Consider the following 57,671-nt stretch of genomic DNA (forward strand, 5'->3'; position numbering starts at 1 on the left):
GCCGTCCCAAATGGCGCGACATGGCGGAAAGCGGTTGACGAGGCGCAGTCTTGTCAGACAAGATGCTGCCATGGGGGAGGATGTGCCAATGAGCACTCATGCCATGTCGCTCGGATCATCCTGTCTGCGCCGCCCCCGCGCGTCTCACTCATGGCGCCGCGTGAGCGGACGCCCGACGGAGTATCGACCGATGCGAATGCTGTCCACCGCGATCGCGCTTGTCCTTGCCGCCCCCGCGCTCGCGCAGGAAGCCCCCGTGGCCGACACCGCCCCCGGCGCCACGGACGTGGTGACGGTGCACGGCGACCGCCCCGCACCCAAGTTCGACAAGCGGCTGTTCGGCCAGTTCGCCGAACATCTCGGCAGCGGCATCTACGGCGGCATCTGGGTCGGCAAGGGCAGCAAGGTGCCCAACATCGACGGCTACCGCCGCGACGTGATCGATGCGCTGAAGGCGATCCGCGTGCCCGTCATCCGCTGGCCGGGCGGCTGTTTCGCCGACGAATATCACTGGCGCGAAGGCATCGGGCCGCAGGCCAAGCGCAAGGTCAAGATCAACACCAACTGGGGCGGCGTCACCGAGGACAATCGCTTCGGCACGCACGAGTTCATGAACTATTCGGAACTGGTCGGCGCCGAACCCTATGTGTCCGGCAATATCGGCAGCGCACCGCCGTACGAGATGGCGGAATGGGTCGAGTATATGACCTCGCCGACCGGTTCGAGCCTGGCGCAGGAGCGTGCCGCCAATGGCCGCAAGGCACCGTGGAAGCTCACCATGTTCGGTCTTGGTAATGAATTGTGGGGCTGCGGCGGCAACATGAAGCCGGAATATGCCGCCGACGTCACCCGTCGCTATTCCACCTTCATCAAGATGCCGGAGGGCCAGCGGGTGATGAAGATCGCCAGCGGCGCCAATTCCGAGGATTACAACTGGACCGATGTGATGATGCGCGACGCCGGCGGTCATTTCGACGGCATCGGCGTCCATTATTACACCATCCCCTACAGCTGGGGGAAGAAAGGCGCAGCGCTCGGCTTCGACGAGGACGGCTGGGCGCGCACCCTCGCCAAGACGACCAAGATGGAAGAGCTGGTCACGCGCCATGCCGCGGTGATGGACAAGTACGATCCCAAGAAGCGCGTCGCTCTGCTCGTCGACGAATGGGGCACCTGGTACGATGTCGAGCCGGGCACCAATCCGGGCTTCCTCTACCAGCAGAACTCGCTCCGCGATGCGCTGGTCGCCAGCCTCAACTTCGACATCTTCGCCCGCCACACCGATCGCCTGCGCGGCGCCAACATCGCGCAGATGGTCAACGTGCTGCAATCGATGCTGCTCACCGACGGCAACCGCATGGTGAAGACGCCGACCTATTGGGTGTTCGACCTATACAAGGACTATCAGGACGGCATCGTCCTGCCGGTCGACGTGCAGTCGCACTGGTACAACAAGAACGAATGGACGCTGAAGGCGGTCAGCGCCAGCGCGGTCCGCGGTACCGACGGCGCGGTGCACATGGGCCTGACCAACGTCGATCCCAACCGGCCCGCGACGGTCAGCGTCAAGCTGGACGGCGTCACCGGCGCGGCGGTCACCGGCCGCATCCTGACGGCGGCGGCGATGGACGCGCACAACACCTTCGACGCGCCCGACACGGTCAAGCCGGCGGCCTTCACCGGCGCACAGCTGTCGGGCGGCACGCTGACCGTGACGCTGCCGGCGAAGTCGGTGGTGATGCTGGATATCCGGTAAGCTGATGCAAGCCTGAGCCCCTCCCCTTCAGGGGAGGGGCTTATCTTACCGTCCCTGCCGCATGCAGTAGGACAGCCGCTACCCGAGCACCCGCACCACGTGCAGGAAGCGCGGCCCATGGGCGCCACGGACATAGGTGCCCTCGATATCGGTCGTCCCCGACACGCCGGTGATCCAATAGTCCGCGCGCGGCGCCGGCCCGGGCAGGACCGCCTCCTCCAGATAGGCGACCAGCCGCGGCACGACGACGATGTGGTGCAGCGCCAGGAAATTGGGCAGCATCGGCGCATGCGGCCCGGTGCGCATCACCAGCGACCCCGTCTCCGCCACGCCGCATTCGGCCATGGCCAGCGCGACCGGCTCGTCGGGCGCGGCCTGGGTGTGGCGCTCGAATGCCGACCAGTCGCCAGCCGTCAGCCGCGGGTCGGCCGGCATGCAGAGCGACAGGGCGAGCCCGTGTTCCGCGCAATAGGCCGCCACCGCGGCGGGCACCTGCGCCATCGTGGCAACCGTGGCCAGCGACGCCGCGACGCTCGGCAGCGTCAACCGCTCGGCAAACACCACCTCGATCGCGTCTGCCGCCACCGCCGGCCGCTCCGCCCCGACCAGCAGCGCCGCGGCGGCCGCATCCAGATCGGTGACCCCGGACGCACCCGGTGGCGCGGACGACGGGGCGGGAGCATCCGCCAGCGCACGCAGAATGTCGTCCCGCGCGCTCACCGTCGCCGGCCCTTCTTATATTGCGCCATGAAACTCTCCGCCGCCGGCCGCGGCATGTCTCGGTAGCGCGTCCAGCCGCCGGCGAAGGGCAGCGACGACAGCCAGCCGGTCCGCCCGACCAGCCGCATCGCACGGATCGCCGCCGCGGTCGCCGCGCGGTACAGCGCCGGCCGCCGCGCCACCCAGGCCCAGGCCGACAGGCCGCTGCGCAGCGACGCCGGTTCCAGCCCCTCGCGCCAGCTCTTCTCGCGCCAACCGCGCAACAGGGTCGGCAGCGGAATGCGGACCGGGCAGACCTCCTGGCACTTGCCGTTGAGCGTGCAGGCGTTGGGCAGGTCGCGGCTGGTCGCCAGCCCATCGAGCGCGGGGGTCAGCACCGCGCCCATCGGCCCCGGATAGGTGCCGCCATAGGCATGGCCGCCGATCTGCCGGAAGACGACGCAATGGTTCATGCAGGCGCCGCAGCGGATGCAGCGCAGCATTTCCGCCAGCCCGTCGCTGCGCATCCGGGTGCGGCCGTTGTCGACCAGCACGATGTGCATCTCGTCCGGCCCGTCGGCATCGCCGCGGCGCTTGGGGCCGGTGTAGAAGGTCGTGTACTGGGTCAGCGCCGCGCCGGTCGCCGAGCGGGCGAGCAGCCGCAGCAGCGGCACGGCATGCGCCATCGACGGCACGATCTTCTCGATGCCGGCGGTGACGATCTGCATCCGCGGCGGCACCAGCGACAGTTCGGCATTGCCTTCGTTGGTGACGGTGCACACCGCGCCGGTGTCGGCGATCAGGAAGTTCGCGCCGGAAATGCCGACGTCGGCGCCTAGCATCCCCTCGCGCAAGTGACGTCGAGCGCTCTCCGCCATCGCCGCGATCGTCTCGTCGGCATGCGGTACGCGGTGGCTCGCCTTGAACAGCGCCGACACCTGCTCGCGCGTCTTGTGCATCGCCGGCCAGATGATGTGCGACGGACGTTCATCGGCGAGCTGGATGATGTGTTCGGCAAGGTCGGTCTCGACCCGCGCGATCCCCGCCTCGGCCAGCGCATGGGGCAGGCCGATTTCCTCGCCCAGCATCGACTTGGACCGCGCGACGCTCTTCGCCCCCGCCTTGCGGCACAGGTCGACCACGATTGCGCACGCCTCCTCCGACGTGCGTGCCCAGTGGACGACGGCGCCGGCGGCGGTCGCGTTCGCCTCGAACCGCTCCAGATAGGCGCCGAGATTGGCGATCACATGGTCCTTGATCGCCGCGGCCCGATCCCGCGCCGCTTCAAAATCGGGGAAGGCCGCCACCGCGACTGCACGCTTCGCCTCGGCGGTGCCGGCGGTACATTCGACTGCGATCTTGAGGTTGCGGTCGGCCAGCGCGGCATCGACGCGACGGTCGAACGTGTCGGCGGCGGCGCTCACGCCTCTTCCCCGATCGCGGGGCCGTCGCCCATGCCGGCGAGCAGTTCGACGGTGTGGAAGGCGCGCACCCGCGAGCCGTCGCGGTGCAGCTTGCCCGCCATGTTCATCAGGCAGCCGAGGTCGCCCGACAGTAGCAGATCGGCGCCGCTGGCGTCGATCGCCGCCGCCTTTTCCCCGACGATCGCATTGGAGATGGCGGGGTATTTGACGCAGAAGGTGCCCCCGAAGCCGCAGCACGTCTCCTCGCCGGCGAGCGGCGTCAGCCTTAGGCCGGCGACCGCGCCGAGCAGCCGCCGCGGCTGGCGCTTGATGCCGAGCTCACGCAGGCCCGAGCAGCTGTCGTGATAGGCGGCGGTGGCGGGCAGGGTGACGCCGTCCGGCCGCCAGCCGCGCGCCTCGTCCAGATAGGCCAGGATCTCCCAGGTCTTGGCCGCCAGCGCCCGCGCCCGTCCGATCCACGCCGGATCGTTCTCCAAGATCTCGGGATAGTGGACGCGGATGGTCGCCGCGCACGATCCCGACGGCACGACGACGGCGTCATGGCCTTCGAGCAGCGCGATCGTCCGCCGGGCGAGGTCCGCGGCGGTGGCGCGGTCGCCCGAATTGAGCGCCGGCTGGCCGCAACAGGTCTGGCCCGCGGGCACGATCACCTCGCATCCCGCCGCCTCCAGCGCGGCGATCGCGGCGAAGCCGACGCGCGGCCGGATCAGGTCGACGAGGCAGGTGACGAACAGCGCGACGCGCGGCGCGTCGCGGGGGGCGGGGCAAGGCTGGTCCATGGCTGTCGCGTGTTCCACCAAAAAGCCCCTCGATCCTGCCGTGACGCCTATCGCCGGGGTACGCAACCGGTGATTTGTCCTATCACTGCCGCGGCCGCGTTGACGCCGCTATTACCATCCACTAACAAGCTATCTCATAAAATGAAACTTGCCAAGGATCGCACGGCTCTGTCCCGACCGTCCTATGCGCGAGGTTCGCGAAGTTTGTGAGAAGAGGAGCTGACGTGGCGATCGTGTCCTTGCCCAAGATCAAGCATGTGCGGGCCTTTACGGTGCGCGGCGGCGGCGCCGACTATCACGACCAGGGCGCGGGCCATTGGATCGACGACCATATCGCCACGCCGATGAGCCGCTATCCCGAATACCGCCAGTCGCGGCAGAGCTTCGGCATCAACGTGCTCGGCACCTTGGTGGTCGAGATCGAGGCGGAGGACGGCACGGTCGGCTTCGCGGTGACGACCGGCGGCGAGCCGGCCTGCTATATCGTCGAGAAGCATCTCGCCCGCTTCCTCGAAGGGCGTGCGCCCACCGATTACGAGAAGATCTGGGACCAGATGTACTTCTCGACGCAATATTACGGCCGCAAGGGGCTGGTCATCAACGCCATCTCCGGCGTCGACCTCGCGCTCTGGGACCTGCTCGGCAAGCTCCGGCAGGAGCCGGTCTACCATCTGCTCGGCGGCGCGGTGCGCGACGAGCTGCAATTCTACGCTACTGGCGCGCGGCCCGATGTCGCCCAGGAACTGGGCTTTATCGGCGGCAAGATGCCGCTCCACCACGGCCCGGCCGAGGGGCTCGAAGGTCTGCACAAGAACATTGCCGAGCTCGCCGACATGCGGGCCAAGGTCGGCCCCGACTTCTGGCTGATGTGGGACTGCTGGATGGCGCTCGACGTCGACTATGCGACCCGCCTCGCCATCGCCGCCCACGAACACGGCCTCAAATGGATCGAGGAGGCGATCAGCCCCGACGATTACTGGGGCTACCAGCAGCTCAAGAAGAACGTGCCCAAGGGCATGCTGGTGACCACCGGCGAGCATGAGGCGACGCGCTGGGGCTTCCGCATGCTGATCGAGATGGACACCTGCGACATCCTCCAGCCCGACGTCGGCTGGTGCGGCGGCGTCACCGAGCTGCTCAAGATCAGCGCGCTGGCGGACGCGCACGGCAAGATGGTCGTGCCGCACGGCTCCTCGGTCTACAGCTACCATTTCGTCGTGACGCGCCACAACTCGCCCTTCGCCGAGTTCCTGATGATGCATCCCGGACCGACCGAGGTGGTGCCGATGTTCGCGCCGCAGCTGCTCGGCGAGCCGGTGCCCGAGAACGGCCGTATCCGCGCCAGCGCGTTGGACAAGCCCGGCTTCGGCGTCGAGCTCAACCGCGACATCGCGATGCACCGCCCCTACACCCACTGATCCGAAAGACCTGCAACGATGAAACTCTGCCGCTATGGCCAGCCCGGCCAGGAAAAGCCCGGCGTCGTCGACGCCGATGGCACGATCCGCGACCTGTCGGGCGTCATCGCCGACCTGACGATCGACACGATGCCGCAGGCGCTCGCCGCCGACGTCGCGTCGCTGCCCGCCGTCGAGGGGAGCCCGCGCTACGGCGTGCCGCTGAAGGGGATCGGCAAGATCGTCGCGATCGGCCTCAACTATCGCGATCATGCGATCGAATCGAACCTGCCGATCCCGACCGAGCCGATGATGTTCATGAAGGCGCTGTCCAGCCTGTCGGGCCCGAACGACGATGTCGTCCTGCCCAAGGGCTCGACGCACGGCGACTGGGAGGTCGAGCTGGGCGTGATCATCGGCAAGACCTGCCGCTACGTGTCCGAGGACGAGGCGCTGGATAAGGTCGCCGGCTACGTCCTCGCCAACGACGTGTCGGAACGCTTCAACCAGAAGCAGCGCGGCACGCAATGGTCGAAGGGCAAGGGCCATGACACCTTCTGCCCGGTCGGCCCCTGGCTGGTTACGCCCGACGAGGTCGGCGACGCGCAGGCGCTCGACATGCACCTCGACGTCAACGGGACGCGGATGCAGACCGGCAACACCCGGACGATGATCTTCAACCTCAGGCAGCTGATCAGCTACGTCAGCGAGTACATCACCCTCTATCCCGGCGACTTGCTGATCACCGGCACCCCGCCCGGCGTCGGCGAGGGCAAGAAGCCGGAGGCGATCTACCTGAAGGCGGGCGACATAATGGAGCTCGGCATCGAGAAGCTCGGCACGCAGCGGCAGAATGTCGTCGCCTGGCGCCACCTCGGCGACGGAGCGATCGCATGACCGTCTATGCGGGCCGCTATGCCGGCCGCTGCGCGGTGATCACCGGTGGCGCCTCGGGCCTCGGCAAGGACGTCGCCAAACGGATCGTCGCCGAGGGCGGCCAGGTCGTGCTGTGGGACATGAACGCCGATGCGCTGGAGGCGGCAAAGGCGGAGGTCGGTGCTGCGGGCGTCACCGCGGTCGACGTCTCCGACGCGCAGGCGGTTGCCGCGGCGGCCGAGGCGGCGGTGGCGACGCTCGGCAAGATCGACGTGCTGGTCTGTTCGGCGGGCATCACCGGTGCGACCGCGCCGGTCCACGACTATCCGATCGACAGCTGGCTGCAGGTCGTCGGCGTCAATCTCAACGGCCTGTTCTTCTGCAACCGGGCGATCGTGCCGCACATGCTGGCCAACGGCTATGGCCGGATCGTCAACGTCGCCTCGGTCGCGGGCAAGGAGGGCAATCCCAACGCCTCGGCCTATTCGGCGACCAAGGCGGGCGTCATCGGCTTGACCAAGAGCTTGGGCAAGGAGCTGGCGGGCAAGGGCATCATCGCCAATGCGCTGACGCCTGCGACCTTCGAAAGCCCGATCCTCGCCCAGCTGCCGCAGAGCCAGGTCGATTACATGCGCTCCAAGATCCCGATGGGCCGGCTCGGGGAAGTGCATGAATCCGCCGCCATGGTCTGCTTCATGGCGAGCGAGGAATGCAGCTTCACCACCGCCTCCACCTTCGATACCTCCGGGGGGCGGACGACCTACTAGTCGATATGGCCGCGACCGCCCGACCAGAGGCGGCGCGGCCTTTTTGCATATTTGCCCAGCTGGGGAGGGCTGATGACCGATTTGCCGTTTGTCGACGCGCACATCCATTTGTGGGACCTTGCCCACCTGCGCTATCCGTGGCTCAGCCCCCCCTTCGACGACAGCGGTCCCAACGGCAGCGTCGAGCCGATCGCCCGAAACTTCGGTGTCACCGACTATCGCGCGCTGTTGGCGCGGTGGAACGTGGTCGGCGCGGTCCACATTGATGCCGGCGCGCACGCCGACGACGCGCTCGCCGAGACCGAGTGGCTGGAGGGGCAGGGGGACGTCCTGCCGAACGGTATCGTCGCCTTCGCCGCGCTCGATCATCCGGCGGTCGACACCGTGCTGGCGCAGCAGGCCGCCCATGCCCGCGTCCGCGGCATCCGCCACATCGTCAACTGGCATCCCGATGTGCGCCGCAGCTACACAGCCCGAGACCTGACGCAGGACCCGGAATGGCAGGCCGGCTTCGCCGTGCTCGGCCGGCACGGCCTGTCGTTCGACCTGCAATGCTATCCAGGCCAGATGCCGGGGCTGGTGCCGCTGCTCGCCCGCCATCCGGAGGTGCCGGTGATGATCAATCACCTCGGCATGCCCGTACTCAGCGATCCGGACGGCGTCGCCGACTGGCGCGCCGGCATGGCGGCGCTTGCCGGGCTGCCGCATGTCGCGGTCAAGATCTCGGGCTTCGGCTTCATCCGGCGCGACTGGTCGCTCGCCGATGTCGCGCCCTTCGTGCGTGAGGCGATCGACCTGTTCGGGCCGGACCGCTGCATGATGGCGAGCGACGTGCCGACCGACCTGCTGTTCGCCGACATCGATCGGTGCATGGAGGCGCTGCACGCCGTCGTCGCCGACCATGGCGAGGCCGACCGCCGTGCGATGTTCGCGGGCAACGCCAACCGCCTCTACCGCCTGGAGCTGCCGCTATGACCCCCAATCCGCTGATCGGTGTCCTCTACCACTGGCTCGGCGGCCTCGCCTCGGCGAGCTTCTACGTGCCGTTCAAGGGCGTGAAGCGCTGGTCCTGGGAGATCTACTGGCTGACCGGCGGCGTGTTCTCCTGGGTGGTCGCGCCGTGGCTGTTCGCCAGCCTGCAGACCAACGACCTGCTCGGCGTCCTGTCGCACGCGCCGACCGGCGCCTTCTGGTGGCCGATCTTCTTCGGCGTGCTATGGGGTTTCGGCGGCCTCGGTTACGGCCTCGTCATGCGCTACCTCGGCCTGTCGCTCGGCATGGCGGTGGTGCTGGGGCTGTGCACCGTCTTCGGCACGCTGATCCCGCCGCTGTTCACCGGCGAGTTCCACGCCAAGCTGCTCGCAACGACGTCGGGCAATATCGTGCTGCTCGGCATCGCGCTGACGCTAGCCGGGATCATCGTCGTCGCGGTCGCCGGCGCGCGCAAGGACGCATTGCTCAGCCCCGAGCAGAAGGCCGCGGTGGTCGCCGAATTCGATTTCCGCAAGGGCATCATCGTCGCGATCTTCGCCGGCATCATGTCCGCCTGCTTTGCCTTCGGCCTCGCCGCGGGCGAGCCGATCAAGGGCCTGTCCGCCGCGGCGGGCACGGGGCCGCTGTGGACCGGCCTGCCGGTGCTGTGCCTCGTCATGGGCGGCGGTCTGGTCACCAACGGCCTGTGGTGTGCCTGGCTGATCGCCAAGAACCGCAGTGCCGGGCAATGGGTCGGGCAGGCGCACGCCGAAGGCCGCCCGCCGCTTGCGGTCAACTACGCGCTCAGCGCGCTCGCCGGCGTCACCTGGTATTTCCAATTCTTCTTCTACACGATGGGCGAAAGCCAGATGGGGCGGCTTGGCTTCTCCAGCTGGACGCTGCACATGGCGTCGATCATCATCTTCGGCACCTTGTGGGGCTTCGCCTTCCGCGAGTGGAAGGGCACCGGCGCTCGCATCAAGGCGGTGGTGTGGAGCGGCATCGGCCTGCTGGTGATCGCGACGGTGGTGATCGGCTACGGCAACAGCCTGGCGTGACCGGCGGCGGCTATTTCGCCGCCACCGGATTGTTGCCCCACAGCCGGTCGTAGGACCAGCCTGAGAGATCCTCTACCACCGCCGCGTCCTCGGGGTCGCTGGGCGTCCGCTCACCGCTGCGGAAGCGTTCGATCTCGTCAAGCAGGATCGCATGCGTGCGCGGCGTCAGGTGGAAACGGGTCGAGACGAGCACCCCGAACACCAGCATCGCCAGCGTCCCCGCGCCGAGCACGCCGACGATCGCGGCGATCGCAGTGGGGCTCTGCACGGTCGCCTTGGAGACGAAGCCCGACGCCTGCATCACCTGGCCGACGAGGATCACGGCGAGCGCCTGGCTCATCTTGCGCACGAAGGTCATCACGCCGGCGAAGGCGCCCTCGCGGCGGCGGCCGGTGACGATCTCGTCGACGTCGGCCATGTAATTGTAGGTCGCCCAGGGAATGTAGTTGAGCGCACCGCGGCCGAGACCGGCGAACACCACCGGCAGCCAGAACAGCGCCGAGGTCGCAGTATAGCCGGCCGCGTACATCGCCAGGAAGATGATTACGCCGATGGCGAAGCTGAGCGCCGCGAAGCGGTAGGCGGCGGCTGGGGACAGGCGCAGCGCGAAATTGATCGCCAGCACCACCGCGATCAGCTGGACGATATAGGTCACGCCGACGAGATTGGCGACGATGCCGGTCGTGCCGGCGAGCGCGAAGATGACGAAATAGGTGAAGGCGGCGTTGTAGATGTCCTGGCTGATATAGCCGCCCAGATACATGCCGAGGTGCAGCCGGAACGCGCGGATGCGCAGCGTCGAGAATAGGTTGCGATAGAGCGCCGCGAACGCCGCGCCGAGCGTCGGCCGTTCCCGCGCGCCCTCGTCCTCGTCGAGTCCCGGCGGCCGCTGCCGCTCCCAGCTGAAGGTGTAGAGCAGCCCCGCCGCGCCCATGAACAGGACGGAGAAGATGATGCCCATATACAGGTAGGTGTCGGGCGAGTTCGGGCCAAGATAGCTGATCAGCCAGCCGGGCAGGAAGGCGGCGGCGATCGCCGACACCTGGCCGCAGAGGATGCGCGCGCCGGCGAACTTCGCCTTGGTGCGGTAATCGGTCGCCATCTCGCTGGCGAGCGTCTCATAGGGGATGATCTCCATCGCATAGACCATCTCGAACAGGACGTAGGTAACGAGATAATACCAGAAGCCCTGGCCCGCGACCCACATGATCGCGAAGCTGGGGAGAAGCGGGATCGCGGCGAGGATGAAGACGCGGCGGCGGCCGAATCGGCGCCCCAGCCAGCTGCGCCCGAGCGTGTCGGACAGATGGCCGATCGTCGGGCTAGTGAAGGCGTCGAGGACGCGCGCGACGCCGAAGATGATCGTCGCCTGCGCCGCGGACAGGCCGCAGAAGCTGGTGTAGAAGATCAGGATCCAGGTCGAGATGACTGCCATCGACCCCGCGCCGAGCACGTCGTTCGAGCCATAGGCGAGGAGGTTGTACCAGCGTACCGGGCGGGCCGGGTGCGTCGGTAATGCCGGACGCGCGGCAATCGGATCGGTGGCCATTTCTCTCTCCTCAAGCCCCTCTCCCTTAGGGGAGGGGTTGGGGGTGGGGCGTTTCCACCAGCGTAGCGTTTGCCGAACTGCCCCACCCCAACCCCTCCCCTGAAGGGGAGGGGCTATGCTTCGTCGTCAGATATACGTGCGCAGGAACTCGGCGAGCGCGCAGACCGCGAGGCTCTGGCCATAGGGCATCGAGGTCAGCGCGATGTCCTTGTAGAATTGCAGCGTGTCGCCCATCGCGGTGCCGAAGCTGACCTGCTGCAACTCGCCGGCGTCGTCGATGTTGGCGAGGACGCCCTTGACCGCCTTGATCCCGACCGCCTCGTAATGGCGCGGCAGATAGCCCTTTCGCACCGCCTTCAGGACGCCATAGGCGAAGCCCGCGGTGGCCGACGCCTCGAGATAGCTCGACGGATCGACGATCAGCGTGTGCCACAGGCCGGTCTCGGCATCCTGCGTTTCTGCCAGCGTCTTCACCTGCGCCGCCAGCGTGTCGATCAGGAACATGCGCAGCGCATCGCCCTGCGGCAGGTCGAGGATCTCGATGATCTCGGGGATCGCGATCGTCACCCAGCAATTGCCGCGTGCCCACAGCGCCTCGGCGAAATTGTGCCGGCCGTTGAAGTCCCAGCCGTGGAACCATAGGCCGGTCTTCTTGTCGAAGAGATACTTGATGTGGACGAGGAACTGGCGCTTCGCCTCCTCGACATAGTGCGGGCGGTTCAGCAGCAGGCCGATCTTGGCGAGCGGCAGCACGCTCATCATCAGCGTGTCGTCCCACATCTCGCCGGGATTCTCGTCGTTGTAGACGATGTGCTGGAAGCCGCCCTCCTCGGTCTTGGGCAGGCCGTCCGGCGCCATCAGCCATTCGGCCCAGGTGTCGAGATAGGGGATGTAGCGCGGATCGGGCTCGTGCTCGTAGAGATAGGCGAGGGTGATGAACGGCGCGACCGTATTGATGTTCTTGGTCGGCGTGCCCTCGGCGAAGCGATCCTCGAACCACTGCTTGATGATGGCGAGCGCCGCCTGGTCGCCGGTCTGCTCGTAATAGCGCCACATGCCGAACAGGCCGACGCCGTGGGTCCATTCCCAACCGGCCCAGCCCTTGGTGTCGATGATCCGGCCGTCCTCGAGGTGGAGCAGGAACTCGCCCGTCTCGTCCTTGATGTTGACCAGATTGTCCATCAGCTTGGCGATGGCCTGGGTGACCTCCTGCCGGGGGACGTCGTGGGTGAGGGCGGCCAAGTTACTTCTCCTGGATGAGCTGGTCGGGACGCGCGGGCGCCGCGACCGGGGATACGGGCACGCCACCGCGCACATTGCGCAGGGTGACGAGGTTGACGGCTTCCAGCGCGTCGCCGGGGGCACCGTCCGAGGTGACGGCGAGGGCGATCGTGTTGGCGCCGCGGTGGTTGAGGATGCCTTCGGGGATCGGGAAGACCCGCTGCGGCCCGACGTGCGCGACGAACTGGCCCATGTTCCAGCCGTTGACGAACAGCAGGGCACGGTATTTCGCGACCGAGCGAGGGACGGCCGTGTCGCCGAAGGCGACGGCGATGGTCGCGTCCTGCCCCTTCGGCACGGCGAGAGTGAAGCTGGTCCGGTACCATGTCGTGCCGGCCGTGGTGCCGGCGGCCGGCAGCGTCTCCGACTGCCAGCCGCGATCGTCGAAGCCGGGCAGGTGCCAGCCCATCCGCTCGCCATATTGGCCGCCGCTGTTGGCGGGTCCACGCGCCGGGTCGGGCAACGTCTCGCCGCCCAGCCGGCCTTGCAGCTTCCACGCGATCGGCACGCCGTAACTGCGGCCACCCGGCGCCTCGATCGAGGCGGAGATCAGGCCGCGCGCTTCCTTGTGCGCGTCGTCGACGTCGAGGTCCCAGTTATGGCCGTTGTTGCGCACCATGACGCTGACGACATGCTCGCCGGGCGCCTGTGCCGCGGCGGGCAGGTCGAAGCGGGCAAGGCCAGTGGTGATCGGCCGCGGCAGCCCACTCGGCAACTCGTTCTGGCCGACGAAGACGCCGTCGACCCACACCTGGACCATCCCCGCGCCGCCCGCACCGTAGAAGAGCGCGATCTGCTTGGCGTCAGGCGTGCCGGTGAAGCGGCCGCGATACCAGACGTCCCCATCATGGAAGCCATAGGCGTCGGCGAGCAGGTTCGGCTGGCCGTCAGGGCGCGCCGTGATGCTGGCGTAGGGCGCTCCGCCGGCAGTCTGCCACTGGCTGTCGTCGAAGGCGGGATCGGCTTCCGGCGAGCCGGCGGCGGTGCGCCACGCCGTCAGAGTGGGAAGGGCGATCGGTGCGGGGCCGGGCAGCGAGGCCGTGCGGCTGCCGATCGACGTCGCGTGTGTGGCGATCGTCGTGCCGTTCCAGCGCAGCGTCTTGAAGGCCGTGGGCGCCCATAGTTCCAGCGACGTCGCCTCGCGCGTGTCGCCAGTCAGCGCCAATATGCCGCGTGCGGCATCGGCGCGGCGGAGCAGCGCGGGGCCGCGCACCAGCACGTCGCCCTGCCGCCAATAACGTACCGCCTCTGCCTCGTCCGCGAGGATCAGCGTCAGCGGCGGGCGACCGCCGCCTTCGATCGCCACCACCGCCCGACCGGCGTGGAGGTAGGACAGGATCAGGTCGCCGCGCGCCGCATCGAACCGGCTCGTCGCCTGACCTTCGAGCACGCGGACGGTCGGCGCGGAGGTGTAGCGCAACGCCGTCTCGCCCGCCTCGCCGGCGCGACCGTACAACAGCATCAGGTCGCGGTCGCCCAGCGGCAGCGTCGCCTGCAATTCGGAGGTCGAATAGACCAGCCGCTGCCCGCCCAGCGTCACGCCCGCGACCAGCCATTTGGCGTCGAAGCCGTCGAGCCGCATCTGGCCCGCCTGCGGGAAAGTATAGCGGCCGTCGGGCAGGTCGGCGGTGATCGTGAAGGCATCGTCGCTCTGCCCGTTCGACGGCTTGTGCGTCACCATCAGGAAGCGCGCGTCGGTCTCCGGACTGCAGTTGTGATAGACCTGGACCTTGTCGGACGACACCGTGACGGGGGCGGCCGGCACCATGCCGGCGAGCGACGGCACGCTGGCGATCAGGCCGCCGAGCTGCTTCATCTCCTCCGCCTTTTCGCGGACCTCGCGGTCCTCGGCGATGGCCGAGCCATAATCGTAGCTGGTGAACACCACCGGCGCGGGCAGCCAGCCCCAGCTGGTGCCGCCATAACCCATATAGACCGAATGGATGTCGATGCCGTTGGCGAGGTTGGTGCCGTAGAAGACGCGCTGGAAGCGCTTGCCGCGCTGGATCGCGTTGCAGTCGTAGCCGCCGTTCGAGCCCCAATAGTCGAACCAGCCGCCACCGAACTCCGCCAGGAACGCCGGCGTGTCGGGCGAGGCGGAGGCGCCGCCCTTGGCACCGCCGGGTCCGTAGAATCCCCAATCGGGCGCCGCGACGCCGCGCGTCGGCTTGCCCTGGACCGAGCAGGTGCCGCCTGGATAGCCGTCGAAGGCGTAAAGGTCGTTGGGGCCCTTCACCACATTGGGAACGCTCGAGCTTTCCGGCACCCAATAGCCGTTGCGCCCCTGGTCGTTGTGGAAGATCGGCACGGTGATGCCGTCGGCTCGCGCCTTGGCGTACAGATGATCCATGTACCGGCGCTGCGCCGGGGTGGTCGCCGACAGTTCGTTCTCGATCTGGTGCAGGATCACCGTCCCGCCATTGTTGATCTGGTGGCGCGCGATGATCGCGTCGATGCGCGTCAGCCACTCGTCGGCCGCGGCCATATAGGCGGGATCGTCGGTGCGCGCCTTGCCCCGCTGGTTGACCAGCCAGCCGGGGAAGCCGCCGCGCGACAGCTCCGCGTTCACATAGGGCCCGGCACGGGTAATGACGTAGAGCCCTTCCTCCTGCGCCATGGTCAGCACCCGGTCCATGTCGCGGATGCCGGTGAAGTCGTACACGCCCTGCTTCGGGCTGTGGTAGCCCCAGTCGAAATAGAGCGCGACGGTGTTGAAGCCGCTCGCCTTCATCTTCTGCAGGATGTCGCGCCACAGATCAGGGCTGGGCAGGCGGAAGGGGTGGAATTCGCTCGACCAGATCAGTTGGCGCTTGCCGTCGATCATCAGCGAACGCGCGTCGTAGCTGACCCGGCCGAAGGTCTTGACCGGGGCGGACAGATTCTCCGTCGGCCGTGCGACCTGCGCCGCCGCCGGTGCGCCGAGCAGCGCCAGCGCCGCTCCGCCGGCCAGAAGAGCCAGGCGGCGATCAGTCATGATGGAAGATCAACGGCAGCGGCGTCTCGACCGGGCGGTTGTCCGCCTGCACCTCCATCAGCGGCGCCATATAATCCCACCAGCGCTTCATCACCGGATGGTCGGGCAGGGTATCGCGGCGGTTGTCATCGGCCAGCTTCAGCACCGCGAAGAGCATCAGCGTCTGCTCGTCGAGGAAGATCGAATAATCGTGGATGCCGCTGTCGGTCAGCAGCTGGGACAGTTCGGGCCAGATCGCGTCGTGACGGCGGCGATACTCGTCGATGACGCCGGGCTTCAGCTGCATCCGGAATGCATGGATCGACGGCATTGGCTTCCCTCCCTACGACCCATTATGTGGCATTGGTCTATAGAATTTGGTACACGCGTCGTAGGGATAGGTCAAATGCTAAGAGCGCCAGGCGGGCGTTCCGCGCACCGTCACGGCGGTGACATCGTCGGCGAGGATGGCCGGCCGCGCGTCGCCGGCGGTGGCCAGATGCAGGCGGTCGATCGTCACGCCGCGCGCGTGGCGCATCCACAGGCCCCAGGCTGGCGTCGGACCGAACATGCTGGGCTCCGGATAGGCCCCGGCCAGCTCGCCCGGCCGGCGCGCCGCATCATCCGCCGTGCCGCCACCGCGGTAGGACAAGGTGATGTCGCTCAGCGCGACATTCTCGACCGGGCGCGACGCCAGGCCGGCGATCGTCGCGGCAAAGCGGTGGTCGATCCCGTCGGCCGTGATCTGCGCGATCCGCACGTCGCGGATCGCGCCGATGCCGGTACTGGCCGGGCCGCGCCGCCGATCGCCGATGCGCAGGAACAGCGGCGCCGTGGTGACGTCGGTCATCGTCAGCCGTCGTGCGACGATCCGTTCCATCACCCCGCCGTCGACCGTCTCCAACGCCAGGCCGCGGCAATGAGCGAAGCGGCAATCCTCGATCGTGATGTCGCGGTAGCCGCCGTTGCTTTCCGTCCCCAGCTTGATCCGGCCGGTGACCCGGTCGCGATCGGGAGCGACCTGCTGCGTCGTCGATCGGCGACCGTCGAGCATCGTGCCGAGGTCATAGCCCGACACGGCGCAGTCGCGGATCGCGATCCGCTCCGCCGCGATGCGCTCGCCGAGCGCGAGGCTGCTCTTCACGACGATCGCGTCGTCATTCGGCGTGTTGACCCGGCAGCGCCGCACCACGACGTCTTGGACGCAGTCGAGGTCGATACCGTCGCGGTCGGTGTCGATCGCCAGATCCTCGATCGTCAGCTGGCGGGTGCCGGTCGCCAATATGGCGAAATGGCCGCAGCGCAGCATCGAGAAGCCCGACAGGCGGATGTCGCGTCCGCCGCGCAGTGCGATCGCCTTGTTGCCCAGCCCCTGCATGCGCGCGACATCGGGTTCCAGTTGCGCGATCTCGGCCGCGCTCATCTGCCGCATCGACAGCGGGCGTTCCCCGGTCTGGGCCTTCCACCGCGCGCCGGGGCCGTCGCGGGTCAGGCCGAGCCCGTGGATCAGGCCGGGGCCGACGATCGCCGCCTGCTCGATCCCGTCGCCCCAGAACAGGCTGTTGTGCCAGTGGCTGTGACCGAAATCCTGGTACAATTGCTCGCCGCGATCCTCCGGCAGGTCGTAGCGGCCGGCGTGCCGGGCGGGATCGGCCGCCTCGATCACCGCGCCCTGGGCGAAGGCGAGCGTGACCCAGCTCTGCAGGCGGATCGAGAAGCACAGGTAGCGGCCGGTCGGAATCACCACCGTGCCGCCACCGGCCCGCGCCGCGGCGGCGATCGCGGCATTGAAGGCGGCGGTGTCGAGCCGTTGCCCGTCACCGCGCGCGCCATGATCGCGCACGTCGAAGGTCGCGGCGGCATGGGCCGGGAAGGGGACGACGCTCGCCGCCATGCCCAGCCCGACCTGCCGCCGCGTCAAGGTCATCGCCTTACTGCAGGTTCACATAGGCGCCGCCGTCGACCAGCAGCGACGCGCCGGTGACATAGGACGACAGGTCCGAGGCGAGGAAGACGGTGGGGCCGACCAGATCGTCGGGCTGGCCGAGCCGGCCGAGCGGCACCCGGCCTTCCATATATTTGCGCTTGCCCTCGTCGGCGAGGTCTTCCTTGTTGATGTCGGTGAGGATCGTGCCTGGGAACAGCGAATTGCAGCGGATGCCGTGCTTGCCGAGCGCGATCGCCACCGACTGCATCAACGAATGCAGCCCCGCCTTGGTCGGCGTGTAATGCGTCTGATATTCGCCGCCGACGAGGGCGGAGATCGACGACATGGCGATGATCGACCCGCCGTCGCCCTGCGCCACCATCTGGTTGGCCGCCGCCTGCACCATGAAATAGGCGCCGTGCAGATTGACGCGCATCGTCCGTTCGAACGTCTCGACCGGCATGTCGAGGAAGGCGTGGAAGGGGCAGATGCCGGCATTGTTCACGAAGACGTCGACGCGGCCGAGCGCGTCCGTCGCGCGACCGACGAAGTCCTTCGCGGTCTGTGGATCGGCGACGTCGCCCTGGATCGCGACCCCCTTGCGGCCGAGCGCTTCGATCTCGCGGACCGCGCTGTCGGCGCCGGCGCTGTCGCGGGCGAAGTTCAGCGCAACGTCGGCGCCGTGGCGGGCGCAGCCGATCGCCACGGCACGGCCGATGCCGGCCGACGCCCCGGTGACCAGCACGGTCTTGCCTGCAAGTAACATCGTCTTCTCCTGCATCATGGTGCCGTTTCCTCAAGCGTCATCCCCGCAAAGGCGGGGGGTCAGGACCGCGCCTGGGGTCGTCATCGCAGCGTCGGCGTTTCCGGCTTTCCGCCGGCGCGGAAGTGACGACCGATGGCCGGCCGGGCTTTCGTCAATCCGCGCTCGGTTCGTAACCCAATTCGTGGCTGATCGCGTCCGCGGTCCCACGAACCTCGTCGCTCAGCGTCGTCATCCGGGCATCGCTCATATATTGCGCGGCGCTCGACACGCTGATCGCGCCGACGATCTTGCCCGCCGCATCGCGGATTGGCGCGGCGACGCAGCGGATCTGGTCCTCATTCTCTTCGAGGTCGAAGGCGCGGCCACAGGAGGCATAGCCCTGCATCCGCTCGTGCCAGACGGCATGATCCGCCTTGGGCGCACCGGTCGCCTGGTCGGCATCGAAGCGCTCGCGCCAATAGGCCGGGCTGTGGTCGATCATCAGCGCCTTGCCGAGCCCGGTCGAGGTCAGCGGCTGGCGGTCGCCAACGCGGCTGGAGATGGTGATGCGACGCCGGCCCGGCACCTTGTCGAGGTAGAGGGCGCGATCGCCGTCGAGGATGCCGAGATGGACGGTATCCTCGGTGGCGGCGGCGAGTTCCTCGAGATGCGGCCGCGCGACCTGGACGAGGTCGGCCTGCGCCTGCGCCAGCGTGCCGAGCAACAGCAGCTTGGGCCCGAGGCGATAGCCCGCGCGCGGCGTAAAGGCGAGATAGCCGCGATCGACCAGGGCGGAGAGCAACCGGTGCGTCGTGCTCTTGGTCAGGTCGAGCCGCGCGGCGAGCTCGCTGAGCGTCAGCATCTCGTGGCTGACCGCTTCGATCAGGTCGAGGCCGCGCATCAGCGTCTGGCTGCCGGCGCCGACCGGCCCACCGGCGGCGTCAGCCTTGTCCATCACTGTCGTCGCCGTCTGCATGTCCATGCTTTAAGGTGCCTCCCCGCACACTGGCAATCGCTATCCGTCCGCCCCGCAAGAAACGCCGGCCATCACAGCGGATCACCGGCGCGGGAGAAACGGACGACCGGCGTCAGAACTTGACCTGCACGCCCGCGAAGAAACGCTGGCCGGGATAATAGACTTCCAACGTGCCGATGTTCTTGATGAAGGTCTGCGAATATGCCTTGTTGATGTTCTGCATCTCCATGAACAGGCTGTAATGCCATTGCGGAAAGCGGAACGTGACCTTGGCGTCGAGATAGCCTTCCGCCTTGCGATAGATTGGCAGATTACCGTTGGTGCTGTCGGCTACCGTCTGCAGCCAGTCGGAGCGATAGTTGTAGGCGAGGCGGGCGTTGAGGAAGCCCTTGTCGTAGAAGACACTGGCGTTCCAGGTCCACTTCGAGAGGCCCGGATAGTCGTTGAGCGGCAAGCCGGTTGCCGTATTGGTCAGGTTGGTCCGGATGGCGCGCGCCCAGGTGATGTTTCCGCTCGCACCCAGCCCGCTCAGCACGCCCGGCAAGAACGTGAAGGCGGTCTGCGCGCTTGCTTCGATACCGTCGAGCAAGGCGCCGAAGCCGTTGACTGGCTGACGGACCGTATAGGGGATGCCATCCTGGAACAGATCGACGCCGGAGCGGACGACGTTCTGGATGACGAAGCTCTTCTCGAACTTCTTGTAGTAGCCGATGCTGACCAGCGAATCCTTGTTGGGATACCAGGCGAGGTTCGCTTCCCACTGGTCCGCGCGATAGGGCTGAAGCGCAGGATTGCCGGCGGTGCAGACGTCATCGGCCGCGGCGACGGTGGCATCGTCGAGGCAGTTGATATTGGGGACGAGGTCGGTGGGCTTCGGTCGGGCGAGGTTCTTCGCCCAATTGGCGCGCAGCACCAGGTTGGGCGTGAACTCCAGCGAAGCGTTGAAGGCAGGCAGGATGTCCGCATAGGTGTTGCGCAGCGACAGCTGCTGCGCTGCGAGCACCACCGTCTCTACGCCGCCCGTCGCGGTGAAGCGCGTCACACGGCTGATGTTGGTACCGGTGCCGGCGTCCTTGGTGAAGGTGTAACGGACGCCGGCATTGCCCGTCAGGCGCATGCCGAAGATGCGGGCTTCCAAATTGCCCTGGACGTAGCCGGATGCGATCGTCTCATCGATCAGGACGTTCGGGATCTGCGGCAGGCCATTGGCTTGGCGCACCAGACTCTGGTTGAAACCGGACAGGTCGTAGAAGATTCCGATCTTCGACGGGTCGAAATTGGCGAACGAAAGCCGGTTCGGGATCGACGATGGGGCACCCTGCAGTCCGCTGAAAAGCGGTGCGCCGCCAGTCTGCGTGCCGAGCGCGGCGATCAGATTGGCATATTCCGTCCGCGTCAGATTGTAGACCGTGCCATTGACCCGCTGCGGCACTGTCGCTGCATTGACGATGTTGGTAGTGTAGGAGACGTTGGCGCTGGTCTGGTACACCGCGGCTGTCGTTCCTGACGCCGGGGTCAGCAGGCGCGAACCGCCACCGTTATAGCCGTAGTAATTGGCCCAGCGGAACTGACCGCCGAAATCGACGCTCTTCAGCGGGCCGAGTTCCGATTCCCACGTACCGTCGAGCTTCAACTGGTTCTCGGTATTGCCCTGATCCGTCGGCCGATATTGCACGGTCGGGCCGGCCGGCGAGACGTTACCGGCGCGGGTGTAATCGGTGTAGATGCTGGGATCGGCCGGGTTGACCGAGCTCGGGTAGATGAAGATCGGGATGCCGAGATCGTTGCGACGATCGACCTGCATGCCGGCGATGCCGGTGCTGATCGAGATGAGGTTGGTGTCGCCGATGGTGCGCGATTCGCTGCGCGAGGCGAGGCCCTTCAGCTGGACCCGGTCGAAGTCCCAGTCGAAGCCGGTGATGTAATAGCGCGAGTCCTGATTGTACTGGAAGTCGCGGCGCTGCACGCCGAGGATGTTGCTCGACCCGCTGATCACCGAGCTGCTGACGTTCACCGAATTGAGTGCGGTGGTGTAGCTGGTGACGACGTGGTTGGCGTCGACGGTCGAGGTGCCGAGCTTGACCTGCTGCGTCGAGTTGGCGCCCAGCGACGGATCGAGCTGGTAGCGCTGCACGCGACCCATATCGAGTGCGTAGTTGACGTCCTGCAGGCGCTGGTCGCGGGTGTTGACCTGCGCCTCGACATAGGCGCGGAAGTTGTTGGCGAATTCGTACTGGACGGTGAAGTCGCCCGACAGCCGCTTGTCGCGACGGACGAGATTGCGATAGCGCGGGCCGTTCGGCGCCCAGTCGAAGAACTGGTTTTCGCAGGCCGCGCGCCGGGTCGCGAAGGTCGCGGTCGCCGTGGCGCCGACGTTGGCGCAGCTCGCATAGGTGTTGTAATTGGCGTAGTCGGCGTTTGCGACCGTCTTCTGGTCCGAATGGTCGAAGTCGGCGAGGCGGCTCCAGCCGGTGTTGCTGGCGTAATCCTGGCGCGTGGTGACGTCGTTGTAGGTCAGGTTGAGCAGCACGCCGAGCCGGTCGTTGAGCAGGCGCGGCGCGCCGAGCACCAGCGTGCCGCGCGGCTTCCAGTCCTGCGTCGTGTCGAGATGCTGTTCGGAAAAGACGAGCGTGCCGATCGGTTGCTTGAGTTCGAGCGGCTTGCGCGTCTCGATCAGCACCGTGCCGCCGAGGCCGCCTTCGGTCAGCTTGGCCTGATAGCCCTTGTAGACGTCGATCGACTTGACGAGCTCGGTGGCGAGCTCGCGGAAGTCGCCGGCGCGGCTGCCCAAAGCCGACGATTGGCCGACGCCGTTGATCTCGATCCGGTTAAGATCGGGCTCGACGCCGCGGATCGAGATCTGCGTGCCTTCGCCGAAGTCGCGGCTGAGCTGCACGCCGGTGACGCGCGACAGGCTGTCGCCGACGTTCTTATCCGGGAAACTGGCGATGTCGTCCGCGACGATCGAGTCGACGACGGTGCCGGCATTGCGCTTGCGGGCGATCGCCGACTGCAGCGAGGCGCGGGTGCCGACGACGATGATGTCGCTGGGGTTGGCGGCGGTGTCGTTAGTGCCGGCGACAGGCGCGGTGGTCTGTTCACCCGAGCTCTGGGCGGAATTGTCGCCGACGGTCTCTGAGGGGGTCTGCGGTTCGACAGCGGCGGACGACGGCGCGATATTGCGATCGCCAGGCACGCTGCCCGGCTGCGTGCTGGGCGGCGTCTGCGCCTGCGTCTGCGCCGCGGCGGGGGCGGCGAAGGCGGCGAGCGTCATCGCGAGGACGGATGTGGTCGCCAGCACCTTTGCGGCCGGCAGCGCCCGGCGTTGGGTGTTCACGACAACGGGCGAATTGGGCGCGTGCATCTAAGTCCCCTCCAATGCCGGCGCGACCCTTGTCGTCTTCCGGACGCTGACAGCTCCGATTCATCCACATGATGAACCCGTGTTCCGCTTTTTACGTTGCCAAATTCTGAAATGCAATCATGATTGTTGAGACGGGCGGTTCGCACGGCGATGCCCGTAGGAGGAGGAAACATGAAGGCGAATCAGCGGCTTGCCTGGGTAATGGCAAGCACCGGCCTGATCTGGGCGAGCGTCGGCACGGCGCAGACCGTGCCCGCAAGGGTAGCGGAACGGCTGGACCGCGGCGTCGTCGCGACGCCCGCCAAGGACGGCGGCTGGCTGATATCCTGGCGGTTGCTCGCCAGCGATGCCAAGGGCCTCGGCTTCGACGTCTATCGCGACGGCCGCAAGCTCAACCCGGTGCCGGTGACGACGGCGACCGCCTTCGTCGATCCGACCGGCAGTGCCGCTGCGCGCTACACCGTGCGCGCGGCGGGTAGGTCGGCAGCGGACAGCGCGCCGGCGCTGATGGCGCCCAACGGCTATCTGTCGATCCCGCTCGATCCCCCCGCGGGCGGCACGACGCCGGCCGGTGAGGCTTACAGTTATACCGCCAACGACGTCAGCGTCGGCGATCTCGACGGCGACGGCCGCTACGAATTGATCCTGAAGTGGGACCCGACCAACAGCCACGACAACAGCCAGGCCGGCTATACCGGCGACGTCTTCGTCGATGCCTATACGCTGGACGGCAAGCGGCTGTGGCGGATCGACCTAGGGCGCAACATCCGCGCCGGCGCGCATTACACGCAATTCCAGGTGTTCGACTATGACGGCGATGGCCGCGCCGAGATCGCGATGAAGACCGCCGACGGCACGGTGGACGGCACCGGCAAGGCGATCGGCGATGCCAATGCCGACTGGCGCGGCCATGAGGGCGAGGTGCCGCAGCCTGACCGTACCGGTGCGAAGGTGCTGGCGAACGGCACCAAGGTCGCGCCGCTGCAGGGTCGCATCCTGAAGGGGCCGGAATATCTGACGGTGTTCGACGGGCGTACCGGCCGCGCCCTGGCCACCGCACCCTATGACCCGCCGCGCTATCCGGGCGGCAACCCGACGTTCGAGCAACTGCGCGACACCTGGGGCGACGGCTATGCCAACCGGTCGGATCGGTTCCTTGCCGGCACCGCCTATCTCGACGGCCGCCATCCCAGCATGGTCTTCGGTCGCGGCTATTATGAACGCACCGTCGTTGCCGCCTGGGACTATCGTGGCGGCAAGCTGACCAAACGCTGGACATTCGACTCCGCCGCCCCCGGCGTGAAGAATTACGACGGCCGCGGCAACCACCAGCTCAGCATTGCCGATGTCGACGGCGATGGCCGCGACGAAGTGATCTACGGATCGATGGCGATCGACGACAATGGCAAGGGGCTGTGGACCGCGCCGCTCTATCACGGGGATGCGATGCACGTCGCCGATCTCGATCCGACCCGGCCGGGACTGGAGAAATGGGGCGTGCACGAGGAGATCAAGCGCAACGGCGGCATCGGCTCGGCGCTGCTCGACGCGCGCACCGGCGAAGTGCTGTGGACGAAGCCGGCGGAAACCGACACCGGCCGCGGCCTTGCCGCCGACATCGACCCACGGCATGTCGGTGCCGAATTGTGGGGATCGAACAGCCGCGACCTGTTCGACGTCCACGGCCGTGCGATCGGTCCGGCGCCGCGGCAGACCAATTTCGCGCTCTTTTGGGACGGCGACCTGCTGCAGGAGCTGCTCGACGGCACGACGATCAGCAAATGGGACTGGCGGACCGGCACATCAGTGCCGCTGCTCCATCCCGACGGCCTTGCTTCCAACAACGGCACCAAGGCCAATCCCGCGCTACAGGCGGACATCCTGGGCGACTGGCGCGAGGAGGTGGTGTGGCGCACCGCCGACAATCGCGAGCTGCGCATCTACGTCACGCCCTATCCGACCACGCACCGGCTGGTCACGCTGATGCAGGACCCGGTCTATCGCGCCGGCGTCGCATGGCAGAACACCGCCTACAACCAGCCGCCGCACCTCAGCTATTTCCCCGGCAGCATGACGCCGAGCGACCGGGCGGAGTGACATAAAAAAGGGGGCAGCGGATGCTGCCCCCTTCGAGTGTCGTTCGGTCGTTGCGGCCGATCAGAACTTGAAGCTCGCGCCGGCGCTGAAGTTGCGGCCGACGAGACCGGCATAGTGCCAGCTGCTCAGATAGTTCGGGTTGCTGGTATAGGCGCCCGCCGCGAGCGGTGCATGCGCGTTGGTCAGGTTCTGCACGTTGATGAAGAAGCGGAACTGATCGTTGACCTGCACCCCGGCATTCAGATCGACGTAAATGAACGGACGGACGTAGCACTGGCTGGGGCCGGTCTGGGTCGGCGACAGCGAGTTCTTGCACGACAGATCGATGAAACCGGTGCTGTCCGGCGTGATCTCGTCCGCGGCAACCTGCTTGATGCGACCGACATAATAGGTCGTCGCGGTCAGCGAGTAGGGGCCGGCCTCGATCGTGTTCTGCCAGTTGCCGCGGATGCGCGGCGTACCACCACCCGACGACAGCTCGTAAGGTCCCAGCGTACCGGCATACTTCTGCACCACGCGAACGCCGGCGGCGTTCTGCGTGACGAGGTCGAAGCGCAGCACGTCGGTCACGTCGAGGCGGCTGGTGAAGCGTACGCCATCGGCCAGCGGCACGTTGGCCGTCGCCTGGAAGTCGAGGCCCGAGCTGACTTCGTAGTTCGCGTTCACGTAGGGAACGTTGAACACCAGCAGGCGCGGCAGAGCGTTCGGGTTGGACGGATCGGGCGCGTCGATGACGTTGCACGAATAGCCCGCACCCACCGCGGCGAGCGCATTGCAACCCGCGGTCGAGTTGGTCTGGCTGTAGTAAGCGGCGATGGCGTCGGCGCGACGCGGACCGCTGACGATCAGGTTCGACTTCTTGATGTTGTAATAGTCAACCGACAGGCTGAACCACCGCACCGGCTGGAAGATCGTACCGAGCGTGACGCTACGCGACACTTCGGGGTTGACGTTCGGGTTGCCCGTCGCGCCGCTGCCGATGTTGTAGCTGGTGGTATAGGACGCATTGCCCGGGTGCGCGGCGACGAAGCTCGCCGGCGGCGTGAACGACGAGAAGCCAGCGTAGCTGCTGCCCGGGTTGCTTTCCGCAAACGTCGGCGCGCGGAAACCTTCCGCATAGGTGCCGCGGAACGAGATCTGCTGGACCGGCGTGAACTTGACGCCAACCTTCGGCGAGAAGTGATTGTAGCCTTCCGAATAGTGATCGTACCGGCCCGACACGTTGACGTCGAGAGCCTTCACGATCGGTGCGTCGATCTCGAAGAAGCCAGCGGTCACGGTGTGGCGGCCGGTCGCCGACGACGTGTTGAGCGCGTAGAAGTTCAGACCCGCGTTCTGATTGCGGTTGAGCAGCGTCTCGCGACGCACCTGGCCACCGATGGCGAAGTTCAGATCACCGCCGGGGAGCGCGAGCACCGCCTTGGTGATCGAGCCGTCGATCGCCGCCGTCGTCGAATAGGACTTGGTGGTGACGTCGGGCGAAATCTGGTTGCGCACCGCCTGCGTGTTCAGCTGCGGATTGACGAAGTTGTAGGCGCCGGTGTTGATCGCGCGCAGCAGGCCCTGGATGTTGAGCGCGCCGTGCTGCGTGACGCTGAAGTCGTCGCGAGCATAGACGCCGTCCAGGCGGAAGCCGAAGCCGTCGCCGAAGGTGCCGGACACGCCCGTCGTCGCGCGATAGACGTTGACGTAGCGGTCGCTGCCGCCGGGGATGTCGCCGAACAGGTAGAAGATGCGCGCCGCACCCTGGCCCGGGTTGGCAGCATAGGCCGCCGCATAGGGGTTGTTCGGGTTGAGCTGGCGATCCGTCGCCGTGGCGCAGTTCGTACCGGCCGAGCAGATGTAGACCGGCAGGACGATGCCCGGGTTGCTCGACGCGAGCGCGGCCGAACCGCCGAACGGCTGCGTCTGCCGGATATTCGACGGCGCACCCGTGATGCTGACTTCCGAGCGCGAGAAGCTGCCGGTGGCATAGGCTTCGATGTTGTCGGCTAGGCGGACGCTGAGGCGGCCAGTCGCCGAATAGCGCTGCTGACGCGGCTGGATGATGTTGTACTCATCCGCAATGTTGTGCGCGCAGCCGGTGCCCTGCGCCGCGCCCGAAGTCACGGTGAAGGTGCCGTAGGGGCAGCTGTTCGGGTTGAGCAGCTGGTAGTTCGGCGTCAGCGGCGTGCCGATGCCGCCGGCGAGCGGGTTGTTGAGGTCGGACTGTCCGACGCGGACAACCACCGCCTGCGGGTTCGACGTCGTCAGCGAATCGTCGTTGCGATTGCGATCGGTCAGGCCGCTCGGACGCAGGTCCAGCGTGTTGAACGGATAGCCGCGCGAGTTGTTGGTGATGTACCCGTCGTACGTGTATTCGCCGTTCAGGTAGAAGTTGAAGCCCTGCTCCTGATAGTCGCCGTAGCCGGCAGTCATCGTCGCGCGATAGTGCGAACCGTCGCCCTTCTCGGTGGCGCCGCCCTGGGCGGAGGCTTCCAGGCCCTTGAAATGCTTCTTGGTGATCAGGTTGACGACGCCGCCGATCGCGTCCGCGCCGTAGGTCGAGGACGCACCGTCCTTCAGCACTTCGACGCGGTCGACGATGCTGAACGGGATGGAGTTCAGGTCGACATAGGCATTGTGGCCGTCGTCGTTGAGCGGGAAGTTCGCCGAACGCAGACCGTCGATCAGCACGACCGTCGACGACACGCCGAGGCCGCGCAGCGACACCGCGGCACCGCCGGCCGAGAAGCCATTACGGAAACCGGTCGAGATCGAGCCGGCGCTGTCCGCCGAGACCGAACGGATCGCGTCGTTGACGGTAGTGATGTTGGCGCGCTGCAGCGTCTCGGTGGTGAGGACGGTGAGCGGCGACAGCGAGGTCGCGTTGGAATTGCGGAACAGGGTGCCGGTGACGACGATGTCGCCGCCCTGGCTCTGGTTCGACTGCGCCGCCGGCGCGGTCGATTCTTCCTGGCTTTGAATGTCCTGCTGAGCCGGCGTTGCGGGCGTGGTCTGGTCCGTGGTGCTTTGCACCGGAGCCGTCGACTGCGCATAAGCCGGCGCGGCGAATGCGGTCAGCAGCGCGGCGGTCGAGATACCGTGGCGCAGCGTAGACAGCGCCGAACTAACGATCGTCATGAATGCATCCCCTATCGTGCAACCGCATCCGTTTTGGACTGTCGATTGCCAGCGCCCTCAGCGGGCGGATGATGGGGAAATGACGGGTTTGTAACGGAGTGTAAACACACAGAAACGATGCCGAGATAAATCGGTGCGACGTTGTTGCTGCTCCGCCACAGTGTGACTTTGTCGAACTTGAATATACGACAGCAAACGTGACTAACTATTTGTGTTGATCTCCACCGCGTAGATCGCTGGCGCGCCCTGGATGTTGGCGCGGAAGATCAGCCACTTCCCATCCGGGGAAAAGCGCCCGTTGGGTTCCAGCTTGTAATCCTGCCGGCTCATGTCGACGAGCTTGTCGGCCTGGAACGTGCCGGGCTGGATCAGATTCGCGGCGTCGGCGGCGTGGATGCCGGCGACGTCAGGAATCGCGCGCGGGTGGAACAGATAGAGATATTTGCCGTCCGGCGCATGCGCGACCATCTCGTTGTCGCCGCCGTCGCCGGAGAACAGTCGGCCATCTTCGGACACGTTATAGTGCACCGACCATTCGTTACGGTCGAGGTGGTACCAGCGCCGCCGGCCGTCGGCGACGTCATAGCCGGCCAGCCAGAAATCCTCGCCGCGCGGGGTCTGGAGATCGTACCAGATCGTCTTGCCGTCGGGCGACCAGAATTCGTGGCCGGCGATCTCCATGTTCATCGTGCGCGTGTGGATCTTGCGGTTCTGGCTGCCGTCGGTGCGCACCGTCCAGATCCGATCGACCTTGTGCCACGGCCCCTCATGGCAATACATCAGCAGCGTCGGATCGGTCGGCGAGAATTGCAGGTGGTTGAGCCAGTCGGTCGACCGGATCACCGACCGCCGCGCACCGGTCGCGATATCGACGGTGAAGATCTCCATCGGGATGCGCGCTTCCAGCCGGTCGTTCAGCCGCACCTCCTTCGCCTCGGCATAGGGCAGCGGCTTGCCATCGGGGCCGAGCGCCGCATAGGCGGCCTGATCGGTCTTGGCGTCGCGCCCCTTGGTGCCGGGTTGCAGCTCCATCTGGCGGGACGCGATCTGGCCGGCGAGCAGCGTCTCGTCGGCGTTGATCGTGTCGATCTGGCTGCCGCGCGGCACCTCCGCGACGCGGCGCACGGCGCCGGTGTCGATCGCGCAGGCCCAGATCGTCGTCACCTCGCCCCGCGTCTCGGCAAAATAGGCGGTACGCGTCTTATGGCCGGCGAACAGCAGGTGGATGCCGGGGCGGGCCAGGATCGCCCGCGTCTTCCAGGTCTTGAGGTCGAGGACGGAGATGCCGGCCCCGGTCTGGAAGATCATCAGGTCGCCCTGCGGCGTGTAGGCGTTGTAGTTGAAATAGAGCGCGTAATTGCCCGGCGCATCGCTAATCCGGTGGATGCGGTGGCCGGTCTTCGCGTCCGTCCAGTCGGCGGGGCCGGACACCTGTGCCGTAGCAGCGGGTGCGGCGATCAGGGCAAGGGCAAGGGCAATCGAGCGCATTGGGTCAGGCCTTCGGCGAAGCAGCGGGGGGCAGAGCGGCGGGCCAGCCGTGATCGCCGGCCCAGGCGATGAACTGGTCGACCCAGGGGACGGGGCTGCCGTCGCGATACGCCGCGGGCGGGCCATGGCCGCCGCGCTCGTAGACGATCAGGCTGGCAGGGACCTTCGCCGCGTGCAGCGCCTGGTACATCAGGATGCTGTTGGCCATCGGCACGACCGGGTCGTCGCCGTTGCACGCGACATAGGTCGGCGGCATGTCGGCGGGCAGGTCGAATTCGGCGGAATAGCGCCGCTGCCAGGCCGGATCGGCGGCGTGGCTGCCGAGCAGTTCGCGGCGCGACTGGGCGTGGACGCCGGCATCGCCCATCGTGATCACCGGAAAGAACAGGCCGGCGACATCCGGTCGCGCGGACAGGCGATCCGCCGCATCGACGGGCTGATAGACGGGCAAAGCGGCGCGGCTCGCCAGCCGGGCGGCGACATGGCCACCGGCGGAAAAGCCGGTGGCGGCGACGCGCGTCGGGTCGACCGTCCATCGGCTGCCGGCGCCGGTGCGGATCAGCCGCATCGCGCGCTGCGCGTCCTGCAGCGCGACGTCGGGTCCGGCCGCCCAATTGTCGTGCGGCAGGCGGTAGAGCATTTCGAAGGCGGTGATGCCGCGGCTGGCGAAGTCGCGGGCGATGCCGCCGCCGGTCCGGCCGACCGCGACCCGCGCGTAGCCGCCGCCGGGACAGATCAGCACCGCGGCGCCGTTGGGCCGGGCAGGGCGCACCACCGTCAGCATCGGCACGCCGACATGCGGCCAGGCGATGTCGTCTGGGCCGCCCGTCGCGGAGCGCTTGACCCATTGGTCGGTGACGCCGCCGGTGGGCGCACCGGGTGGCGTGCCCGGCCAGAGCGGGAAGCGCTCCACGCTTGCCGGTTCGGCGGCGAGCGCAGGGATCGGCAGCATCGCGGCGAGACCACCGGCCAGGATCGTGCGGCGTGTCGTCATGTCAATTGCCATCCGGTCGGGTGGAATCGTGGGCGCTGCTCGGCGCGAGGCGGAAGCTCTCGGGTGCAGGCGGATGCGCTGGGTCGAAGGGGGCGAGGTCGTCGCGCAGATGCCTGCCCACCGGCTGTCCGGCGAGCCCGCCGGCGACGATCCGCGCCAGCACCCAGGCGCCGTAATTGTCGTGGTGGGTCGCGTCCTTGCCGCCGTCGTTGAAGGCGAGCGGCGCGCGCGCCGGTCCTAGCGCCTCGTAGAAGGTGATGGTCGCGGCGTTGAGGTCGATGACCGGCACCGTCTCCTCCGCACCGACGGCGCGGACGGCGGCGGCGTAATCGACGAGCGTCGGCTTGATCCGATCGCCGGTCCACATCCGCCGTTCGGGCGAGGTGACCAGGATCGGCGTCACGCCGCGGCGACGTAGCTCGGCGATATAGGTGCGCAGATAGTCGCGATAGGTGGTCGCTGCGGCGGCATAGGTCTGCGGCCAGTTCGCCTTCTGGTCGTTGTGGCCGAACTGGATCAGCGCGACGTCGCCGGGCTTGACCGATTCCAGCACCTTGGCGAACCGGAGTTCGGTGATGAACGACTTCAGCGTCTCGCCGGATTCGGCATGGTTGGCGACCGCGATGTCGGGTTTCAGGAAGACCGGGAGCATTTGTCCCCAGCTCGCCGCCGGCTCCGCACCCTGATCGGTGACGGTGGAATCGCCGAGCAGGAAGATGGTCGGCACCGCGACCGGCGCGATCGTCACCGCCTTCGGCAGGTCGCCGAGGAATTCGAGCGTCAGTTTGTCGTCCCAGCTGAAGCTGCCGATCTCGCGCGGCTTCAATCGGACCCGGTCGCCGCCCGGCGCATTGGCGGGGGGCGGGGCGAGGCTGGCGTCGCGGACGTTGACGATGATGTCGCGCGTGACGGTGCGTCCCGCGGGCACGCGCACCGCGTTGAGCATCAGCCTGCGTGACTCCGCCTTCACCGTCGTCTCCGTCGCGGCCTTGCCGCCGAAGGTCAGCGTGACGCGGTAATTGCCCGGCGGGACGGCGACCGAGAAGAGCGTGCCGCCGCCGGGTTCGAAACCATAGCCGTCGGCATACGGGCGGCTGCGCGGCGCGGCGGTGCTCCCCGCGGGCGCGCGGTCGGCGAAGACGAAGCGGTGCGGTGCCGCTGCGACGCGGGAGCTTGCGTCGGCGTGCGATGTCGCGCCCACCTGTCCGCCCGTCGCCCCCGTCTGCGCCGCTGCGGCGAAAGACGGCGTCGCCATCATCGCCGCCGCCAGCATCATCAGCCGCACGTCGGGCCGCCGGCCGGACTGGTGCGGGTCAGCGCCGGGACGTGCGGCGTGACGTAGCGGGCGATCGGCAGGTGCGTCGCCTTCAGCCCGACCGCGACGAGATCGGCGACATGGCGCGCGCCCAATTCGCTGAAATGCGTGTCGTCGGACACGCCATTGGGATAGCCGGGCGCCCCCGCCGCGCCCTCATAATGCAGATAATAGGCCTTGGCGGCCTCGGCGCCGGTCGCCTGCACCCAGGCCTGCGAACTCTTGCCGAGGTCGATCAGCGGCGTGTGCGTCGCCTTGGCGACGCGCCGCGCGGCATCGGCATAGGTCGGGAAGCTTGGCTGTTCGACGCCGTCCTTGAAGTCGCGGCGGGCGACCGGAGTGATGATCACCGCCTTCGCGCCGGCTTTCTTGGCGACGTCGAGGAAGCGGTGCAGGTTCGCCTCATATTGGTCGATCGTCGTATAGCGTTCGGGCTTGTCGATGCTGGCGTCGTTGTGGCCGAACTGGATCAGCAGCGTGTCGCCGGGTCGCAGGTCGGCCGCGATCTTGTCGAGCCGGCCCTCGCGGATGAAGCTGTTAGTGCTGCGGCCGCCGATTGCACGGTTTTCGACCGTGACGTTGCCCGCGACGGCGCAGCGCAGCATCGTGCCCCAGCCGGACTGGGGATATTTGTCGGCCTTGTAGTCCTGGGCGGTCGAGTCGCTGGCGATGAAGATGCGCATCGGCTTGGGCGCCGCCGCCTGCGATCCCGTCACGGCTAGCAGCGTCGCCGCGCCAGCGATCAGCCCGAACCTCATGCCTGTCTCCTCATCCTCTTGTCGCCATCATGCGCCCCCCAGGACGGGCTGACAACTCCCAATAATTGAGATGAGAAACGATATTACGGGATAGGCTTGGCAGCCTGTCCTATCCCGCCTATGCAGTCGATGATGCTCCAACGAGGGCGGGGAGGTATGGCGTTGCGCACGATGGCGACCCTAACGGCTTGGACGGCCTTCGCCGTATCCTCGGCCGCCGGCCTTGCTGCCGACCATCCGAGCGCAAGTCTTGAACGGCACTGGCGGATCGAGGCGGAATCGCCCGACACGCGGATCGCCGAGCGCCGCGGTATTATCGACATCGACACGCCAAAGGGCGTCACCCTCTGGTGGCGCACGCCGCTGCAAGGTCGCGTCACCATCAGTTTTGAGGCCATGGCGGTCGCCGCCGGCGGCCCGAACGACAAGGTCAGCGACCTCAACGCCTTTTGGATGGCGCAGCAGCGCGACGGCGGATCGGTGCTCGACCATCCGCGCTCCGGCGCCTTCGCCGCTTACGACGACATGAAGACCTATTATGTCGGCATCGGCGGTAATCGGAACACAACGACGCGCTTCCGCCGTTACGTCGGCACGCCGGGCGTGCGGCCGCTGCTGCCGCAGCACAATCTGTCCGCGCCCGCGGCGATGCTGGTCCCCAATGTCTGGACGCGCATCCGCCTGATCGCCGACGGCGGCCGGATCGCGGTGGAACGCGACGGCAAGCCGCTGTTCGCGCTCGACGATCCCGAACCCTATAGCCGCGGCCATTTCGGCCTGCGCACCACCTACAGCCACCTGCGCATCCGCCACCTCGTCGTGACGCAGCGCTGAGGAGACCGCCGATGCACCTGAACCGCCGCGACACGATCCGGGCCGGCTTGCTCGGCGGTGCCGCCGCCTTGTGGCCCGAAGCGGTGTTCGCCGCGCCCGCGGCGGCGATCCGGCCGGCGCCGGTGCGCTGGATCGACAGCGCCGCACCCGCGATGCAGCCTGGGCAGACGTTCGGCGTCGCCTGGCCGCGCGGCGCAGTGAAGAAGGGGACACCGCTGAGCGTGCGCGACGCCGCCGGTGGCGCGCTGCCGTCGCAAGGCTGGACGACGGCGACCTGGCCCGACGGGTCGATCAAGTGGACCGCGCACGCGCTGCCTGCGGATGTCACCGCCGAGCGCCTCATCGTCGCGCCGGGCCGCGCCACCGCGCCCGCCACGCCGGTCGGCGTCAGCGAGAGCGCCGATGCGGTGACGATCCGCTGCGGCGCGCTGCGCTGGGAGATCGGCAAAAGCGGTGCGGCGTTGATCCGCCGCGCGCTTCAGGGCGACCGGCAGGTGGTCGGCCCGGTCACCCTGGTCGGCGCGGTGAAGAGCGACCCCGATCATGGCGAGGCGACGCCCTTCACCGGCGCGATCGATCGCGTCACCGTAGAACAGCGCGGCCCGGTGCGCGCGGTGGTCAAGATCGAGGGGATGCACGCCGCCGGCGACCGCCGCTGGCTGCCCTTTACCGTGCGCCTCTATGCTTATGCCGGGTCGCCGGCGCTGCGCATCGTCCACAGCTTTGTCCATGACGGCGATGTCGGCAAGGACTTCATCGCCGCACTCGGCGTGCGCACCAGCGTGCCGATGGCCGGCGCCCTGCACGACCGCCACGTCCGCATCGCCACCGACGGGCCGATGTTCGCCGAAGGCGTGCGCCCGCTCACCGGCTTGCGCCGCGATCCGGGCGAGGCGTTCCGCGCCGCGCAGATCGCCGGCGAGGCGACGCCGCCGCTGAGCGAGATGGCGAAGCCGGTCGCCGCGACGTTGGAGCGGATCGCCGCCTGGGACGGTTTCCGGCTCGAACAGCCCAATGCGCATGGCTTCACCCTCACCAAGCGCACGGCGCCGGGGCAGGGCTGGGTCGATGCGCGTGAGGGTGGCCGCGCGCCCGGCCTCGCCTATGTCGGCGGGCCGCAGGGCGGCGCCGCGATCGGCGTCCGCTATTTCTGGCAGCGGCACCCGACCGCGCTGCATATCGACGGCGCGACCGGCGATGCCGCCCAACTGACCGCCTGGCTGTGGTCGCCCGAGGCGCCGGCGATGGACCTCCGGCCCTATCACGGCACGATGGGGATGGAGAGCTACGACGCGCAGAACCAGGGCCTGTCCGTCACCTACGAGGACTACGAGCCGGGCTGGGACGATGCGTCGGGGATTGCACGCACCAGCGAGCTGATGCTCTGGGCGCTGCCCGCCACGCCCGAAACGCCGGTGCTGCAGCAGATGGCGGCGATGCAGGCGCAGCCGCCGCAGCTGATGGCGGACCCGGCGCATCTCCACGCCGCCGGCGTCTTCGCCGATTACGGCCTGCCTGACCGATCGACGCCGAACCGCACTGCGATCGAGAACCAGCTCGTCAATCTGATCGACTTCTACATCGGCGAGGTTGATCGGCGGAACTGGTACGGTTTCTGGAACCACGGCGACGTCATGCACACCTATGACTCGGACCGTCACGTCTGGCGCTACGACATCGGCGGCTTCGCCTGGGACAATAGCGAATTGTCGCCCGATCTGTGGCTCTGGTATCAGGCCTTGCGCACCGGCGACGCACGGACCTGGCGCTTCGCCGAGGCGATGACGCGTCACACCGGCGAGGTCGACGTCTACCATCTTGGCCGGTTCAAGGGGATGGGTACGCGCCACGGCGTGCAGCATTGGAGCGACAGTTCGAAACAGCCGCGGGTCAGCAACGCCAGCTACCGCCGCATCTTCTATTATCTAACCGCCGACGAACGCGTCGGCGACCTGCTGCACGAGCTGATCACCTCCGACCAGACGCTGACCCATGTCGAGATCGGGCGGAAGGTGCCGGGCAACAAGCGCCCGGTGTTGCCGCCCGGCACGATCGAGATGACGTTCGGCACGACCTGGTGCCCGCTCGCCGCCGCGTGGCTGACCGAATGGGAGCGGACCGGCGACACGCGCTGGCGCGACCGGATCGTCGCCGGCCTCGACAGCATCGGCCGGCTGCCGCACGGCTGGCTGACCGGCAGCGCACCCTTCGACCTGGCGAGCGGCCGCTTCATCGATCAGAACCGGCCGATCAGCCTGTCGCACCTCAATGCCGTGTTCGGCGCCGTTGAGGTCAGCGCCGAGCTGATCCGCCTGCTCGACGTGCCGCGCTACCGCGCCGCCTGGCTGGAGTATTGCCGCTGGTACAATGCGCCCAAGGACCAGTTCCTGGCCAAGTTCGGCCCGCCCTTCGGCCCGCGCAACCTGCGCGAGGGGCATTCGCGGCTGACCGCTTATGCTGCCGTGCAGGAGAAGGACGCAGGCCTGGCGACGCGCGCGGCGGAGGAGTTCCTGTCCGGCGACGCCGGGCTCGGCACCTGGCCCAGCGATCCGCGGCACATGGTCGACGGGGTGCTGGAATGGCCGATGGTGTCGACCAATGCGTCGGCGCAATGGGGGCTTGCCGCGATCCAGAATCTGGCATTGATTTCGGACGCGCTCGACCGCGGCACGCTCCGGCCGCCGCAGGCGCGGCGTGGCGGGGGAGATGCGGGATGATCGACCGACGTGGGCTGATCGCCGGGGCGCTGGCGGGGGTGCCGATGGCGAAGCTGGCGGCACTGGCCCCCGATCGCTTCGCCCCCAATCGCTTCGCCGCGGTCGATCCGGAGATGGTGGCGGAACTGCGCCGCCGGCCGGAGATGACGGTGACCGCCGCCAATCTCAATGCCTTCCGCCACCGTCGCGGTGTCGCGCCGCTGCGCCCGCCACCGCCGTCGCCGCTGTCGGCCAAGCCGCCCGTGGAACGGATCGTGCCGGGCCTGCCCGGTCAGCCGGCGGTGCGCACCGTGCAATTTGACGGCGCGCCCGGTCGCAAGGGTCGCGGCGCGGTCGTCTGGATCCACGGCGGCGGCTATGTCTCCGGCGGCGCCAGCATCCCCGGTGCGCTGGCCGCCGCCGCGGAGGCGCATGGCTGGCTGATTGTCTCGGTCGACTATCGCCTCGCCCCGGAAGCGCGCCAGCCGCAGTCGCTGGCGGACAATTATGCCGCGCTACGCTGGATCCACGACCATGCCGCGGAACTGGGCGTCGACCGCACGCGGATCGCGATCGGCGGTGGCAGCGCCGGCGGCGGCCATGCCGCGATGCTGGCCCTGGCGGCGCGCGACCGTGGCGAGGTGCGCCTCGCCTATCAGGTGCTGATCTATCCGATGCTCGACGACCGTACCGGCAGCACGCGTGCCGCGCGGCCGGGGACGGGGGAGTTCATCTGGACGCCGGCCGCCAACCGCTTTGGCTGGAGCGCGCTGCTCGGCGTGCCGGCGGGCAGCGCGCGCGTGCCGGCGGACGTCGTACCGGCGCGGCGGACCGACCTTGCCGGTCTGCCACCCGCGTTCATCGGCGTGGGGACGCTCGACCTCTTCCTCGACGAGGATCTGGCCTATGCCGGTGCGCTCACCGCCGCGGGCGTGCCGGTCGATCTGGCCGTGGTACCGGGGGCCTATCATGCCTTCGACGGCGTCGCTCCGTGGGCGCGGGCATCGCAGGCATTCACCGCCCGCTGGATCGACGATCTGACGCGCGCGCTGAGCTGATCCCCCCGCTGAGGGGAGAAGGGCGTTGCCCTGCCGCTCGGTGCCCGCCATGTCACACCGATGCATTACGACATACTCATCGTCGGCGGCGGCCACGGCGGCGCACAGGCGGCGATCGCCCTGCGCCAGGGCGGTTATGCCGGCAGCATCGGTCTCGTCACCGAAGAGCCCGAACTGCCCTATGAGCGTCCGCCGCTGTCCAAGGATTATCTGAGCGGCGCCAAGCCGTTCGAGCGGATGCTGATCCGCCCGCCCGCCTTCTGGGCGGAGCGCGAGGTTGCGATGGTGACTGGCCGACGGGTCGTCGCGGTCGAACCGGTCGCGCGGCAGGTGACCACGCAGGACGGCGCGACGATCGGCTATGGCGAACTGATCTGGGCGGCGGGCGGCCATGCCCGGCGGCTGGGCTGCGGCGGCCACGATCTGGCCGGCGTCCATACGATGCGCAGCCGCGCCGATGCCGACAGGCTGATGGCGGAGCTGCCGCAGGTCGGCCATGCAGTGGTGATCGGCGGCGGCTATATCGGGCTGGAGGCGGCATCCGCGCTGCGCAAGCGCGGCGTCGCGGTGACGCTGATCGAAGCGGCGGATCGCGTGCTGGCGCGCGTGGCGGGCGAGGCGCTGTCCCGCTTCTATGAGGCGGAGCATCGTGCGCAGGGTGTCGACCTGCGCCTGAACACCGCCGTCGATTGCCTGCTCGGGGACACGCGCGTCGAGGGCGTGCGGCTCGGCGACGGCAGCGTTATCGCCTGCGATCTCGTCGTCGTCGGGATCGGCATCGTGCCGGCGGTGGCGCCGTTGCTCGCCGCGGGGGCGGCCGGCGGCGATGGCGTCGACGTCGATGCGCAGGGGCGGACGACGCTGCCGCACGTCTTTGCGATCGGCGATTGCGCGCGGCATGCGAACCGCTTCGCCGGCGGCGCCGCGATCCGGCTGGAATCGGTGCAGAACGCCAACGATCAGGGGACGGTCGCGGCGAAGACGATCCTGGGGCAGGATGTCGCCTATGACGCCGTGCCGTGGTTCTGGTCGGACCAATACGACCTGAAGCTGCAGACCGTAGGGCTGTCGACCGGCCACGATCTGGCGGTGGTGCGCGGCGATCCGGCGGACCGGTCGTTCTCGGTGGTCTATTTCCGCGACGGGCGCGTGGTGGCGCTCGACTGCGTCAACCGGGTCAAGGATTATGTCCAGGGCCGCAAGCTGGTCGAGGCGGGCGCCATGCCCGACCCGGCGCGGGTCGCGGATGCCGGGGTGGCGCTCAAGGAGCTATAACGAGCGTCACCCACTCACCCTCACCCTTCCGGCGCTTCGCGCCTCCCTCCCTCTCCCGGCGGGAGAGGGAAGGGGCCCGCCCGGCCCAGCCGGGTGGGAAGGGTGAGGATGGGGTGAGGGCGGCCCGCGGCCTCACGCCACCGCGGGCAGTTTCTCCAGATGCTTGTCGAGCGTGATCGGATAGTCACGCACGCGCACGCCGGTCGCGTTGTAGATCGCATTGGCGATCGCCGCGCCGACCCCGCACAGCCCGAGCTCGCCGACGCCCTTCGCCTTCATCGGCGACGTCATCGGATCGACCTCGTCGAGGAATATTACCTCCTGATGCGGGATGTCGGCATGGACCGGCACCTCATAGCCGGCGAGGTCGTGGTTGACGAAGAAGCCGAAGCGCGTGTCGACCGCCAGTTCCTCCATCAGCGCCGCGCCGACGCCCATCGTCATCGCGCCGATCACCTGGCTGCGCGCCGACTTGGGGTTGAGGATGCGGCCCGCGGCGCAGACCGCGAGCATCCGCCGCACCCGCACCTCGCCGGTATAGGCATCGACACCGACCTCGACGAAATGGCCGGCGAAGGTCGATTGCTGCGCCTGCTTGGCGAGGTCGCCATAGTCGATCGTGTCCTCGGCGGAGAGGCCAGCGTCGCCCGCCGCCTCCGCCAGGCTGACGCTGCGGTTGCCGGCGCGCACCTTGCCGTCCTCGAAGGTGACGTCGGCGGAGTTGAAGCCGAGCTTCTGCGCCACCGTGTCACGCAGCTTCATGCAGGCGGCGTAGACGCCCGCGGTGGAGCTGTTGCCGCCCCATTGCCCGCCCGAGCCGGACGAGACCGGGAAGGACGAATCGCCGAGCAGCACGACGACCTTGTCGAGCGGCACGCCCATCATCTCCGCCGCGGTCTGGGCGATCACGGTGTAGCTGCCGGTGCCGATGTCGGTCATGTCGGTGGCGACGGTGACGACGCCCTTGCGGTCGATGCCGACGCGCGCGCCCGACTTCATGTTCATGTTGTTGCGGAATCCCGCCGCCACCCCCATGCCGACGAGCCAGCGGCCGTCGCGGGTCTGGGCCGGCTTGGCGCTGCGCCGCGACCAGCCGAACCGGTCGGCGCCCTGGCGCAGGCATTCGACCAGATGCCGCTGCGAGAACGGGCGCTCGGGCTTCGCCGGATCGACCTGCGTGTCGTTGATGATGCGGAATTCGACCGGGTCCATGCCCAGCTTCTCCGCCATCTCGTCCATCGCGATCTCCAGCGCCATCAGCCCCGGCGCCTCGCCCGGCGCGCGCATCGCATTGCCCTCCGGCAGGTCGAGCACCGCGAGACGCATCGCCGTCATCCGGTTGGCGCCGGCGTAGAGCAATTTGGTCTGCGACACCGCCGTCTCCGGCCCGCCGCCGGGCAGGTCGCCCGACGCGCTCTCGTGCGCGATCGCAGTGATGCGACCGTCCTTGCCGCAGCCGATGCGGATGCGCTGGATCGTCGCCGGGCGATGCGTCGTGTTGTTGGCGATCAGCGGCCGCTGCAGCGCGACCTTGACCGGCCGCCCCGCCGCCTTCGCACCGAGCGCGGCCATGATCGCGTCGGAGCGGACGAACAATTTGCCGCCGAAGCCGCCGCCGACATAGGGCGAGATCAGCCGCACCTTCTCCTTGGGGATGCCGAGCGTCGTCGCGACGTCACCCTTGCCCCAGTTGATCATCTGGTTTGAGGTCCACAGCGTCAACTCGTCGCCGTTCCATGCCGCGATCGAGGCATGCGGCTCCATCATCGCGTGGCTCTGGTCGGGCGTCGTGTAGCGCGCGTCGAGCGTCACCGGCGCGGCGGCGAACGCCTTGTCGAAGTCGCCGACCCGCTGCACCGGCGGCGCCTTTGATCCTTCGCCGCTGTCGTCGCCCTTTAGCGGCGCATGGTCGAGCTCGCCGGCGAGATCGAAGCGGCCCTTGCCGCGTGCATAGTCGACGCGGATCAGCGCGGCGGCGGCGCGCGCCTGTTCGAATGTCTCCGCGACCACCACCGCGATCGCCTGATGATAATGGTCGACCGCGGGGCCGCCGAGCAGCTTGGCGGTGTTCATCTTGCCCTTGCCGAGCGGGCCGGCATTGTCGGCGGTGACGATCGCGATCACGCCGGGCGCGGCCTTGGCGGCGGCAAGGTCCATGCTTGCGATCCGCCCCTTGGCGATCGCCGAACCGAGCACATAGCCATAGGCCGCGTTCGGTGCCGCGCGGTGCTGCTCATAGGCATAGGGCGCGGTGCCGGTGGTCTTGTACTTGCCGTCGATGCGATCGGTCGGCTTGCCGATCACCTTCAGCTGGTCGATCGGATTCTGGTTGGCGGGCGTGTCGAACTTCATGCCCTGGTTCCTCCCTGCATGGCCTTGGCATCGGCCATCGCCGCGGCGAGCGTGCGCTCGACCAGCGGCACCTTGAATGCATTGTCCCGCGTCGGTCGCGCGCCGGCGAGCAGGCGGGATGCGACCGCCCTGGCCCCCTGCGGCATCGCCGCCTCCGCCGCCTCGACGCGCCAGGGCTTGGGCGCGATGCCGCCGATCGCGGCGCGGCCGCTGCCGTTCGGCTGGATCACCGCGGCGACCGAGACCAGGGCATAGGCATAGGAGGCACGGTCGCGCACCTTGCGATAGACGTGCGTGCCGCCGAGCGGGCGGGGCAGGGTGACCGCGGTGATCAGCTCGCCCGGCTTCAGATTGGTGTCGAACTGCGGCGCGTCGCCGGGCAGGCGATGCAGGTCGGCGATCGGGATGGCGCGGGTCGTGCCGTCCGGCATCACCGTTTCGACCTGGGCGTCGAGCACGCGCATCGCCACCGCCATGTCGCCGGGGAAAGTGGCGATACAGGCGTCGCTCGATCCGATGATCGCGAGCTGGCGCGAATAGCCGCCGATCGCGGCGCAGCCCGAGCCCGGCTTGCGCTTGTTGCACGCCTGATTGGTGTCGTAGAAATAGGGGCAGCGCGTCCGCTGCAGCAGATTGCCCGCGGTCGTCGCCTTGTTGCGCAACTGGCCGGAGGCGCCGGCGACGATCGCGCGGGTCAGCACGCCATAGTCGCGCCGTACCCGCTCGTCGCTGGCAAGCGCGGTGTTGGTGACCAGGGCACCGATACGCAGCCCGCCCTGGTCGGTCGGCTCGATGCGATCGAGCTTCAGGTCCTGCACGTCGATCAGATGCGCCGGCGTTTCGATCTCCAGCTTCATCAGGTCGAGCAGATTGGTGCCGCCCGCCAGGAACTTGGTACCGGGCGTCCGTGCCGCCGCGGCGGCGGCTTCGGCGGGCGTCTTGGCGCGCGTATAGGTGAACGGCCTCATGCCTTGCCTCCTGCGACATCGGCCATCGCCTCGGCGATGTTCGAATAGGCGCCGCAGCGGCAGATGTTGCCGCTCATCCGCTCGCGCATCTCCATGTTGCTCGCCTGCGGCCTGGCGGTGAGGTCGGACTGGACATGGCTGGGCACGCCGGCCTTGATCTCGTCGAGCACCGCCACCGCCGAACAGATCTGGCCCGGCGTGCAATAGCCGCACTGATAGCCGTCATGCTTGATGAAGGCCGCCTGCATCGGATGCAGCTTGTCGGGCGTGCCCAGCCCCTCGATCGTGGTGATCCGGTCGCCCTGATGCTGGAGCGCGAGGCTGAGGCAGCTGTTGATCCTCTTGCCCTCGACGATCACCGTGCAGGCGCCGCACTGGCCGTGGTCGCAGCCCTTCTTGGTGCCGGTCAGGTGCAGATGTTCGCGCAGCGCGTCGAGCAATGTCGTGCGGGTGTCGAGATCGAGCGTCTGCTTGCGGCCGTTGACCGTAAAGGTCACCGGCATGCGGCTGGGCGCGGCGGCGGGCAACGGCTGTGCATCGGCGGGCATGGCGGTCAGCGCGGCACAGGTCGCGCCGCCGACGATCACGCCGCGGCGCGAGACCGCGAGTTCGTCCCTTGAGGACATGGCTGATTTTGCTCCCTGTAGCGCCCGCACGGCAGGATGAAGCCCGGGTCGAGGCGGATGGTATCCGCTACCGAACGTTTGATCGGACATCGGCGTTCCGTGACGTTTCGTTGCGTACGAAAACCGACCGGAACGCCGGGCTGCGGCTGCCGGGAAGAACGCGCCTATCGTGCGTCGAAGAAGGCGGCGCCGTCGCCGGCGCCATCGACCTGCGTGCCGAGGATCAGCCGCTGATAGGCCTGTTCCGCAGGACCATAGGTATCGCCGGCGATCTCCATCAGCTTGGCGCGATTGCGCACCACCACCCGGCCGCGCAGCCCGCGCACCGCCTGCTCCGCTTCCAACCGATGCAGTGCCTCGGTGATGCTGGAGCGACGCACGCCGAGCATCAACCGGAATTCCTCATGCGTCAGGCAGATGTCGTCGCCGCTGACCCGATCGTGATAGAGCAGGATCCAGCGCGCCATGCGACGTTCGACGGGATGAATCAGCGACGACACGATGGTGCTCGCCATCTGGACGTTGATGACGTTGACGAAGCGCAGCAACTGGTCGCGCAGCGTCGGGCTTTCCTCGATCGCCGCGAGCAGGGGCGCGCGGGCGATATGCAGGGCGGTGCATCCCTCGGCGCGCATCACCACATCGTGCGGCCAGTGCGTCTCGCCGAGCAGCAACGGCCAGCCGAACAGGCCCTCGCGCCCGACCAGCCCGACGGCAAGGCGACGGCCGTCCGAATGGGAGTCGAGCATCGCGGCTACTGCACCCTCCGGAAAACAGATCCGGTCGATCGGCGTCCCGGTGCGCGCAATCTCCTCACCGATCACGAACGACGTGCGGTGGAGATGGGGAGCGAGCAGCGCCAGATCGTCAGGATCCAGGCTGGTCAGGAAGCTGTTGCGGTACACATCGCCGGTCGCCGCCGCATGGACGCGGATCGGGTTGCCGTGCTGCTCGATCATATCTGCCGTCATCTTACCCCGATTTAGTAACCCGTATCGGCCCGGTCCATGTAGTGTTGACCTGTGCACGGTTCCGTACAGAAACCGCGATTGCTTGCGGTTTGTTGTCGAAAAGCGACCAAGATAGCTGTCGGCATGCTGCGAATAGTTCGCAGAATGGTTGGCATCCTGTCGTGGTCGGCGCGATTGCATGTCGCGGCGCAATATTGACCTAATTTACGTCGACAGACGTACGCTGCACCCCCTTCACCGTTCGGCCAAAAGGATCATGTCATGACGCAGCCTCCCGTTCGCTACGCCGACGATGTCGAGACGATTGCTGATGAGGAGCGTGACACCCATCGGCAACTCAACGACACCTTCGACGTGATCCTGGAACGCACGGCAGCGGACTATGGCCACGCGGTGCGATCCGTTCATGCCAAGGCACACGGCATTCTGAAGGGGCAGATGACGATCGACGAAGGCTTGCCGCCTGAGCTGGCACAGGGGCTTTTCGCGACGCCGGGCTCGCATGACGTGCTCCTGCGTCTGTCGACCAATGCCGGCGACCTGCTGCCCGACGTGATCAGCCTGCCGCGCGGATTGGCGATGAAAGTGCTCGGCGTCACGGGCGATCGGTTGCCGGATGCGGACGGCGACACGCAGGATTTCGTGATGGTCAACGGGCCCGTTTTCCAAGCGAAGACGGCGGAGAAGTTCCTCGGCAATCTCAAGCTGCTCGCCAAAACCACCGATCGGATCGAGACGGGCAAGACCGCGATCTCCGCAGTGCTGCGCGGCGTGCATCACGCGCTCGAGGCGGTTGGCACCAAGATCGCGGCGGTCGACTCGCTAGGCGGCGCGCCCAACGTCGATCCGCTTGGCGAGACCTATTATAGCGCGACGCCGTTCCGCTACGGCGACCATATCGCCAAGTTCAGTCTGGTACCGGTGGCGCCGGACCAGACCGCGCTGACCGGCCGGATCGTCGAGGTTGACGGGCGCGAGAACGCGATCCGCGAGGATGTGCGCGACGAGATGCGCACGCTCGACGCGACATGGGAATTCCGCGTGCAGCTCTGCCGCGACCTCGACAAGCAGCCGGTCGAGGACCCGACCACCGAGTGGAAGGAGGAAGACTCGCCCTTCCTCCGCGTCGCCACCGTGCGCGTGCCGGCACAGGACAGTTGGGATGAGGCGACGGTGCGGGCGGTCAACGAGGAGATGCGCTTCAGCGTGTGGACCGGGCTCGCCGCGCATCGCCCGCTCGGCAACATCAACCGGGCACGACGCGACACCTATCGGCACTCGGCCGACTTCCGGGCGCGCTTCAACGGTTGCCCCTATCACGAGCCGGCTGCGCAGGAGTGATCCCAGGTCTCAGCCGGGATCGGTCAGCGCCGCATGGAGCGTCTTGATCTTGGCGTTCAGGTCGATGGCGTCGGCGGGTGCCAGGCCGCTCCGCTGGAGGAGCGCCGGGCCAAGGCAGCCGGTCTCGCGCCAGCGCTGCACACCCGCCTCGGTCAGGCTGATGCGCACCTGCCGCTCGTCCCTGGTGTCGCGGGCGCGCGACACCAGGCCGACCGCCTCGAGGCGCTTGATGAGCGGCGTGATCGTGCTGGACTCGAGGCTGAGCCGCTCCGCGATCTGGCCGATCGTGCGCCCATCCTGCTCGCGGATCGCCTGCAGCACCAGAAACTGCGGATAGGTGATGCCCAACCGATCGAGCATCGGTTTATAGGCCCGGTTGATCGCGATCGTCGCGGCATAAAGCGAGAAGCAGAGCTGCTCGTCGAGGGGCAGCGGGGCGGGGGGCGGATCGACAGCCATCGCAACAGCTTACCACAAGTTGGTTATCGCGATACGTTTTTTGTTTACGCGCCGCTAAATCGCGCCTAGATAGTTATCGCGATAAGAATCCTGTGAGGAGATCAGCATGTCTATCGACGTCAAGTACAGCACCGTCGCCACCGCCACCGGGGGCCGCGACGGTCATGCGCGCAGTGACGATGGCCGTGTCGACGTGAAGCTGTCGACCCCGCGCGAGCTGGGTGGCGCGGGCGGCGAGGGGACCAATCCTGAGCAATTGTTCGCTGCCGGCTATTCGGCCTGTTTCATCGGTGCGCTGAAGGCCGCGGGCCAGCAGCTCAAGGTGAAGGTGCCGGACGACGTCGCCGTGTCGGCGAAGGTCGGTATCGGTCCGCGCCCCGCCGGCGGCTTCGGCATTACCGCCGACCTGACTGTCGACCTTCCCGGTCTCGATCGCGAGCAGGCGCAAAAGCTGGTCGAGGCCGCGCATCAGATCTGCCCCTATTCCAACGCGACGCGGGGCAATGTCGATGTGGGCCTGACGATCGCCTGATCCCGCTGACGGTGCGCTCGCGTACCGGACCTGCCGTCGGTCCCCCTCGAGGGGATCGTCGGCCGGCGGCACGGGTTATCCTGGATCAGTGCCGGATCATCCGGCCGCCGGGAGACAGCGATGACCCAGCCGAGCGAACAGACTGTCGGCGCGCGCGTGGTACGCGGCGCCTTGGCCGGAATCGTCGCGGGGGTGGCCGCCTCCTTCGCCATGGATCGCTTTCAGGCGCTGGCCGGCGCCCTTTCCGGCGACAGCGACGGATCTGACGAGGAGCCGGCGACCGCCAAGGCGGCGGATGCGATCGTCGCTCACACGGTCGGCGGCACCGTGCTGCAGCCGGACAAGCCGCTCGCCGGTCAGCTCGTCCATTATGCTCTGGGTGCGGCGCTGGGCGTCGCCTACGGCATTGCGGCGGAATTCCGGCCGGGGGTCACCGCCGGCTATGGCAGCGCCTTCGGCACCGCCACCGCGGCGCTGCTCGACGAAGGGGCAGTACCGGCCGCCGGCCTCGGCGCAGCGCCGTGGAACAGCCCGGCATCAACGCATCTATACGGTCTGTCGTCGCATCTCGTCTTCGGCGGGACCGCCGAACTGATCCGCGCGCAGGTGGCCAAGACCTTGCAACCGGCATGAACGGACAGCGTCCCGGCCGATGGCGCGGCCGCGGCGCCGGGATCAGCGCGCGGCGACCCGCCAGATCGTGTTGCCGACGTCGTCCGCGACCAACAGGCCACCGGTCTTGTCGCCGATCACCCCGACCGGCCGGCCCTGCGCCTTGCCGTCCGCGTCGAGAAAACCGGTCAGCACGTCGACCGGCTTGGCGTTGGCGGCCGGGAAGCCGCGTGCGCCGAAGGGCACGAACACCACCTTGTAGCCCGACACCGGCTTGCGGTTCCACGAGCCATGTTCGCCGACGAAGGCGCCGTGGGCGAAGCGAGCGCCGAGCGTCAGGCCGTTGGCGAAGGTCAGGCCGAGCGCCGCGACGTGCGGCCCCATCGCGAAATCGGGGCGCTTCGAATATTGCTGCAGGTCGGGATTGGCCGGCTCCACCCGGCGGTCGGGATAGCCGCCCCAATAATACCAGGGCCAGCCGAACTGGTCGCCGAATTCGACCTGGGTCAGATAGTCCGGGGCAAGGTCGCTGCCCAGCATGTCGCGCTCGTTGACCACCGTCCACAGCTGGCCGTTATCGGGATTGATCGCCATCCCCTGCGGATTGCGCAGGCCGGAGGCGTAGATGCGGAAGGTCTTTTCCTTCGGCCAGACCTGCAGGATGTTGGCGCGGAACTTCTCCGCCGCCAGCCCCTCGTCGGCGATGTTGGTCGCCGATCCGACGCCGACGAACAATGTGCGGCCGTCGGGCGCGGGGATCAGCGTGCGCGCCCAGTGATTGCCGCCGCCGTTCAGCTTGACCACCAGCTCCGGCTTGGCGGTGATCTGCGTCGCGCCGTCCTGATAGGGCACGCGGACGACCGCATCGGTGTTGGCGACGTAGAGCTGCCCTTCGAACAGCGCCATGCCCGTCGGCGAATTGAGACCGGTCAGGAAGACATGGCGTTCCTCGGCGACGCCGTCGCCATTGGCGTCGCGGAGCAGCGTGATGCGGTTCGCCGACGGCACGCCGGCGCCGGCCTTGCCCATCAGATGGCGCATCACGAAGCCCTGGATGCCACCGCCGTCGCGCGGCGGGCTGTTGCTCTCGGCGACCAGCACGTCGCCATTGGGCAGACGATACAGCCAGCGCGGGTGATCGAGCCCGGTCGCGAAGGCCTTCACCGCCAGACCCGGCGCCGCAACCGGCGTCTTGCCATTCTGCCAGCCGATCGCGTCGGCGACCTTGACCGTCGGGATCGTCTGGTCGCGCGGATCGGTGATCTGCGGCGTCTTGCCGGTCACCCGCTCGAACGGCACGCGCGCGGTGTCGGGCCAAGCCAGCCAGGCGATCACGGCGATGCCGATGGCGGCGATGATGCCGAGCAGGCGGAGGGTGTGCTTCATGCCGCCACGCTAGGCGAGCCGCCGGATCGAGACAATGGCCGGCGGCGTACCCCCCCCGAAAGGGAGGGGCAGGCCGCGTCAGAAGCGGACGCCGATCGTCCCCTGCACGGTGCGGCGGTTGCCGTACCAGCACCAATTATAATTGGCGAAGCAGCTGGTCAGATATTGCCGGTCGAACACATTGGTCGCGTTGACCGAGAGGCTCAGCCCCTTCAGCGTCGGCAGGGCATGTTCCAGGTCGTAGCGGATCAGCGCGTCATAGACGGTGTATCCCGGCGTATCGCGCGCGATCCCGTCATAGGCCGAGACGCCGGCATAGCTGCTGTCGACGTGGCGCACCGCGCCGCCCAGGGTCAGCCCCTTGAGCGCGCCGCCGGCCGGCGACCATTCGAGATTGGCCGAGGCACCGCCACGGCCGACCGTCTCCAGCCGCCGCCCGACCCGCGACGGGTCGTCCGCGTCGGCGGTGACCTTGACGCTCTGCCGGCTGAACGCCGCGCGCAACGCGAAGCCGTGCGGCAGCGGCGCATAGCCTTCGAATTCGACGCCGGTCGAGCGCACCCGGCCGGTCTGGCGCGACACGGTGAAGTCGGGGGTGGAGGTGAGCACGTTGGTCTGGTCGATGCGGAACCAGGCGCCTGACAGCAGGATCGGCGTGCCCGGCACGGTGAATTTGGCGCCCGCCTCGATCTGCTTGCCGAGCGACGGATCGGCGATGCCAAGCGTGCCGTCGGCGCGTCGCACCGTCGAACCCTGCGGCTCGAACGAGGTCGCGTAGCTCACATAGGGGGCGAGGCCAAAGGGCAAGGTGTAGAGCGCGCCGGCGCGCCAGGTGAACTGGCGGTCGTCCTTGGCGCCGAGCCCCGCCTGTTCGGCATGCGCCCAGTCGTGGCGGCCGCTGAGCACGACGCGCAACGCGCCGAGCGCGAGCTGGTCCTGCGCATAGACGCCCTGCTGGCGCTGGCGGACCAGATAGTTGCCGCCAAAGGCATCCGGCACCGCGGCCGGCGTCTGCGGCACGGTCGCGGTGCCGTAGACCGGTGCATAGACGTCGAGCGACGGCGCCGAACCGAAGGCGAAATCCTCCGTCGAATGCGCAACCTGGCGGTCGACGCCGAACAGCAGATTGTGGGTCAGCGAACCGGTGGCGACGCGGCCGGTCAGCTGAGTGTCATAGGTCCAATTGTCGAGTTGCTCGTCGGTCGCATAGGAGGCGCGGGCAAAGCGCCGCAGCGTCGCATCGTCAGGGGCGCCGCTGACGTAGATCAGGCCAAGCTTGGCGGTGACATGCTGGTAGCGGCCCGACGACCGCAATGCCCAGCCATTGCCGAAATCGTGGCGGAAGATGTAGGTCAGCGCCGCCTGCTCGCGCTGGAAGCGGTTGCCCGCCTCGCCGCCGTCGAAGTCGGTCGGCAACCGCCCGTTGGGATTGGCGATCAAGGTGCCAAGCGCCGGGAACACGCCATAGGTGCCGTTGTAGGGATCGTGCGAATAGGCGCCGAGCAGAGTGAAACTGGTCGACGTCCCGGCCCCCGCGGTGACCGCCGCCGACACGGTCTGCCGCTCGCGCTTGCCGAACCTCTGCTGGGTCGAGGCACCATTGGCACTGCCGTACAGACGCCACAGCACGTCCCCGCCCGCACGGCCGCCGACATCGGCGTCGACGCGATACAGGTCGTAGGTGCCGTAGGTGCCGGTGATCGCGCCATAGAGGTCGGCGTCGATCGGCAGCTTGCTGGTCTGCGCGACAAGGCCGCCCGGGCTCGACTGGCCGTAGAGCACCGAGGCCGGCCCCTTGACCACCTCGACGCGGTCGAGCCGCGACACGTCGGCCTGCGGCACCGCATAGCCGGTCGGGCTCTGGAACAGCTTCAACCCGTCGAGAAAAACGGGGGCGTCGAAACCGCGCAGCTTGAACTGGTCATAGACCTCCGCGCTGGCGCCGCGCGTCTCGGGCGTGACGCCGGCGACGAAACGCAGCGCCTGGTTGAGGTTCTGCAGGCCGAGTTCGGCGATATCCTCGCCGGTGATCAGGCTGATCGACTGTGGCGTCTCGGCGATCGGCGTCGCGCTCTTGGTGCCGGACGACACCTCTTCGCGGTCCTGCTGGCCGGTGACGACGATGTCGGCACGCTCGCTTTCCGGGCTGCGCTGGGTCTGCGCCTGTGCCGCGCCGGCGAGGATGGTGGTGCCGCAGAGCAGCACCGCGACGTACCGAGACAATGACATACTGATTCCCTTTCGGGAGCCGCGCTAGTGATATTGAGAGCAACTATCAATAGCGTTCTGTCGTCACGGTCTTGTCACAGCAGGTAATGGCTGTCCGGCAGGCGCGTGTCCGCTTTCGAAGAAAGGGGTGACCAAGAGATGCGGCATGGCGAGCGCGGCGATGCCCGCGAACAGCGCCGTGATGCCGCTGGGATCATTGTGCAGCAGGAACGCGGCGACCACCGCCACCGACGCCGCCGCGGCGAACAGGATTGGTGCGGTGGCGCGCAGATAGGCGCGGTTGCTCCGACAGCCGATCATCCGGCGACGGATTGCCGTCTGCGGCAGGGCGTGGAGGATCAGGAAGCCGACAGCGAAACCGACCAGCGGCGGCAGCACCAGCAGCGCGACCGTACCGACGAGCAGCCGCGTCTGGCGCCGCTGCAGGCCGAGGATCAGCAGATAGGCCGCAGCCGCGCCGCCTGCCGCGGCCATCGCGACCGCGGCGGTGAACGGCACACCCGCCTCGCCAGCTGCGCGCTGCAGCAGCGCGTGCAGGGCTGTGACATGCAGCGTGGCGGGCGTCGTGACCAGGCTGACGCCGCGGGCGATCCGCTCCATCGCACTTCCCTGCGGTGCGTCCTCCATGGCGAAATGGATGGCGGAGGCGAGCAGGAAGAGCGGCAGCGCCACCGCGGGGTCGACGATCCACCAGCCGAGGCAGAGCAGCGACACCGCGGCATAGGCGACGAGGAACAGCGGACGGCGGCCCGGCGCGACGATGGCGAGATCGCTGGCGCCATGCGCCATGCCGATCGCGCCGATCGCCACGACCGCGAAGCCGAGCTGAACCGGCAGCGGGCCGACGGCCGCCGCCACCGCCGCCGCTGCCAGCACGCTCCAGCCGAGAGCCGGAGCGCGGACGGTCACGCGCCGTAGCCGCGGTCGTCGCGATGTTCGGCCAGCGCCTTGTCGAGATTGGCGGCGGCGTAGAAGGCGTAGGCCACCTTGGCGACGACATCCATGACCAGGATCGCCCAGACCGACGCCGGGTCGCTGATCATCTTCAGCCCCTCCGGCCCGACCGCGAAGACGATCGGGTACAGGAACCAGATCACGGTCAGGAAGGTGACGTTCTTGCTATAAGCGGTACCGATCGCCGAGCCGCGGCTGCTGGCGATCGTCTTCAGCGGGCCCCACAGCAGGTAGAGGACGCCGAGGAAGGCGGCGCACGACCAGGCGAACCAGATCCATTTGACCAGCGGCACCTGGACCAGCGACGAGATCAGGCCGGTGACGATCATCAGCACGTCGAGCGTGATGATGGCGGTGAGATGGCCGCCGACCTCGCCGGTCCGTCCACGCTCGTGAAAGGCGACCAGCACCAGCCCGGCCAGCAGGATCGGCGTCGTCACCGACCAGTCGAGATAGCGGGCGACATAGGTGACCGACCCCTCGCCGGTGAACAAAGTGCCGATGCCGAACGCCATCGCCAGATAGGCCGTCGCGGCGATGAACGGCACGGTGGCGTGCAGCAGCGTATGATGCCCCGACGGGTGCGTCTTCTTGCCCGTGGCGTAGATCGCGAGCGATCCCAGCGACATGACGGTGAAGCCGACGAGAAAGGCAGTCTGATCCATGGGCCGAACCCTTCACGACTAGGCGGGCGGCCCGATTGCCGTCCTCGACCGCCTAACGTGGATTGTTATCTTTTGTGTCCCGCTCCGACGCGCCGGCTACAAAAAGGCCGCCTGCCGTCGCGATGGCTGGCGCTGTCCTACAACGTTCGCCGCTGCTAGAACTGCAGTCGGCGGACCGCCCGCCGCGCTGCTTCTCATCGTCGATGACGTCACGTCGGACTTCGCCAGGACCGACCGTCGGAATGTCGTCAGGCAGAGTCATGCTGCCGGCGGCCCTGACACAGGTGCGACTTTTGCGACTTTCCGATCCGCACCGGTTTCAGCACAGGTAGAATGCCTGCGACCTTTGCGACCTTCCAGTCTGGTCGGCGTCCGCAATCGATGCGTTGGGTGCGACCTTCGTGACTTTCCGATACCTCGCTTCCAAAGCGGCCTTGCGCAAAAAGGCCGCCGGCATCGCTGCCGACGGCCCTTGCGCTCGCCCCATCGGGAAGGGGAGGGAGGGGCGAGACGATCCCGCCGCCGGGGACGAACCCCGGCGAACGGTGATCAGACAGTCAGGTCGTAGCGGTCGGCCATCATCACCTTGGTCCAGGCCTGCACGAAATGCCGGACGAACATGTCCTGCGCATCGTCACAGGCATAGACTTCGGCGATCGCGCGCAGCTGCGAATTGGAGCCGAACACCAAGTCGGTGCGCGAGGCGGTCCACTTCTGCTCGTGCGTGTGGCGATCGGTGCCGACAAACTCCTCGTCGCTCTCGTCGCTGACCTGCTTCCACGCCGTGCCCATGTCGAGCAGATTGACGAAGAAGTCGTTGGTCAGCTGGCCGGGACGCGTGGTGAAGACACCATGCTGCGCCGCTTTGGGATGATTGGCGCCGAGCACGCGGAGCCCCGCGACCAGCACCGCCATCTCCGGCGCCGACAGGCCGAGCAATTGCGCCCGGTCGATCATCAGCTCCTCGGTCGGCACGTTGAACTTGACCTGCAGATAGTTGCGGAAGGCGTCCGCCTTCGGCTCCAGCACGTCGAAGCTCGCCGCGTCGGTCTGCTCCTCGCTCGCGTCGGTGCGGCCGGGGGTGAAGGGCACCTCGATCGCGTGCCCCGCCGCCTTGGCCGCCGCCTCGATGCCGACCGTGCCACCCAGCACGATCAGATCGGCGATCGACACCTTCTTGGCGCCCTTTCCGTCAAAGTCCGCCTTGATGCCCTCGTAAACGCCCAGCACCTTGGCAAGCTGCTCGGGCTGGTTGACCTCCCAGTCCTTCTGCGGGGCAAGGCGGATGCGCGCGCCGTTGGCGCCGCCGCGATGGTCCGACCCGCGCCACGTCGCGGCTGAGGCCCAGGCGGTGGTGACCAGTTCCGCGGTCGACAGCCCCGAATTGGCGATCGCCGTCTTCAGCTCGGCGATGTCGCCCGCCTCGATCTGCGGATAGTCGGCAACCGGGATCGGATCCTGCCAGATCAGCTCTTCCTGCGGCACTTCCGGACCGATCAGACGGATCTTCGGGCCCATGTCGCGGTGGGTCAGCTTGAACCACGCACGGGCCCAGACATCGGCGAAATACGCCGGGTCGGCACGGAACTTCTGGCAGATGGCATTATAGGCCGGGTCGACCTTCAGCGCCATGTCGGCGGTCGACATCATCGTCGGCACCTTCTTGCCCGCGGTATGCGCGGCCGGGGCGAGCGTATCCTCCGGATTGCCGACCGGCTGCCACTGATGCGCGCCGGCGGGGCTCTTCACCAGCTCGTATTCATGGTCGAACAGCATGTCGAAATAGGTCATGTCCCAGGTCGTCGGGGTCGGCGTCCAGGCGCCTTCCAGACCGCTGGTGATCGTGTGATCGCCCATGCCGCTCTCATGCGTCGACGCCCAGCCGAGGCCCTGGCTGGCGATGTCGGCACCCTCCGGCTCCTTGCCGACGTGGCTCGGGTCACCCGCGCCATGCGCCTTGCCGAAGGTGTGGCCGCCGGCGGTCAGCGCGACGGTCTCCTCGTCGTTCATGCCCATCCGCGCGAAGGTCTCGCGCATGTCGCGCGCAGAACCCTGCGGCATCGGGCAGCCGCCCGGCCCTTCCGGATTGACGTAGATCAGGCCGTGCTGGATCGCGGCGAGCGGGCTTTCCAGCGCGAGGCCGGCTTCCTCGTCGATGCGGGTCTGGCCGAGCCATTCCTCCTCGGTGCCCCAATAGACGTCCTTCTCGGGCTCGAACACGTCCTCGCGGCCGCCGGAGAAGCCGAAGGTCGGCCCGCCCATCGACTCGATCGCGACATTGCCGGCGAGGATGAACAGGTCCGCCCAGCTGAGCTTGCGGCCGTATTTCTGCTTGATCGGCCACAGCAGGCGGCGCGCCTTGTCGAGGTTGCCGTTGTCCGGCCACGAGTTGAGCGGGGCGAAGCGCTGCTGGCCGGCCGACGATCCGCCGCGGCCGTCGCCGGTGCGATAGGTGCCGGCGCTGTGCCAGGCCATGCGGATGAAGAATGGGCCGTAATGCCCGTAATCGGCGGGCCACCACGGCTGGCTGTCGGTCATCAGCGCGGTCAGGTCGGCCTTCAGCTGATCATAGTCGAGCGTCAGGAATTCCGAGCGATAGTCGAAGTCGTCGCCCATCGGATTGCCGCTGACGCCCTTCTGATGAAGGATGTCGACGGACAGCGCTTCCGGCCACCAGTCCTTGGCGGTCTGGCCGAGCAGGCGGCGCATGGCGGCAGGCTGCTTCTTGGGATCGTTGATCGGGCTGCCTTCGGTGATCGCGTCCATCTGCATCTCTCCTCGAATCGGTCCTGGCCGCGGCGGGCTGACGCGCGGTCAACGTGCGGCGCGGCGACGATGTTGCTGCTGGTAGCGCAGCTCGACTGATCGGAAAAACGCTTAATCGCGAAAGTAGTGATCGGCTGAAGCGATTACCGCTTGCCCTGCAACCGGGCCGCATCGACCTGCCCACGCAGCGCCTCGGCGTTGCTCTGCAGAAAGGCCCGCTCGGAGTCGGACAGGCCGTCCCGCGCATGGATGTCGGCGCGCGCGTCGATGCCGGCGGCCTTGCCGCGCAGCACGCTCGCCACGCGCCGGGTCAGCTGACCGCTGCGCCGGCCCGCGCGGATGCTGTCGCGGATCGCCCCGGTGTCGCGGGCGAGCGAATTGGGGTCGATCCGCGGGCCGGAGGGGATCGGCGTGATCGAGCTCCAGGACTGCGCTGCCGCCGGCACAGGGAGCAGCACGGCGGCGGTCAGGAGGGCGCGAAGGGCGGCAGGATACATGATCGGCTCCCGGGCGACGGTAGACGAGTCGGCATCCTGCGCAGGGCGGCTGAACCGGCGGTGACCGCCGCTGGGGGGTCAGGCGTCGTCGGGCGTCGGCACCGGCGGGTGCAGGCGCAGACGGTGGATACGGCGCTCGTCCGCGTCGAGCACCTCGAGCTTCCAGCCGCTCGGATGGTCGAGGCATTGGCCGACGTGCGGCACATGGCCGGCGAGCACCGCCGCGAGCCCGCCGACGGTGTCGACGTCGCTCTCCGCCTCGCCGAGCCGCGCGTCGATTAGTTCGGCGACGTCCTCCAATTCGGCGCGGGCATCGACGTCCCAGGCGCCGCCGTCGATCGGCACCAGCAGCTGTTCCGGCGCCTCGTCATGCTCGTCGGCGATATCACCGACGATCTCCTCGATCAGATCCTCGATCGTGACGAGGCCTTCGGTGCCCGAATATTCGTCGAGCACGACGGCGAGGTGGACATGGCTGGCGCGCATGTCGGCGAGCAGGTCGAGCGTCCCGCGCGACATCGGCACGTAGAGCGGCTGGCGGATCAGCGCCGCGATTCCTTCCGGGCGGGGGGCGCCGGTGGCGAGGATGTTGAACACGTCCTTGATGTGGACCATGCCGATGATCGTATCGAGCTCGCCGCGATAGACGGGCAGGCGGCTGTGGCCAGCCTCGGCGAAAATCTCGACCAGATGGTCGAACGTTGTCTGTTCCTCGACCGCGATGATGTCGGCCCGCGGCACGCCGACGTCGCCCGCGTCGCGTTCGCCGAAGTGGAGCAGGTTGCGGACCATCTGCCGCTCGAGCGGCGTCAGGTCGCCTTTGACGTCGGGAGTGGGATCGCCCTCGTGCCGGTCGATCGCCTCTTCGAGCTGAGCGCGGAGCGATTCCTCGACACGGCCGCCCGACATGAATCCCTTCAGCACCCGCCACAGGCTGCTGTCCTGCTGGTCGCCGCCGTGCGCGGCGCTACTTCGGTCCTCGGCCATCAGTGTTCGTGTCAGTCCTCTTGGATCAGATAGGGGTCGGCGATGCCGAGCGTGGCGAGCGCCTGCCGCTCGATCTCCTCCATGCCCTCCGCCTCGTCGTCCTCAATATGGTCGTAGCCTAGCAGATGCAGGACGCCGTGCACCATCAAATGGGTGGCATGATCGGCGACGCCGATGCCGCGTTCGGCGGCTTCGGCGGCGCAGACGCCGTGCGCGAGGACGATGTCGCCGAGCAGAACTTCCCCATCGTCCGAATTCTGGCTGACCGTGTCGATCAGGTCCGGCTGAACCATCGGGAAGGAGAGGACGTTGGTCGGTTTATCCTTGTGCCGGTACTGGCGGTTGAGGCCGTGCACCTCGTCATCCGACGTCAGGCGTAGCGAGATTTCGACCACCGCGGGGGTGGCGAGCAGTTCGCCATGCGGCGTCCGCTCGATCGCGGCGCGGGCGGCGCGGGTGGCGATCGCCTCCCAGTCGCCCTCGGGCCAGGGCTGTTCGCGGGTCAGTTCGATCTGCAGCATCAGGATTGGACGCCTTCATACGCTTCGACGATCCGGCCGACGATCGGGTGGCGGACGACGTCGGCAGCGGTGAAGCGGCACATCGAGATGCCCTCCACGCCTTCCAGCCGATAGGTGGCGTCGGCCAGTCCACTCGCCGCGACGCCGCCGGGCAGATCGGTCTGATTGGGATCGCCGCAGATCACCATCCGGCTGTTCTGGCCGAAGCGGGTGAGGAACATCTTCATCTGCGCCGGGGTGGTGTTCTGCGCCTCGTCGAGGATGACGAAGGCATCCGCCAGCGTGCGGCCGCGCATAAAGGCGATCGGCGCGATCTCGATCTCACCGCTGGCGATGCGGCGCTCGACCTGCTCGGCGGGCAGGCAGTCGTGCAGCGCATCGTAGAGCGGGCGGAGATAGGGGTCGACCTTCTCCTTCATGTCGCCGGGCAGGAAGCCGAGCTTCTCGCCCGCTTCCACCGCAGGGCGCGACAGGATCAGCCGCTGGACCGAGCCGGTGATCAGCTGCGCCACCGCCTGGGCGACGGCGATATAGGTCTTGCCGGTGCCCGCCGGCCCGAGCGCGAAGATCATGTCGTGGCTGGTCAGCTCGCGCATGTAATGCGCCTGGGCGGGGGTGCGCGGGACGATCGTCTTCTTGCGGGTGCGGATCATCACCGAGGGCAGGGCGCCGCGTTCGGCGCTGACGATGCCGTCCAGTGTCGGTTCCGCGGCCATGGCGATCGAGGCGTCGACGAGGCCGGTGTCGACCTCCTCGCCGCGCTGGATGCGCTGGTAGAGGTCGTTCAGCACGTCGCGGGCAAGCGCGACCTGCTCCGCCGTCCCCTCCAGCCCGACGCGATTGCCGCGGGCGGTGATGTAGACGCCGAGCCGGTTCTCGAGTGCGACGAGGTGCTGGTCGTACTGCCCGAACAGGGCGCTGAGCGATTGGGGCTTGTCGAACAGGAGCTCAACCCGGCTGCGTTCACCGGACTGGGCGGGGACAGGCTTGCGGCTCATGCGGTCCTTTCGAGTCGGAAGTTCACAAAGTTCGCGCATAGCGACGCTTCATGACAGACGATCCAATGTGGGTTTGAAAACCCGCGAGCGCCAGTCTGACAGCCGAATTCCTTGTAGGACAGCCCCCGAATCGCTCAGGCGGCGCGCGCGACCCGTTCCACCCCGGTCAGCGAATTGGGGCCGGCGGCGGTCAGCGTCACGTCGAGCAAATCGCCGATCGCCGCATCGGTGATCAGATGCACCGATTGCAGCCACGGCGACTTGCCGAGCACCTGCCCAGGCAGCTTGCCGCGGCGTTCGACCAGCACCTGGCAGTCGCGGCCGACGCTGGCGGCGTTGAACGCATGCTGGTCGCGGTTGAGCGCCGCCTGCAGCCGCTGCAGCCGTTCGTCCATTACCGCCGCCGGCACCTCGTCGGCCATGGTCGCCGCGGGCGTGCCCGGCCGCGGGCTGTATTTGAACGAGAAGGCCTGGGCGTAACCGACCGCATCGACCAGCGCGAGCGTCTCGGCGAATTCGGCCTCCGTCTCGCCGGGGAAGCCGACGATGAAGTCGCCGGACAAGGCGATGTCGGGGCGTACGGCGCGGACGCGATCAAGCAGGCGCAGGTAGGAATCGCGATCATGGCTGCGGTTCATCGCCTTGA

45 protein-coding genes (1 of these 45 cut by a window edge) are annotated in these 57,671 nt (G+C 67.8%); 14 read left to right on the forward strand and 31 right to left on the reverse strand.

Going from position 1 to position 57,671, the window contains the following annotated elements:
- Window positions 1-190: 190 nt before the first annotated feature.
- Window positions 191-1,756, forward strand: a complete 1,566-nt coding sequence (locus ACU5AX_RS12530; RefSeq protein WP_446691186.1) for an alpha-N-arabinofuranosidase — start codon at window positions 191-193, stop codon at window positions 1,754-1,756.
- A 78-nt stretch (window positions 1,757-1,834) separates the two neighbouring features.
- Here ACU5AX_RS12530 and ACU5AX_RS12535 read toward each other — a convergent pair whose 3' ends face one another.
- The 3 genes from ACU5AX_RS12535 to ACU5AX_RS12545 are packed head-to-tail and all read right to left on the reverse strand — an operon-like array spanning window position 1,835 to window position 4,658.
- On the reverse strand, window positions 1,835-2,476 hold the full coding sequence (locus ACU5AX_RS12535; protein ID WP_446691187.1) for a LutC/YkgG family protein: 642 nt from the start codon (window positions 2,474-2,476) through the stop codon (window positions 1,835-1,837).
- Window positions 2,473-3,879 (reverse strand): lactate utilization protein B, encoded by a 1,407-nt coding sequence (locus ACU5AX_RS12540; protein ID WP_446691188.1) that lies wholly within the window; start codon window positions 3,877-3,879, stop codon window positions 2,473-2,475. The genes ACU5AX_RS12535 and ACU5AX_RS12540 overlap by 4 nt, the downstream gene beginning before the upstream one ends.
- Window positions 3,876-4,658 carry a (Fe-S)-binding protein gene (locus ACU5AX_RS12545; protein ID WP_446691189.1) on the reverse strand — a complete coding sequence of 261 codons (783 nt, stop codon included), beginning with the start codon at window positions 4,656-4,658 and terminating at the stop codon, window positions 3,876-3,878. Before ACU5AX_RS12545 ends, ACU5AX_RS12540 begins: the two co-directional genes overlap by 4 nt.
- A gap of 233 nt (window positions 4,659-4,891) precedes the next feature.
- Here ACU5AX_RS12545 and rhmD point away from each other — a divergent pair, with 233 nt between their 5' ends.
- From rhmD to rhaT, 5 genes are all read left to right on the forward strand, one after another.
- Window positions 4,892-6,076, forward strand: coding sequence for an L-rhamnonate dehydratase (gene rhmD, locus ACU5AX_RS12550; protein WP_446691333.1), 1,185 nt, complete (start codon window positions 4,892-4,894; stop codon window positions 6,074-6,076).
- A gap of 18 nt (window positions 6,077-6,094) precedes the next feature.
- Entirely contained in the window at window positions 6,095-6,952 is an 858-nt protein-coding gene (locus ACU5AX_RS12555; RefSeq protein ID WP_446691190.1) for a 2,4-didehydro-3-deoxy-L-rhamnonate hydrolase, read from the forward strand.
- On the forward strand, window positions 6,949-7,698 hold the full coding sequence (locus ACU5AX_RS12560; protein WP_446691191.1) for an SDR family NAD(P)-dependent oxidoreductase: 750 nt from the start codon (window positions 6,949-6,951) through the stop codon (window positions 7,696-7,698). Before ACU5AX_RS12555 ends, ACU5AX_RS12560 begins: the two co-directional genes overlap by 4 nt.
- A gap of 72 nt (window positions 7,699-7,770) precedes the next feature.
- A complete protein-coding gene (locus tag ACU5AX_RS12565; protein WP_446691192.1) occupies window positions 7,771-8,673 on the forward strand; it encodes an amidohydrolase family protein in 903 nt (300 codons plus the stop codon).
- Entirely contained in the window at window positions 8,670-9,728 is a 1,059-nt protein-coding gene (gene rhaT, locus ACU5AX_RS12570; RefSeq protein WP_446691193.1) for an L-rhamnose/proton symporter RhaT, read from the forward strand. Before ACU5AX_RS12565 ends, rhaT begins: the two co-directional genes overlap by 4 nt.
- Window positions 9,729-9,738: 10 nt before the next feature.
- On the opposite strand, the gene ACU5AX_RS12575 is transcribed toward rhaT, so the two are convergent.
- The 8 genes from ACU5AX_RS12575 to ACU5AX_RS12610 all read right to left on the reverse strand — a co-directional run bounded on the left by ACU5AX_RS12575 (window position 9,739) and on the right by ACU5AX_RS12610 (window position 22,523).
- Window positions 9,739-11,277 carry an MFS transporter gene (locus ACU5AX_RS12575; protein WP_446691194.1) on the reverse strand — a complete coding sequence of 513 codons (1,539 nt, stop codon included), beginning with the start codon at window positions 11,275-11,277 and terminating at the stop codon, window positions 9,739-9,741.
- A gap of 126 nt (window positions 11,278-11,403) precedes the next feature.
- Window positions 11,404-12,519 carry a beta-galactosidase BglB gene (gene bglB / locus ACU5AX_RS12580; RefSeq protein WP_446691195.1) on the reverse strand — a complete coding sequence of 372 codons (1,116 nt, stop codon included), beginning with the start codon at window positions 12,517-12,519 and terminating at the stop codon, window positions 11,404-11,406.
- A gap of 1 nt (window position 12,520) precedes the next feature.
- The gene (locus ACU5AX_RS12585) at window positions 12,521-15,532 is read right to left on the reverse strand and encodes a beta-galactosidase (protein ID WP_446691196.1); all 3,012 of its coding nucleotides are present in this window, start codon (window positions 15,530-15,532) and stop codon (window positions 12,521-12,523) included.
- Entirely contained in the window at window positions 15,525-15,842 is a 318-nt protein-coding gene (rhaM, locus tag ACU5AX_RS12590) for an L-rhamnose mutarotase (protein WP_446691197.1), read from the reverse strand. The genes ACU5AX_RS12585 and rhaM overlap by 8 nt, the downstream gene beginning before the upstream one ends.
- A gap of 78 nt (window positions 15,843-15,920) precedes the next feature.
- Window positions 15,921-17,438 carry a rhamnogalacturonidase gene (locus ACU5AX_RS12595; protein ID WP_446691198.1) on the reverse strand — a complete coding sequence of 506 codons (1,518 nt, stop codon included), beginning with the start codon at window positions 17,436-17,438 and terminating at the stop codon, window positions 15,921-15,923.
- 4 nt (window positions 17,439-17,442) lie between these two features.
- Window positions 17,443-18,222, reverse strand: coding sequence for an L-rhamnose 1-dehydrogenase Lra1 (lra1, locus tag ACU5AX_RS12600; protein WP_446691199.1), 780 nt, complete (start codon window positions 18,220-18,222; stop codon window positions 17,443-17,445).
- A gap of 133 nt (window positions 18,223-18,355) precedes the next feature.
- Window positions 18,356-19,159, reverse strand: a complete 804-nt coding sequence (locus ACU5AX_RS12605) for an IclR family transcriptional regulator (RefSeq protein WP_446691200.1) — start codon at window positions 19,157-19,159, stop codon at window positions 18,356-18,358.
- Between the two features lie 112 nt (window positions 19,160-19,271).
- Window positions 19,272-22,523, reverse strand: coding sequence for a TonB-dependent receptor (locus ACU5AX_RS12610; RefSeq protein ID WP_446691201.1), 3,252 nt, complete (start codon window positions 22,521-22,523; stop codon window positions 19,272-19,274).
- A 171-nt stretch (window positions 22,524-22,694) separates the two neighbouring features.
- Between ACU5AX_RS12610 and ACU5AX_RS12615 the strand changes: the two genes are divergently transcribed.
- Entirely contained in the window at window positions 22,695-24,620 is a 1,926-nt protein-coding gene (locus ACU5AX_RS12615) for a rhamnogalacturonan lyase (protein WP_446691202.1), read from the forward strand.
- Window positions 24,621-24,680: 60 nt separating this feature from the next.
- Here the strand turns inward: ACU5AX_RS12615 and ACU5AX_RS12620 are convergent, their stop codons facing one another.
- The 5 genes from ACU5AX_RS12620 to ACU5AX_RS12640 form a co-directional block, all read right to left on the reverse strand.
- Window positions 24,681-27,743, reverse strand: a complete 3,063-nt coding sequence (locus ACU5AX_RS12620; RefSeq protein WP_198354533.1) for a TonB-dependent receptor domain-containing protein — start codon at window positions 27,741-27,743, stop codon at window positions 24,681-24,683.
- Between the two features lie 201 nt (window positions 27,744-27,944).
- Complete coding sequence (locus ACU5AX_RS12625) at window positions 27,945-29,231, reverse strand: oligogalacturonate lyase family protein (protein ID WP_446691203.1); 1,287 nt, start codon at window positions 29,229-29,231, stop codon at window positions 27,945-27,947.
- A gap of 4 nt (window positions 29,232-29,235) precedes the next feature.
- Window positions 29,236-30,225, reverse strand: a complete 990-nt coding sequence (locus ACU5AX_RS12630; protein ID WP_446691204.1) for an alpha/beta hydrolase — start codon at window positions 30,223-30,225, stop codon at window positions 29,236-29,238.
- 1 nt (window position 30,226) lies between these two features.
- Window positions 30,227-31,510: a rhamnogalacturonan acetylesterase gene (locus tag ACU5AX_RS12635; protein ID WP_446691205.1), complete on the reverse strand. Its 1,284-nt coding sequence runs from the start codon at window positions 31,508-31,510 to the stop codon at window positions 30,227-30,229.
- Window positions 31,501-32,298 (reverse strand): rhamnogalacturonan acetylesterase, encoded by a 798-nt coding sequence (locus tag ACU5AX_RS12640; RefSeq protein ID WP_446691206.1) that lies wholly within the window; start codon window positions 32,296-32,298, stop codon window positions 31,501-31,503. Before ACU5AX_RS12640 ends, ACU5AX_RS12635 begins: the two co-directional genes overlap by 10 nt.
- Window positions 32,299-32,454: 156 nt before the next feature.
- Between ACU5AX_RS12640 and ACU5AX_RS12645 the strand changes: the two genes are divergently transcribed.
- From ACU5AX_RS12645 to ACU5AX_RS12660, 4 genes are read left to right on the forward strand one after another with little or no spacing between them, the layout of a single operon-like run.
- Complete coding sequence (locus tag ACU5AX_RS12645; RefSeq protein ID WP_446691207.1) at window positions 32,455-33,132, forward strand: DUF6250 domain-containing protein; 678 nt, start codon at window positions 32,455-32,457, stop codon at window positions 33,130-33,132.
- Window positions 33,133-33,143: 11 nt separating this feature from the next.
- Complete coding sequence (locus ACU5AX_RS12650) at window positions 33,144-35,849, forward strand: exo-rhamnogalacturonan lyase family protein (protein ID WP_446691208.1); 2,706 nt, start codon at window positions 33,144-33,146, stop codon at window positions 35,847-35,849.
- Window positions 35,846-36,886 carry an alpha/beta hydrolase gene (locus ACU5AX_RS12655; protein ID WP_446691209.1) on the forward strand — a complete coding sequence of 347 codons (1,041 nt, stop codon included), beginning with the start codon at window positions 35,846-35,848 and terminating at the stop codon, window positions 36,884-36,886. The genes ACU5AX_RS12650 and ACU5AX_RS12655 overlap by 4 nt, the downstream gene beginning before the upstream one ends.
- Window positions 36,887-36,946: 60 nt before the next feature.
- Entirely contained in the window at window positions 36,947-38,161 is a 1,215-nt protein-coding gene (locus tag ACU5AX_RS12660; protein WP_446691210.1) for an NAD(P)/FAD-dependent oxidoreductase, read from the forward strand.
- A gap of 132 nt (window positions 38,162-38,293) precedes the next feature.
- On the opposite strand, the gene paoC is transcribed toward ACU5AX_RS12660, so the two are convergent.
- The 4 genes from paoC to ACU5AX_RS12680 all read right to left on the reverse strand — a co-directional run bounded on the left by paoC (window position 38,294) and on the right by ACU5AX_RS12680 (window position 43,078).
- Complete coding sequence (paoC, locus tag ACU5AX_RS12665; RefSeq protein ID WP_446691211.1) at window positions 38,294-40,513, reverse strand: aldehyde oxidoreductase molybdenum-binding subunit PaoC; 2,220 nt, start codon at window positions 40,511-40,513, stop codon at window positions 38,294-38,296.
- On the reverse strand, window positions 40,510-41,481 hold the full coding sequence (locus ACU5AX_RS12670; RefSeq protein WP_446691212.1) for an FAD binding domain-containing protein: 972 nt from the start codon (window positions 41,479-41,481) through the stop codon (window positions 40,510-40,512). Before ACU5AX_RS12670 ends, paoC begins: the two co-directional genes overlap by 4 nt.
- Window positions 41,478-42,107 carry an aldehyde dehydrogenase iron-sulfur subunit PaoA gene (gene paoA, locus ACU5AX_RS12675; RefSeq protein WP_446691214.1) on the reverse strand — a complete coding sequence of 210 codons (630 nt, stop codon included), beginning with the start codon at window positions 42,105-42,107 and terminating at the stop codon, window positions 41,478-41,480. Before paoA ends, ACU5AX_RS12670 begins: the two co-directional genes overlap by 4 nt.
- Window positions 42,108-42,271: 164 nt before the next feature.
- On the reverse strand, window positions 42,272-43,078 hold the full coding sequence (locus ACU5AX_RS12680) for a Crp/Fnr family transcriptional regulator (protein WP_446691215.1): 807 nt from the start codon (window positions 43,076-43,078) through the stop codon (window positions 42,272-42,274).
- Window positions 43,079-43,339: 261 nt separating this feature from the next.
- Here ACU5AX_RS12680 and ACU5AX_RS12685 point away from each other — a divergent pair, with 261 nt between their 5' ends.
- Entirely contained in the window at window positions 43,340-44,419 is a 1,080-nt protein-coding gene (locus ACU5AX_RS12685) for a catalase family protein (RefSeq protein ID WP_446691216.1), read from the forward strand.
- Window positions 44,420-44,428: 9 nt separating this feature from the next.
- On the opposite strand, the gene ACU5AX_RS12690 is transcribed toward ACU5AX_RS12685, so the two are convergent.
- Window positions 44,429-44,878, reverse strand: a complete 450-nt coding sequence (locus ACU5AX_RS12690) for a MarR family winged helix-turn-helix transcriptional regulator (RefSeq protein ID WP_198354544.1) — start codon at window positions 44,876-44,878, stop codon at window positions 44,429-44,431.
- Between the two features lie 106 nt (window positions 44,879-44,984).
- Here ACU5AX_RS12690 and ACU5AX_RS12695 point away from each other — a divergent pair, with 106 nt between their 5' ends.
- Together ACU5AX_RS12695 and ACU5AX_RS12700 are read left to right on the forward strand one after the other, a co-directional pair.
- On the forward strand, window positions 44,985-45,410 hold the full coding sequence (locus ACU5AX_RS12695) for an organic hydroperoxide resistance protein (RefSeq protein WP_446691217.1): 426 nt from the start codon (window positions 44,985-44,987) through the stop codon (window positions 45,408-45,410).
- A 120-nt stretch (window positions 45,411-45,530) separates the two neighbouring features.
- Window positions 45,531-46,043, forward strand: a complete 513-nt coding sequence (locus ACU5AX_RS12700) for a DUF1440 domain-containing protein (protein WP_446691218.1) — start codon at window positions 45,531-45,533, stop codon at window positions 46,041-46,043.
- Between the two features lie 42 nt (window positions 46,044-46,085).
- Here the strand turns inward: ACU5AX_RS12700 and ACU5AX_RS12705 are convergent, their stop codons facing one another.
- The 10 genes from ACU5AX_RS12705 to miaB all read right to left on the reverse strand — a co-directional run.
- Complete coding sequence (locus ACU5AX_RS12705; protein WP_446691219.1) at window positions 46,086-47,408, reverse strand: PQQ-dependent sugar dehydrogenase; 1,323 nt, start codon at window positions 47,406-47,408, stop codon at window positions 46,086-46,088.
- Window positions 47,409-47,486: 78 nt separating this feature from the next.
- The gene (locus tag ACU5AX_RS12710) at window positions 47,487-49,637 is read right to left on the reverse strand and encodes a TonB-dependent siderophore receptor (RefSeq protein ID WP_446691220.1); all 2,151 of its coding nucleotides are present in this window, start codon (window positions 49,635-49,637) and stop codon (window positions 47,487-47,489) included.
- Between the two features lie 63 nt (window positions 49,638-49,700).
- The gene (locus ACU5AX_RS12715; RefSeq protein ID WP_446691221.1) at window positions 49,701-50,546 is read right to left on the reverse strand and encodes a Brp/Blh family beta-carotene 15,15'-dioxygenase; all 846 of its coding nucleotides are present in this window, start codon (window positions 50,544-50,546) and stop codon (window positions 49,701-49,703) included.
- Entirely contained in the window at window positions 50,543-51,256 is a 714-nt protein-coding gene (locus ACU5AX_RS12720) for a bacteriorhodopsin (RefSeq protein WP_446691222.1), read from the reverse strand. Before ACU5AX_RS12720 ends, ACU5AX_RS12715 begins: the two co-directional genes overlap by 4 nt.
- Before the next feature lie 549 nt (window positions 51,257-51,805).
- The gene (katG, locus tag ACU5AX_RS12725; RefSeq protein ID WP_198354551.1) at window positions 51,806-54,022 is read right to left on the reverse strand and encodes a catalase/peroxidase HPI; all 2,217 of its coding nucleotides are present in this window, start codon (window positions 54,020-54,022) and stop codon (window positions 51,806-51,808) included.
- Window positions 54,023-54,165: 143 nt separating this feature from the next.
- Window positions 54,166-54,519: a hypothetical protein gene (locus ACU5AX_RS12730; protein ID WP_446691223.1), complete on the reverse strand. Its 354-nt coding sequence runs from the start codon at window positions 54,517-54,519 to the stop codon at window positions 54,166-54,168.
- 78 nt (window positions 54,520-54,597) lie between these two features.
- Entirely contained in the window at window positions 54,598-55,506 is a 909-nt protein-coding gene (locus ACU5AX_RS12735; protein WP_446691224.1) for a hemolysin family protein, read from the reverse strand.
- Between the two features lie 11 nt (window positions 55,507-55,517).
- Window positions 55,518-56,027: an rRNA maturation RNase YbeY gene (ybeY, locus tag ACU5AX_RS12740; protein WP_446691225.1), complete on the reverse strand. Its 510-nt coding sequence runs from the start codon at window positions 56,025-56,027 to the stop codon at window positions 55,518-55,520.
- On the reverse strand, window positions 56,027-57,025 hold the full coding sequence (locus ACU5AX_RS12745; RefSeq protein WP_446691226.1) for a PhoH family protein: 999 nt from the start codon (window positions 57,023-57,025) through the stop codon (window positions 56,027-56,029). Before ACU5AX_RS12745 ends, ybeY begins: the two co-directional genes overlap by 1 nt.
- Window positions 57,026-57,159: 134 nt before the next feature.
- Window positions 57,160-57,671: the end of a tRNA (N6-isopentenyl adenosine(37)-C2)-methylthiotransferase MiaB gene (gene miaB, locus ACU5AX_RS12750; protein WP_446691227.1), read on the reverse strand. The gene runs 808 nt beyond the window's last position; the window shows 512 of its 1,320 coding nt (coding positions 809-1,320); the start codon falls outside the window, past its right edge — the gene reads right to left on this strand; its stop codon occupies window positions 57,160-57,162.

The organism is Sphingomonas benefaciens (genome assembly GCF_052907485.1).

Excerpts from the sequence above, each read along its gene's own strand:
- paoA (WP_446691214.1), bottom strand. The coding sequence starts at position 42,107 with ATGTCCTCAAGGGACGAACTCGCGGTCTCGCGCCGCGGCGTGATCGTC.
- ACU5AX_RS12720 (WP_446691222.1), bottom strand. The coding sequence starts at position 51,256 with ATGGATCAGACTGCCTTTCTCGTCGGCTTCACCGTCATGTCGCTGGGA.
- ACU5AX_RS12640 (WP_446691206.1), bottom strand. The coding sequence starts at position 32,298 with ATGAGGTTCGGGCTGATCGCTGGCGCGGCGACGCTGCTAGCCGTGACG.
- katG (WP_198354551.1), bottom strand. The coding sequence starts at position 54,022 with ATGGACGCGATCACCGAAGGCAGCCCGATCAACGATCCCAAGAAGCAG.
- ACU5AX_RS12700 (WP_446691218.1), top strand. The coding sequence starts at position 45,531 with ATGACCCAGCCGAGCGAACAGACTGTCGGCGCGCGCGTGGTACGCGGC.
- ACU5AX_RS12595 (WP_446691198.1), bottom strand. The coding sequence starts at position 17,438 with ATGACCTTGACGCGGCGGCAGGTCGGGCTGGGCATGGCGGCGAGCGTC.
- ACU5AX_RS12575 (WP_446691194.1), bottom strand. The coding sequence starts at position 11,277 with ATGGCCACCGATCCGATTGCCGCGCGTCCGGCATTACCGACGCACCCG.
- ACU5AX_RS12660 (WP_446691210.1), top strand. The coding sequence starts at position 36,947 with ATGCATTACGACATACTCATCGTCGGCGGCGGCCACGGCGGCGCACAG.
- ACU5AX_RS12560 (WP_446691191.1), top strand. The coding sequence starts at position 6,949 with ATGACCGTCTATGCGGGCCGCTATGCCGGCCGCTGCGCGGTGATCACC.
- ACU5AX_RS12545 (WP_446691189.1), bottom strand. The coding sequence starts at position 4,658 with ATGGACCAGCCTTGCCCCGCCCCCCGCGACGCGCCGCGCGTCGCGCTG.
- ACU5AX_RS12735 (WP_446691224.1), bottom strand. The coding sequence starts at position 55,506 with ATGGCCGAGGACCGAAGTAGCGCCGCGCACGGCGGCGACCAGCAGGAC.
- ACU5AX_RS12530 (WP_446691186.1), top strand. The coding sequence starts at position 191 with ATGCGAATGCTGTCCACCGCGATCGCGCTTGTCCTTGCCGCCCCCGCG.
- ACU5AX_RS12625 (WP_446691203.1), bottom strand. The coding sequence starts at position 29,231 with ATGCGCTCGATTGCCCTTGCCCTTGCCCTGATCGCCGCACCCGCTGCT.
- ACU5AX_RS12730 (WP_446691223.1), bottom strand. The coding sequence starts at position 54,519 with ATGTATCCTGCCGCCCTTCGCGCCCTCCTGACCGCCGCCGTGCTGCTC.
- ACU5AX_RS12615 (WP_446691202.1), top strand. The coding sequence starts at position 22,695 with ATGAAGGCGAATCAGCGGCTTGCCTGGGTAATGGCAAGCACCGGCCTG.
- lra1 (WP_446691199.1), bottom strand. The coding sequence starts at position 18,222 with ATGATGCAGGAGAAGACGATGTTACTTGCAGGCAAGACCGTGCTGGTC.
- ACU5AX_RS12605 (WP_446691200.1), bottom strand. The coding sequence starts at position 19,159 with ATGCAGACGGCGACGACAGTGATGGACAAGGCTGACGCCGCCGGTGGG.
- ACU5AX_RS12705 (WP_446691219.1), bottom strand. The coding sequence starts at position 47,408 with ATGAAGCACACCCTCCGCCTGCTCGGCATCATCGCCGCCATCGGCATC.
- ybeY (WP_446691225.1), bottom strand. The coding sequence starts at position 56,027 with ATGCTGCAGATCGAACTGACCCGCGAACAGCCCTGGCCCGAGGGCGAC.
- ACU5AX_RS12745 (WP_446691226.1), bottom strand. The coding sequence starts at position 57,025 with ATGAGCCGCAAGCCTGTCCCCGCCCAGTCCGGTGAACGCAGCCGGGTT.
- ACU5AX_RS12555 (WP_446691190.1), top strand. The coding sequence starts at position 6,095 with ATGAAACTCTGCCGCTATGGCCAGCCCGGCCAGGAAAAGCCCGGCGTC.
- rhaT (WP_446691193.1), top strand. The coding sequence starts at position 8,670 with ATGACCCCCAATCCGCTGATCGGTGTCCTCTACCACTGGCTCGGCGGC.
- rhaM (WP_446691197.1), bottom strand. The coding sequence starts at position 15,842 with ATGCCGTCGATCCATGCATTCCGGATGCAGCTGAAGCCCGGCGTCATC.
- ACU5AX_RS12685 (WP_446691216.1), top strand. The coding sequence starts at position 43,340 with ATGACGCAGCCTCCCGTTCGCTACGCCGACGATGTCGAGACGATTGCT.
- ACU5AX_RS12695 (WP_446691217.1), top strand. The coding sequence starts at position 44,985 with ATGTCTATCGACGTCAAGTACAGCACCGTCGCCACCGCCACCGGGGGC.
- ACU5AX_RS12585 (WP_446691196.1), bottom strand. The coding sequence starts at position 15,532 with ATGACTGATCGCCGCCTGGCTCTTCTGGCCGGCGGAGCGGCGCTGGCG.
- paoC (WP_446691211.1), bottom strand. The coding sequence starts at position 40,513 with ATGAAGTTCGACACGCCCGCCAACCAGAATCCGATCGACCAGCTGAAG.
- ACU5AX_RS12680 (WP_446691215.1), bottom strand. The coding sequence starts at position 43,078 with ATGACGGCAGATATGATCGAGCAGCACGGCAACCCGATCCGCGTCCAT.
- ACU5AX_RS12670 (WP_446691212.1), bottom strand. The coding sequence starts at position 41,481 with ATGAGGCCGTTCACCTATACGCGCGCCAAGACGCCCGCCGAAGCCGCC.
- ACU5AX_RS12655 (WP_446691209.1), top strand. The coding sequence starts at position 35,846 with ATGATCGACCGACGTGGGCTGATCGCCGGGGCGCTGGCGGGGGTGCCG.
- ACU5AX_RS12650 (WP_446691208.1), top strand. The coding sequence starts at position 33,144 with ATGCACCTGAACCGCCGCGACACGATCCGGGCCGGCTTGCTCGGCGGT.
- ACU5AX_RS12690 (WP_198354544.1), bottom strand. The coding sequence starts at position 44,878 with ATGGCTGTCGATCCGCCCCCCGCCCCGCTGCCCCTCGACGAGCAGCTC.
- ACU5AX_RS12610 (WP_446691201.1), bottom strand. The coding sequence starts at position 22,523 with ATGCACGCGCCCAATTCGCCCGTTGTCGTGAACACCCAACGCCGGGCG.
- ACU5AX_RS12710 (WP_446691220.1), bottom strand. The coding sequence starts at position 49,637 with ATGTCATTGTCTCGGTACGTCGCGGTGCTGCTCTGCGGCACCACCATC.
- ACU5AX_RS12565 (WP_446691192.1), top strand. The coding sequence starts at position 7,771 with ATGACCGATTTGCCGTTTGTCGACGCGCACATCCATTTGTGGGACCTT.
- ACU5AX_RS12645 (WP_446691207.1), top strand. The coding sequence starts at position 32,455 with ATGGCGTTGCGCACGATGGCGACCCTAACGGCTTGGACGGCCTTCGCC.
- ACU5AX_RS12620 (WP_198354533.1), bottom strand. The coding sequence starts at position 27,743 with ATGACGATCGTTAGTTCGGCGCTGTCTACGCTGCGCCACGGTATCTCG.
- ACU5AX_RS12630 (WP_446691204.1), bottom strand. The coding sequence starts at position 30,225 with ATGACGACACGCCGCACGATCCTGGCCGGTGGTCTCGCCGCGATGCTG.